This is a genomic window from Pseudomonas sp. JH-2 (assembly GCF_036231725.1).
GTDB classification, from domain to species: Bacteria; Pseudomonadota; Gammaproteobacteria; order Pseudomonadales; family Pseudomonadaceae; genus Pseudomonas; species Pseudomonas delhiensis.
In genome coordinates this window covers 1-54,918 of the sequence record NZ_JAZAQP010000040.1, presented here as the reverse complement: position 1 = coordinate 54,918, position 54,918 = coordinate 1, and the positions used below count along the sequence as shown (strand labels likewise).

Genomic DNA, 54,918 nt, shown 5'->3' with positions numbered 1-54,918 from the left:
TCCGGCGCCAGTTCCTTGTGGGTGAACACCAGCAGCAGCGGGATGATCGCCAGCACCAGCACGCCGAAGGTCAGCACCACCGGGCGGTTGTCCAGGGTGGCGTGGAGGCTGTGCTGGTAGCGCCGCTTCAGGGCCTCGAACATCAGGTCCAGGCGGTGCGCCAGGCCGCTGGGGTTCTCCTCGTGGCGCAGCAGGCGCGAGCACATCATCGGCGACAGCGTCAGCGCCACTATGCCGGAGATGATCACCGCGCCGGCCAGGGTGAAGGCGAACTCCTTGAACAGCGCGCCGGTCAGGCCGCTGAGGAAGCCGATGGGGGCGTACACCGCGGCCAGGGTGATGGTCATGGTGACCACCGGCACGGCGATTTCCCGCGCCCCTTCGATGGCGCCCTGGAAGGGCGACTTGCCGTCCTCGATGTGGCGGTGGATGTTCTCCACCACCACGATGGCGTCGTCCACCACCAGGCCGATGGCGAGTACCATGGCCAGCAGCGTCAGCAGGTTGATGGAGTAGCCCATCAGCTGCATGAAGAACAGCACGCCGATCATCGACAGCGGGATGGTCACCACCGGGATCAGCACCGAGCGGAAGGCGCCGAGGAACAGGAAGACCACCACTATGACGATGAGGATGGCCTCGCCGAGGGTCTTCACCACCTCGTCGATGGAAGCCTGGATGAAGCGCGTGGCGTCGTAGGCGATGGACACCTTCAGGTCCGGCGGCAGCTGTTCCTCCAGCTCGGGCATCTTGGCGCGGACTTCCTTGATCACGTCCAGCGGGTTGGAGCTGGGCGTGCCCTTGATGCCGATGTACACCGAGGGAATGCCGTTGAACGAGCTGACCGAGTCGTAGCTGGCCGCGCCCAGTTCCACCCGCGCCACGTCGCTCATCAGCACGCGGCGATCGCCGAGGGTCTTCAGCGGGATGGCGGCGAAGGCCTCCGGCGACTTCAGGTCGGTGGCGGCGTTGACGCTGGTGACCACCAGCTCGCCCTTCACCTCGCCGGCGGCGGAGAGGAAGTTGTACTTGCGCACGGCGTCGTCGATGTCGCTGGCGGTGATGCCGTAGGCGGCCATCTTCACCGGGTCCAGCCACAGGCGCATGGCGAACACTTGGTTGCCGAGGATTTCCGCCTCGGCGATGCCCGGCAGGGTGGCGAGCTTGGGCTGGATCACCCGCGACAGGTAGTCGGTGATCTGCGGGTTGTCCATGTGTTCGCTGTAGAAGCTGATGTACATCAGCGCCGAGGCGTCGGCGGCCTCCTTATCCAGCACCGGGTCCTCGGCGTCGGGCGGCAGCTGCGTCTTCACCTCGCCGATCTTCGACAGCAGCTCGGTCACCAGGCGGTCGGTGTTGGCGCCGATGTGCGCGTAGATGGAGATCACCGAGTAGTTCTGCCGGCTCACCGAGGTCATGTAGTCGATGCCCTCGGCGCTGGCCAGGCTCTGCTGCAGCGGCTGGGTGATGTAGCCCTGGATGGTCTCGGCGTTGGCCCCGGCGTAGAAGGTGGTGACGGTGATGAGCGCGTTCTCCATCTGCGGGTATTCGCGGATCACCAGGCGGCTGAAGGCCTGCATGCCGAGCAGGACGATCAGCAGGCTGACCACCGTCGCCAGCACCGGGCGGCGGATGAAGGGATCGGTAAAGGCCATGGTTCCAGTCCTTTGTCGTTGCGCCCGCGCGGCCGTGGCCGGGCGGGTTTCGGCGGCCGCGCGGGCCGCCCTGTGCATCGGTTGCGGTCAGCGCACGTCGTCGACGATGGCCACCGGCGTGCCGCTGTCCAGCTTGAGCTGGCCGCTGGTCACCACCGGCTCGCCGACCTTCAGGCCGTCGAGGATCACCGCCTTGCCTTCGCGGCGCTCGCCGACCTTGACGAAGCGGCGCTCCACGGCCAGCAGCGGCTGGCCCTTGGCGTCGTTCTGCGGCTTGCCGTCCTTGTCCTGTTTGGGCACCACCACGTACACCGAGTTGCCGTACAGGGTGAAGGCGATGGCGGTCTCTGGCACCACCACGCGCTGCGCGGTTTCCGGCAGCTGCACCTCGAGGCTGGCGAACATCCCCGGCAGCAGCTTGCCGTCGGGGTTGGCCATGGCCGCGCGCACCTGCAGGTTGCGCGTCTCGTTGTCCACCCGCGGGTTCAGCGCCTGGATGCGCGCCTCGAACACCTGGCCCGGGTAGGCCGCGACCGTGACCAGCACGCGTTGCCCGACCTGCAGGCGGGGGAAGTCCTGTTCCGGCAGGAAGAAGTCCACCAGCAGGGTGGAGAGGTCCTGCAGGGTGGCGATGGGCGTGCCCGGCGAGACGTAGTCGCCGACGTCCACCTGGCGGATGCCGATGGTGCCGCCGAAGGGGGCGAGCACGCGCTTCTTCGCCAGCGCCGCCTTGAGCTGCGCGACCGTGGCGCTGGAGCGCTGCAGTTGCGCGGCCAGGCGGTCGAACTCGCTCTTGGAGATGGCCTGGCGGCCGACCAGGCTGCGGCCGCGCTCGAATTCCACCTGGGCCAGGTTGAGGTCGGCCTCGGCGGTGCGCAGGGTGGCGGCCTCGACGTCGTTCTCCAACTGCACGATGGGCTGGTCGACGCGGACCTTCTCGCCGGAGGCGAACAGCACTTGGCGCACGGTGCCCGAGGCTTCTGCGGTGAGCACCACGCCCTGGTTGGCGCGCAGGGTGCCGATGGCCGGCAGGCGGCTCTGCCAGGTGAGCGCCTCGGCCTTCACCGCGGTGACGCTGACCGGCGGGCGCGGCGCGGTGAACTGGGCGATCTGCTTCTGGATGGAGAGATACTTGGAGCCGGCGAGCACCGCGACTATGACGGCGACCGCGCCGAGCATGATCAGCATGCGGCGCAACATGTTCCTGTTCCTTGGTGAGTGCCTGGCGGCTCTGCGCCGCGAGGGGCCCGTTCCTGCATGGCCGGCCCTGCGTTCGCGGGACTGCTTCGCTTCCCGGAGCCTGTCGGGAATGCCCCGTTGCGGGGCAGAAGTGCGCACATTAGACGGAGTTCGCTTCCGCGTCAAAGTACCTTGATTGCAGGACGTTTCCCCCGCCGGGGGATTTAGCGCGCCCCCGCAAGGCGAGCGCGCCCTCTGCGCCGAGGGCTCGCCGGGCGCGGCTCAGGAGGCCAGGTGCAGGTGGTTGTCCCAGAACGCCGGGGGCAGTTGCAGCGGCTGGGCGGCGATCTTCTCGCCACGGCAGTCGTAGAGGCGGCAGCGGCCCTGGCCGGAGGTGACCACGAAGCCGTCCTTCACCGCGCCGACGCCGGCGCAGTCGGGCAGCGGCGCGTCCAGGCGCAGGGCGCCGCTGTCCAGGTCCCAGATGAAGAAGCGGTTGCCGCGCGGGGCGGTCAGGGCCACCAGGCGCAGCTCGTCGTGCACCGCCACGCTGGCGGTGTACTGGACCATGGCCTGGCGTTGCTCCTCGCCCAGCGGGAAGCTCTGGAAGGCCTGCCCCGGGCGCTTGATGGCGAGCAGGTCGGCGGCCTCGTGGGCGTCGCCCATGAACTGCTGGCAGGCGACGATGGTGCCGTCGGCGGCGATGGCCAGGTGGCGCACGCTGTTCATCTGCTGGGCCAGGGTTTCCTTGGAGATCAGCGCGCCGTCGCGGTGCATCAGCACCAGGCTCGGCTCCATGGCGTCGAGGTTCATCTCGACCCGGCTCTCGGCCTCGGTGCGGATGCCGCCGTTGGCCACCACCAGGGTCTCGCCGTCGGGCAGCCAGGCCACTTCGTGGGGGCCCAGGCCATGGGTCGGCACCTCGCCGGTGTGCGCCAGGCGCTCGCCGTCGAAGCGGTAGATGCCGAGCAGGCCGCGGCCCGGGTCGGTGGTGTCGTTCTCGGTGGCGTAGAGCCACTCGCCGTCCCCGTGCCACACGCCGTGGCCGTAGAAGTGGCGGTCCGGCCGTGAATCGAGGGTCTGCAGCAGGCGGCCGTCCTCCAGGCTCACCAGGTAGCTCTGGCGCCCCGGGCGGCGGGCCACGAACAGCGCCAGCGGCAGGCTCGGGTGCTGGACGATGGCGTGGCAGCGCAGGCCCACCTCGGTGGCGAACGCGCACTGGCCGTCCAGGCGGTAGCCCACCGCGTAGTGCTTGCCGTCCGCGTCGTCGCGGGCGGACAGCAGCAGGGGCTCCCGGCCCTTGCGCGACAGCGTCCAGCCGCCGAAGGAGAGGGCGCCGAGCAGCAGGCTGCCCAGGCCGATCACGTGACGTCGCAGCATGGCGTTCACCTCTTTCACATCGTTCACCTTGACCTGGCGAGCCAGCGCCAGGCGTCTCTCCAACGACGCCTGGCCGACGCTCGGCCGGTCAGTCGCCGTCGTTGGCGTTGAAGCCCAGCTGCACGCCCAATGCCTTGGCCAGCTCGCCCTCGTGCAGGCGGTGGACCACGTTCAGGCTGTCGTACAGCTCGTTGAGCTGCTTGATGCCGGCGTCGTCCTTGAGCAGTTCGCCCAGGGGCTGCCTGAGCGCGGCGAACTTGCCGTGGACGTCGGCGTAGGCGGCGTCGATCTTGCCGGCCAGGTCCTTCTGCTCGCCCGGCAGCAGGGCGCGCAGGCCCTTGCCGTCGGAGCCCTTCCACAGCGCCTCGGCGCCGTTCAGGCTGGACTCCAGGCTGGCCAGGGAGGCGTCGCTGCGCCAGTTCTCGGCCTGGAACGGCTGCGGGATGCCCTTGCTCTGGCGGCCCAGCGGGGTGCCGAGCTTCTTCTTCAGCATGTCCAGGGCGGTGACCTGCACACGGAGCATTTCGGCGATGGCCTCGTGGGCGTCGGCGTAGCGCTCGTTGGGGAACTTGCTCATCTGCGCCAGCATGCCGTTGTCGGCCTTCCAGCGCGCCAGGATGTCCTGGGCCAGGGCCTGCTGGTGCTCGCCGATGGCTTCCAGCAGCGGGCAGTAGCGCTCGCGGGTGGCGGCGTCGGCGAGGTCGATCCTGGCGTCGAAGAGGATGTACTCGTAGGCGGTCAGGCCCTGCACCACCACGCTGGACTTGGCCAGGGTGGCGGGGGTGATCTCGGCGCCACCGCTGAGCAACTGCTCGACCTGGCGCGCCACCAGGTTCTTCTTGTCCGGGTAGAACTGGATCTGCCAGGCGCGGTTGCCCTCGGCCAGCGGGCCGATCAGCAGCGGCTGCAGCTCGGCCCAGGCCTTCTGCGCGGCGACGAAGTCGGCGCGGGCGCGGGCCAGGTCTTCCTTGCCCTGGCAGAAGGCCAGGGAGCTGGCGGCCAGCGCGCGGTCGGCGTCGACCCAGCGGCCGTAGGCCGGCAGGATCACCTGCTGGGCCAGCGCGGCGCTGGTGGTCGCCTGCGGGTCCTGCGGCGAGCAGGCGCCCAGGGCGATGGCGAGGCTGGTGAGCAGTAGTCGGGGGCGGAACATGTTCGGCTCCTTAGAGTGAATTCAGGAAGTCCAGCAGGGCGCTGCGCTGCGCGGCGTCGAAGGCCAGTACCCGCTGCCTGGCCGCCTCGGCCTCGCCGCCGTGCCAGAGCACGGCTTCCAGCAGGTTGCGCGCGCGCCCGTCGTGGAGGAACTGGGTATGGCCGTTGACCACCTCGGTCAGGCCGATGCCCCACAGCGGCGGGGTGCGCCAGTCGCGTCCGCTGGCGAGAAATTCCGGGCGATTGTCCGCGAGTCCCTCGCCCATGTCATGTAGTAGAAGGTCGCTGTAGGGGCGGATCACCTGGTTGGCCAGTTCCGGCTCGGCGGCATCGGCCCCGGTGGTGAACTTCGGGGTGTGGCAGCCGGCGCAGCCGGCCTGGTGGAACAGCGCCTTGCCGGCCAGCACCTGCGGGTCGTCGACCTTGCGCCGCGCCGGCACCGCGAGGTTGCGCGCGTAGAAGGCGACCTGGTCGAAGATGCGCTGGCTGACCTCGGGCTTGCCGCCGTCGACGGCCTGGCGGCAGGCGACCTGGGCTTCGGTGCAGTCGTCGGCGGCCAGCAGGGGGCTGGTCAGGCCCATGTCGCCGGAGAAGGCGTGGGCGTTCTGCTGCGCCACGTCGGGCTGCCCGGCCTTCCAGCCGAAGCGGCCGAGCACGGTCTGCTGGCGGGCGTCGTCCCAGACGCGGTTGGCGCGGCCGCGGATGCCGTCGCCGTTGCGGTCCTCGGGGTCGGCATTGGCCAGGATGGCGGCCTCGGGGATGGCCTCCAGCAGGCCCAGGCCGATCATCGGCGGGGCGACGCGGGCGGAGAACTGCGTGTCCGGGTGCATGGGGCCGTAGCCCAGCTCGGTCAGGCGCAGGATCGGCTTGCGCAGCTCGACCTCGGTGCCGTCCCTGAAGCTCACCTTCACCGGTTCGTAGTCCACGCGCACCCGTGCCTCGGGCACCACGCCGGGGATCGCCGAGTCCTGCAGCTGGCCGCCGTAGACCGGCTCGGGCACCACGCCCAGGCGCTCGAGGGCGCGGGCGTCGCCGGGGCCGGCGGGGATCGACAGGCGCACCAGCATGGACACCGCGTTGATGTCCTTTGGCCCCGGCGGGTGGCCGCGGCCGTCCTTGATGTGGCAGTTCTGGCAGGCGTTGGTGTTGTACAGCGGCCCCAGGCCGTCGCGCGCGGTGGTGGTGGTGGGCGCGATCACCCAGGGGTTGCGGAAGAAGCTGTTGCCCACGCTGAAGTCCAGGCGGCGGCTGGGCGTGAGGTTGCCCGAGGGCATGGAGTAGGCGTTGCGGTCGGCCTGGTAGACGGTGGCGCCGCCGCCGGACAGCGCCTCGCCCGGTTCGGCCACCGCCTTGGGCTCTTCGCGACCGCAGCCGGCGAGGGCGAGGGTGGCGAGCAGGGCGGCGAGGGCGGCGAGGGCGGCGGTTGGACGGCGGTACATCGAGGCGATCCAGGCTGAAAAACGGGCGGGCCATTTTAGCAGTTGGGCAAATGCAAATATGAAAAATTTGTATTCGCTATTGCCGCGTCGGCCCGGATGAAATGCCAAGGCCCCGGCTAGCGGGGCCTTGGCTCAACCGGCATGCGCTGCGGCGGGTTGCCGCAGCGCGGGCGTCGATCAGAACTGGTGATCGGCGTTGTCCGGCTTCAGGTCCTGGATGCCCAGGGCGGCGGCGGCCTTCTCGATGGCGCCGGTCTGCTTGACCAGGGAGGCGATGGTGTCGCTGATGATCTTGTGGTCGGCCTCGTCGGCCGGGGCGATCATCTGGTCGAAGTGCACGCCATCCTTCTCGGCGCGGTCGACGATGGCCTGCATCTTGGCCTGGGTGGCGTCGAGGTCGGCCTTCAGGTCGGTGTTGGCCTGGGCGTCGGCCTTGGCCACCAGGTCGGCCACGCTCGGGCCCTTGACCACGCTGCCGTCCACGCGCTTGTACTCGCCCAGGTAGATGTTGCGGATGCCTTCGGCGTTGAAGTACAGGGTGTGGTGGGTGTTGTCGCTGAAGCAGTCGTGCTCGTCTTCGGTGGAGTTGGCTTCCAGGGCCACCTTCATGCGCTCGCCGGCCAGTTCGCCCAGGGACAGGCTGCCCATGCCGAAGAAGATCTTGCGTAGGTTGGCGTCGGCGCCGTCGGCTTCCAGCTTGGCGCGATAGTTGTCGGCGACGCCGGCCTTCCAGTTGCCGACCATTTCTTCCAGCTGGGTGACCAGCAGGTCGGTGACCGCCTTCAGGTAGGCCGCGCGGCGGTCGCAGTGGCCGTTGGTGCAGTCCTTGCCCTGGACGTAGTCGGTGTAGGGGCGGTTGCCGGCGCCGGGCTTGGTGCCGTTGAGGTCCTGGCCCCAGAGGAGGAACTCGATGGCGTGGTAGCCGGTGGCGACGTTGGCCTCGGAGCCGGCCACTTCGTTCAGGCTGGCCAGCTTCTCGCCGGTGATTTCCTTGACGTCGATCTTGTCTTCGCCGACCTGGATCTCGGTGTTGGCGACGATGTTGGCGCTGGCGGCCGGGTTGCCCTCGGCGTGCTGGTAGTCCTTGGCGACGTAGTCGATCAGGCCTTCGTCCAGCGGCCAGGCGTTGACCGCGCCTTCCCAGTCGTCGACCACCTTGTTGCCGAAGCGGAAGGCTTCGCTCTGCGAGTAGGGCACGCGCGCGGCCAGCCAGGCTTCGCGGGCGGCCTTGAGGGTTTCTTCGCTGGGCTTGGCGAGGAAGGCGTCGACGGCCTTCTGCAGCGCCTGGGCGGTGGTCAGGGAGTCGCTGAAGACGGCCTCCGCCATGTCCGCGTAGTTCTTCACCACGGCCTTGACCGCGGCCTCGTCGACCTTGGCGGCCGCCGGGGCGGCGCTCTGGGTGCTGGCGGCCGGGGTGGCCGGGGCGGAAGCTTCTTTCTTGTCGTCGCCGCAGCCGGCGAGGGAGATGGCGATGGCCAGCAGGCTGGCAGTGGCCCAGGGCATACGAGTCATGACGGGTTCCTTAGCATGGGGTGGCGCGAAGAGATGCGCAAAGAAAGCGGCAACATAATGCGAAAGATTTGCATTTTTGAAAAGGCCGGCGCAGCGAATAGCCAGCAAATGGCTATTGCCGCCCCACCGCGGCCTCAGCGTCGCTCGATGCTGGAGCTGCCGGCGGCCTCGGCCAGGCGCCGCGCCTGCTTCAGGTAGAGGGTCAGCTCGCGCGCCGGCAGCGGCTTGCTGTACAGGTAGCCCTGCCCCTCGTGGCAGCCCTGGGCGATGATGTACGCCTCCTGTTCGATGGTCTCCACGCCCTCGGCGATGACCTGCATGCCCAGGCTCTTGCCCAGTTGGATGATGGCCCGGACGATGGTGGCGTCGTCGTCGTCTTGCAGCAGGTCCTGGACGAAGCTCTTGTCGATCTTGATCTTGTCCAGCGGCAGGCTCTTCAGGTAGCTGAGCGAGGAGTAGCCGGTGCCGAAGTCGTCGATGGCGATCTGGGCGCCGGCGCGGCGCAGGCTGAGCAGGTGCTGGGCGGCGGTGGAGATGTCTTCCATCAGGCCGGTCTCGGTGACTTCCAGCTCCAGCGAGCGTGGCGGCAGGCGGTGGATCTGCAGCAGGTTGCTGACCACCCGCGGCAGCGCGCTGTGGCGCAGCTGCACGGTGGACAGGTTGACCGCCAGGCGCAGGTCGTCGAAGCCCTGGTCGTGCCACTCGCGCAACTGCTTGCAGGACTGGTCGAGCACCCATTCGCCGATGGAGAAGATGCTGCCGTTCTGTTCGGCCAGGGGGATGAACAGGTCCGGCGCGACCCAGCCCTGGGTCGGGTGTTGCCAGCGCAGCAGGGCCTCGACGCCGACCACGCGGTGGTCGCGGTAGTCCACCTGCGGCTGGTAGACGATGTGCAGCTCGTTGCGCGACAGCGCCTCGCGCAGGTCCTTTTCCAGCTCGCGGCGGCGGCGCATCTCGCTGTCGACGCTGGCGATGTAGAACTGGTAGCGGTTGCGCGAGCGGGTCTTGGCCAGGGTCATGGTCTGCTCGGCCTTCTGCAGCAGCTTCTCGGTGCTCTCGCCATCCTCGGGGTAGAGGGTGATGCCGATGGTGGCGCGCAGTTGCACCGGCTGCTCGTCGAGCTGGAAGGGCAGTTCGAGGTCGTCGAGGATCTGCTGGGCCAGCTCCGCCGCCTCGTAGGGTTGCTCGACGTCGGCCTGGACCAGAGCGAACTGGTCGCCGCCCAGGCGCGCCAGGGCGCCGAGCTGGGCGCTGTGGCCGCGCAGGCGGTCGGCCAGGGCGATCAGCAGCTGGTCGCCGAACTGGTAGCCGTGCTGCTCGTTGATGCCCTTGAAGTCGTCCAGGCCCAGGCACAGCACCGCCACGCGGCGCTGCTCGCGGCCGGCGTCGGAGAGGATCTGGTCCAGGCGCTGCTGCAGCAGCTTGCGGTTGGGCAGGCCGGTGAGGAAGTCGTACTGGGAGATGCGCAGCAGGCTGTTCTCCGCCTCGCGGCGCAGGTGGCCGTTGCGCTCGATGGATTCGAGCAACTGGTTGGCGGTGTTGATCCACAGCCCCAGTTCGTTGTGCTCGTGGCCGGCCAGCATCGGCAGCTTGTGCTCGCCGGGGCGGTCGGGATTGATGCTGGTGAGGTGGTCGATGATACGCCACAGCGGCTTGGTCAGCAGCCAGTGGTAGACCAGGAACAGCACCAGGCCCATGGCCAGGGCGCGGAGGATGCCGGAGAGGAAGATGATCACCGAGGTGACCACGAAGTCCTGGCCGTAGGGCGCGGTGTCCAGGGTGATCTTCAGGTCGCCGTAGTATTCGCCGGGCTCGCCGCGGCCGACCAGGCGGATGGAATAGTGCTGCTCGGGGCCGAGGATGGGGTCGGTGAGCCAGCGGGTGGGCGAGTCCAGCAGCGGGCGGGATTTTTCCGCCAGCATGGGCTCGTCGGGGTGGCCGATGGCGGCGTAGCGCACCGCTTCATGCTGGAACAGGCCTTCGAGCACCTGCATGGCCATGTCGCGGTCCAGGCTGTAGACCGCCTGGGTCGATGGGTCGCGGACCATGGCGAGGATCCGCTGGGCGTCGTTGTGCACCGCCTGCCGCGCCTTGTGGGCGTCGAAGACGATCTGCGCGCAACTCAGGACGACCCCCACCACCAGCGCCGCGAGCAGTACGACGCGCAGCAGCTTGAGGGAGAGCCTGTGCCGGGGGTCCAGTTTCAAGGGTGCTTTCCTTGTTCATCGCCATCCGGCGAAAGACTGGTCTGAGTATTGGCAAACGGAGCTTTGACGTCAAAGGGCCATCACCCTTTTTCCGACCAAATCCGCACCTCAGGTTAGCCGAGCCTTGCCCTTCTGGCGCGCAGAAAGCAGAAACCCGGCTCCAGGCCGGGTTTCCGCGGGTGAGCCGAGGGTATCAGGCAGCGAAGTTCTTCGCCACGTAGTCCCAGTTCACCAGGTTCCAGAACGCCTCGACGTACTTCGGACGCAGGTTGCGGTAGTCGATGTAGTAGGCGTGTTCCCACACGTCGCAGGTCAGCAGCGGGGTGTCGCCGCTGGTCAGCGGGTTGCCGGCGCCGATGGTGCTGGCCAGGGCCAGGGAGCCGTCGGCCTTCTTCACCAGCCAGGCCCAGCCGGAGCCGAAGGTGCCGATGGCGGTCTTGGTGAACTCTTCCTTGAACTTGTCGAAGGAACCGAAGGCGGCGTTGATGGCGTCGGCCAGGGCGCCGGTGGGCTGGCCACCGCCGTTGGGAGCCAGGCATTCCCAGTAGAAGGTGTGGTTCCACACCTGGGCCGCGTTGTTGAAGATGCCGCCCGAAGAGGTCTTGACGATGTCTTCCAGGCTCTTGCCTTCGAACTCGGTGCCGGGGATCAGGTTGTTCAGGTTCACGACGTAGGTGTTGTGGTGCTTGTCGTGGTGGTATTCCAGGGTTTCCGCGGAAATGTGCGGCTCGAGGGCGTTCTTGGCGTAAGGCAGCGGCGGCAATTCGAAAGCCATGGTGTCTCTCCTATCTTCCTCAGGTCAGGGCTAGCGCGGCGAACGCGCGACCGGTACACGGGGCCGGTTCGGTGATTGTCGCGGCATCGTACGTAGCGCCCCTGTTCCGCAGAGTGGGGCGCGCGTCGGGTGCGTCCAGCAGGCCTGGCAGGCTGGCGCCGCGAAGGTCGGATCATAGCACCCGCCCCCCGGCATATCCACGCAGCAACTGTAGGGGCAAAGCCGCGCGCCAGCGCCGGTGCGCGGCGTTCCCGTGCACTGGGGTGGACTGCCGTGGGGCCCGGGGGTTCGATCCGTTTCGCCGCCGGGGCTCAGGCGGCGAACGCCAGCTGGCTGGCCATGCCCAGCATCATCACCGCCACCATCAGGTCGACCAGGCGCCAGGTGGCCGGGCGCGCCAGCCAGGGCGCGAGCCAGGCGGCGCCCAGGGCCAGGGTGAAGAACCACAGCAGCGAGGCGCTGGCCGCGCCCATGGCGTAGGCGCCGGGGGCGGCCTGCTGGGCGCCGAGGGAGCCGATCAGCAGCACGGTGTCGAGGTACACGTGGGGGTTGAGCAGGGTCACCGCCAGCGCCGCCAGCAGCACCGCGCGGCGCGAGCGCGGGCCGGTCTGCCCGGCGTCGGCCATGGCCTGGGGGGCGATGGCGCGGCGCAGGGCCTTGGCGCCGTACCAGACCAGGAAGATCACTCCGCCCCAGCGGGCCACGGCCAGCAGGGTGGGGTTCTCCGCCAGCACCTTGGCCAGGCCGAACACCCCGGCGCTGACCAGCACGGCGTCGCACAGCACGCAGAGCGCGGCCACCGACAGGTGATGCTCGCGGCGCAGGCTCTGGGCCAGGACGAAGGCGTTCTGCGCGCCGATGGCGATGATCAGGCCGGCGGCCACCAGCAGGCCGTTGAGGTAGCTCTGCCACATGTTCAGGCCCTCCCTTGGCTGTAGGGCAGCGAGGTAACGGGGGTGATCAGGCCAGGCATGGTCGGGCTCCGGTGGGCGGGTTCGGGGGGAATGCCTGGCGAGTCTGCGGCCTGTGCCTGTATAAGGAAAACGAATCCTGTTGATGGCTCATTAGGAAAACTGATGTTCGACTACAAATTGCTCGCGGCCCTGGCCGCCGTGGTGGAGCAGGGCGGCTTCGAGCGCGGCGCCCAGGCCCTGGGCCTGTCGCAGTCGGCGATCTCGCAGCGCATCAAGCTGCTCGAGGCGCGCGTCGGCCAGCCGGTGCTGGTGCGCGCGGCGCGGCCGCAGCCCACCGAGCTGGGCCGCCGCCTGCTCAACCACGTGCAGCAGGTGCGCCTGCTGGAGGGCGACCTGCAGCAGTGGGTGCCGGCGCTGGACGAGGGCGGCTCGCCCGAGCGCCTGCGCCTGGCGCTCAACGCCGACAGCCTGGCGACCTGGTGGGCCGATGCCGTCGGCGACTTCTGCGCCGAGCGCAAGGTGCTGCTGGACCTGGTGGTGGAAGACCAGGAGGTGGGCCTCAAGCGCATGCGCGCCGGCGAGGTGGCCGGTTGCCTGTGCGCCAGCCCGCGGCCGGTGGCGGGCGCGCGCAGCGAGCCGCTGGGGGCGATGCGCTACCGCGGCCTGGCCAGCCCGGCCTTCGTCGCCCGGCACTTCCCCGGGGGCGTGCGGGCCGAGGCGCTGGCGCGGGCGCCGGCGATCGTCTACGGCCCCGACGACCAGTTGCAGCACCGCTACCTTGCCGACCTCGGCGTGGACGGCACCTTCATCTACCACCTGTGCCCCTCGTCCGAGGGCTTCGTGCGCATGACCTGCGGCGGCCTGGGCTGGGGCCTGGTGCCGGAACAGCAGGTGCGCGGCGAGCTGGCCCGCGGCGAGCTGGTGGAGCTGCTGCCGGGCCAGGTGATCGACGTGCCGCTGTACTGGCACCACTGGCGCAACGGCGGCGAGCTGCTCGCCGCGCTGACCGCGCACCTGCTGCGCCGGGCCGCGGCCAGCCTGGTGCCGATCAGCCGCGGATGACGATGCGCCCGCTGCCCGGCAGGGCCTCCACGCAGCGCGGGCCGAACAGCTGCGACGGGGTGAAATAGCCGCCGGGGCCGTCGTGGCCGAGCAGGTGGCGCACGGCCAGGAGCACGCCGTGCACGGTGACGTCGTAGCCGTTGGCGGTCTCCAGGCGCGCCGTGCGCCGTTCGCCGCGGCCGTTGCGCGCCTCGCCCCAGACCCAGGTGCGCAGCCGGCTGCGCGCCTGCTCGTCGGGGCCCTTCACGCGCCGCTGCACCTGCTGCTTGAGCCAGTGCTGGACGCCGTCGCGGCCCAGCAGCGGGCGCAGCGGGTCGATCAGGCGCATGCCCAGGGCCGCCAGCGGCGGCGCCGGCAGGTACACCTCGATGTTGGGGATGCCGGTGCTGTAGAAGGCGGTGGCGACGTCGCCCCAGGGAATGCTCACGGCGTGCTTGAGGCCGCGGCCGAAGTCGATGTCGCGGCGCTTGTAGCCCAGCGGCACCTCGACCAGGCGGCCGTCGCGGCGCACCTTGCCGCCCAGCTTCAGGCCTTCCACCGTGGTCTTGGCGGTGCCCGGCGAGAGCCCGCTGCCGGTGTCGAAGCCCAGCGCCAGCTGGGTGGCGTCGGGCAGCGCCTCGGCCAGGCAGGCGGCGACGCAGTCGGTGGGGATGACGTCGAAGCCGACGCCGGGGCAGACCACGCAGCCGGCGGCGCGGGCGCGCTCGTCGAGGCCGTGGGCGTGTTCGAAGACGCCAATCTCGCCGGTGATGTCGACGTAGTGTGTGGCATTGGCCAGGCAGGCCTCCAGCAGGGGGGCTGCGGTGGCGGAGAAGGGGCCGGCGCAGTTGGCCAGCACGGCCACGTCGGCCAGGGCCTCGGCTGCGCCGTCGGTGCCGAACACCCGGCACTCCAGGCCCAGCACGCTGCCCAGCGCCTGCACGGTGGCGGGGTCGCGCCCGCCCAGCAGCGGGTTCAGGCCCTGGCGCCGGGCCTCCTCGGCCACCAAACGGCCGGTATAGCCGTTGGCGCCGTAGATCATCCAGTAGGGCTTGCTCATTCGGAGGCCTCGCACAGGGAACGGGGAAGGATCGCCGTGGTTCTAACCGGCCGCGAGTCGGGCGGCCCGCAAGGACGCTGTTCTGGCGTGTGCGGCCAGCGTGGCCGGGCGGGTGGCCTGCTAGAGTCGGCAGACAACAACTATAGAGGTGCGTGCATGAAGATTCTGGTCACCGGCGCCAGCGGGTTCATCGGCGGGCGTTTCGCCCGTTTCGCCCTGGAGCAGGGCCTGGCGGTGCGCGTCAACGGCCGCCGCGCCCAGGCCCTGGAGCCGCTGGTGCGGCGGGGCGCGGAGTTCATGCCGGGCGACCTGGCGGACGCGGCCCTGGTGCGGCGCCTGTGCGATGGCGTGGATGCCGTGGTGCACTGCGCCGGCGCGGTGGGCGTGTGGGGCCCCTACGAACACTTCCACCAGGCCAACGTGGTGATGACCGAGAGCGTGGTCGAGGCCTGCCTGAGGCAGGGCGTGCGGCGCCTGGTGCACCTGTCCTCGCCGTCGATCTACTTCGATGGCCGCGCCCACGTCGGCCTGAACGAGGACCAGGTGCCGACGCGCTTCGCCAACCACTACGGCGCCACCAAGTACCAGTCGGAAAAGGTCGCCCTGGGCGCCGCCGAGTTCGGCCTGGAGGTCCTGGCGCTGCGCCCGCGCTTCGTCACCGGCGCCGGCGACACCAGCATCTTCCCGCGGATGATCGCGGCGCAGCGCAAGGGCAAGCTGAAGATCATCGGCAAGGGCCTGAACAAGGTCGACTTCACCAGCGTGCAGAACCTCAACGACGCCCTGTTCAGCGCGCTGCTGGTCACCGGCACGGCGCTCGGCCAGGCCTACAACATCAGCAACGGCCAGCCGGTGCCGCTGTGGGACGTGGTCAACTACGTGATGCGCCGCCTCGACCTGCCGCCGGTGACCGCGCACATGCCCTATCCCCTGGCCTGGTCGCTGGCGGCGCTGAACGAGGGCCTGTGCTACCTGCGTCCGGGCCGCCCCGAGCCGGTGCTCACGCGCATGGGCATGGCGGTGCTGGCCAAGGACTTCAGCCTGGATATCGGCCGCGCCCGCCAGTTCCTCGGCTACGAGCCGCGCGCCAGCCTGTGGGACGCGGTGGACGAGTTCTGCGACTGGTGGAAGGCCAGCGGCCTCTGAGGCCGCCGTCGCGGCTTTCATCGCTTTCGTAGGATGGGTGGAGCGCAGCGAAACCCATCGCCCGGGATATTGCTGCGCTCGACCCCGGCGTCACCCGCGCAACGGTCCCGAGTAATGCCGTTGCCCGGATTCGCTGGGCAGGAAGCTCGGCTCCTGCACCACCCGCGGCAGGCGCACGCCGCTCAGTTCGCTGAGGCGCTGGCCCAGCTCGCGGGTGCCCTCGCGGCTGGAGCCCTCGCAGGCGTGCAGCATGAGCGCGATGGCGTCGGCTTGCTGGAACTGGATGTCCAGCGCCTGTTCCTCGCGCAGACGGCGGCGCAGTTCGCGCATGCAATCCAGGATGGCCTTGTTGAATTCGATCACCCAACTCCCTCCCCCGCAGTGGGCGCCAGGGCGGCGCCGGTGCGGAGGCGGAGCAAGGCATATGCCATACTGTCTCCTCGCCACTATTTCCGCGGCCTGGAGGGAACCCCGGCCGCGCCGGCGTGGTCTCTGCCAGGGCCGGCGCGCGCCGCCGCGGTGCGCCGCGCCCCCCGATGGCGCGCTGTCCAAGGTCCCGGCGCGAACGGATATACTGCGCCCTGCGCAGGCGCCATGCCGCTTTCCCTCCACAGGTTTCCTTCATGCGTAACGACAGTTTCGACGACTTCGACGATGTGCCCAGCCTGACCACCGACGCCGCCGACCGCGACGAGTTCGGCCACCATCCGCGCCGCGTCTACGAGCCCGACGGCAAGCGCCTGGCACCCCAGCCCAAGGGCGGCGCCAGCACCGGCCCGCTGTGGGCGCTGGTCGCGGCCATGGCCATCGCCCTGGGCGCCGTGGCCTGGTGGAGCCACCAGCAACTGGCGCTGATGGAGCAGCAACTGATCGCCACCCAGGAAAGCTTCGCCAAGATCAGCGAGGAAGCCGCCGGCCGCCTCGACGACATCCGCGGCAAGTTCGTCCAGAACGAATCCTCCGTCACCAGCGAGCGCGAGCAGCTCAAGCTGCAGGTCAAGCAACTGCAGGGTCGGCTAGTCGACCAGGCGCGCCAGCAGCAGGATTCGCTGTCGCAGATCGACGGCCAGCAGGCCAAGCGCCTCGACCATCTGGGCAACGAACTCAAGGCCCAGCAGGACAGCGCCGCGCAACTGATCGCCCAGCTCGACGGCAAGATCAAGTCGCTGGCCGACGAACAGGCCAAGGTGAAGAGCCTGCAGGGCGACCTGGCCAGCGCCAACGCGCAGATCCAGAACCTGAGCGCCGACATCGCGGCGCTGAAGAAGCGCGGTGACCAGAGCCAGTCGATCAAGAGCATCCAGGACGACCTGCTGATCCTGCGCAGCGAAGTCGAGGGCAAGCAGGGCCAGCAGGGCGGCAGCACCGCCGAGTTCGACGCCTTCCGCGCCCAGGTCACGCGCAACATCAATGCGCTGCAGGCGCAGGTGCAGAACCTCCAGCAGCAGTTGACCAACCGTTGAGCATCCGTGTAGGAGCGGGCCCTGCCCGCGATTCGCGCGCAGGGCGCGCTCCTACATAGCTTCTGAACGGTATTCACTGGTGGCTTTCGTGCTTTGGGTTGGCTCCGTTCCCTCTCCCTAACCCTCGGCTGCGCGCCCCGCCCTGAAGGGAGAGGGGACTGTCCGTGCCAACGGGCATATCGGCGCTCACCGGCAACACCGTGGTAGCAATGAGCACTGGGATTACGCTTCACGCCGTACGGCTCCCTCTCCCTTCAGGGAGAGGGCTGGGGAGAGGGGCTCTTGGCTCTTGGCTCTTCGCATACGAAAAGCGCCACGCCACAAACGAAAAAGGGCGCCTCCAGGAGGCGCCCTTTTCTTCATGCCCAGCCCTTACAGCCGCGGGTAGTCCAGGTAGCCGACCGGGCCCTTGGCGTAGAAGGTCTCCGGATGCGCTTCGTTCAGCGGTGCGTCCTTGGCCAGGCGCTCCACCAGGTCCGGGTTGGCGATGTAGGGGACGCCGAAGGCCACCGCGTCGGCCTTGCCGCTGGCCAGCCATTCGTTGGCGCTGGCCTTGGTGAAGCGCTCGTTGGCGATGTACGGGCCGCCGAAGATTTCCTTCAGTTTCGGGCCGATGCTGTCCGGGCCTTCCTTCTCGCGGGTGCAGATGAAGGCGATGCCGCGCTTGCCCAGCTCGCGGGCCACGTAGCCGAAGGTGGCCAGCGGGTCGGCATCGCCCATGTCGTGGGAGTCCATGCGCGGCGCCAGGTGCACGCCGACGCGGCCGGCGCCCCAGACTTCGATGGCGGCGTCGGTGACTTCCAGCAGCAGGCGCGCGCGGTTCTCGATGGAGCCGCCGTAGCGGTCGCTACGCTGGTTGGTGCTGCTCTGCAGGAACTGGTCGAGCAGGTAGCCGTTGGCGCCGTGGATCTCCACGCCGTCGAAGCCGGCGGCCTTGGCGTTCTCGGCGCCCTGGCGGTAGGCCTCGACGATGTCGGCGATCTCCTCGGTCTCCAGGGCGCGCGGGGTGACGTATTCCTTCAGCGGGCGCACCAGGCTGACGTGGCCGGCCGGCTTGATGGCGCTGGGCGCCACCGGCGTCTCGCCGTTCAGGTACAGCGGGTCGGAGATGCGGCCCACGTGCCACAGCTGCAGGAAGATGCGCCCGCCGTTGGCGTGCACGGCCTTGGTCACGTTGCTCCAGCCGCGCACCTGGTCGTCGGACCAGATGCCGGGGGTGTCCGGGTAGCCGACGCCCATGGGCGTCACCGAGGTGGCTTCGCTGAGGATCAGGCCGGCGTCGGCGCGCTGGGTGTAGTACTCGGCCATCAGCGCGTTGGGCACGCGGCCCTCGTCCGCGCGGCAGCGGGTCAGCGGGGCCATGATGATGCGGTTCGGCAGTTGCAGGTCGCCGAGGGTGATGGGGTCGAAGAGCGTGGTCATTGCTGCGGTGCTCCGTTACGGGGTTGATCCGGGGTTCGGTCGAGGACGGGTTGCGTCTGGTTGGGCCTGCCGCTGAAGGCGATCATCACCGCGATCAGCGCCAGCACTGCGAGCAGGGCGCCGGCCAGGGGCACGCGGGTCAGGCCCAGGCCGTGGTCGATGACGCTGCCGCCGACCCAGGCGCCGACGGCGTTGCCGACGTTGAAGGCGCCGATGTTCAGGGTGGCGACCAGGTTGGGCGCGCCCTGGCCGACGCGCACCACGTTGACCTGCAGGGCCGGCACGGCGGCGAAGGCGGCCGCGGCCCAGAGGAACAGGGTGATCTCGGCCGGCAGCAGCGAATGGCTGGTCCAGCTCAGCGCCGCGGAGACCACCGCCATGGTGGCGAAGACCCCCGCCAGGGTGGTGCCCAGGCGCCAGTCGGCGAGGCGGCCGCCGAGGATGTTGCCGAGGGTCAGGCCCAGGCCGATCAGCACCAGGGTCCAGGTCACGCCGCGCGGCGACACCTGGGTGACCTCGCCCAGCAGCGGGGCGACGTAGGTGAACAGGGCGAACACCGCGGCGGAGAACAGCACGGTGGTGCCCAGCGCCAGCCACAGCTGGCCGCTGCGCAGGGCCGCGGCTTCCTGGCGCATGTCCACGGCTTCCTCGTCATGCCCGGCGGGCAGGATGCGCCACAGGCCGATCAGCGCGAACACGCCGATGACGGTCACCACCCAGAAGGTCGAGCGCCAGCCGGCGGCCTGGCCGAGGGCGGTGCCCAGCGGCACGCCGAGCACGTTGGCGAGGGTCAGCCCGGTGAACATCAGGGCCACGGCGGAGGCCTTGCGGTTGGCCGGCACCAGGCCGGCGGCGACCACCGAGCCGATGCCGAAGAAGGCGCCATGGCAGAGCGCGGTGACGATCCGCGCCAGCATCAGCATGCCGTAGCTGGCGGCCACCGCGCAGAGGAAGTTGCCGAGGATGAAGATGCCCATGAGCATCAGCAGCGCGCGCTTGCGCGGCAGCCTGGCGGTGAGCAGCGCCATGATGGGCGCGCCCACGGCCACGCCGAAGGCATAGCCGCTGACCAGCCAGCCGGCGCTGGGGATGGAGACGGCGAGGTCGCCGGCGACGTCCGGCAGCAAGCCCATGATGACGAATTCCGTGGTGCCGATGGCGAACGCGGACAAGGCGAGGACGAGAAGCGGAAGGGGCATGCGCCTGCTCCTGGAAAAGGGTGGGATGTTCTAGGCAGTTCGCTGCGGCTACAGCGCTTCGCTCAGGTGGCGAACAAAGGCCGCGATGGTTTCTTCATTGCGTTTGAAGAAGTGCCACTGGCCGATTTTCCGACTGGTCACCAACCCGGCGCGCTGGAGGGTGGCCAGATGCGCCGAGACGGTGGATTGCGACAACCCGGTGCGCTGGTCGAACTTCCCGGCGCAGACGCCGATGGCGAAAGGCTGGTGCTCCTGCTCGTCGAAATAGCGCTCCGGGTCCTTCAGCCAATGCAGCATGTCACGCCGCACGGGGTGGGCCAGGGCCTTGAAGATTTCGTCGAGGTTCAGTGCTTCGCTCATCGCTGCCTTTGTGTGTATCGCTTGGGAACGAACTATATATCGATGAAAAGCGATATGAATTCGTTTGGGCCGATAATGATGATCGATGGGGTTGATAGTAGGCGGCCGCGGGGCTGGCGCCATTGGCCCGGCCAACTGTCGCCCGCGGCCGGGCGAGGCGGTCGATGGCTGGATAGGCTTGTCGGACGGCAACCACGGGAGGGGGAAAATGGGAGCGCGCATTTGCGAATGGACCGGGCGGCGATGGCCGAAGGCTTCGGTATGATCCTGCACGTGTTCTGCGAGCTTCTGCTGTTCGCCGCTTGCCTGTGGGCTGCACTGGGCAGCCTGCGGCGGCGCCAGGGCTGGGCCGTGCCGGGGTTCGCGCTGTTCGGCCTGGCGGCATTGCTGGGAGCCTTGGAGTATGCCGGGCTGGATGCGCTGGCGCCGTTGCACCAGCAGGCATCGGACATCGCCGGGCGCTTGGGGCTGTTACTGATCGCCCTGGGCGGTGTGGGCGGTTGGGGGCTGAACCTGGCGGTGGCCGGGCTCTGCACCGTCATGTCGCTGCTGCCGGACGGCCCGTCGCTGGCGGTCAACCTGCTGGCGCTGCTGGCCATCGTCCGCCGCGGACGTTCGCGGCGCTGGCCGCTGGCGCTCGCCGGGGCCGTGCTGTTCGCCGCGGCGGGACTGCTGGTGGGAACGCGCGGCGAATGGTCCGGCGTGGCCCGCGTGGACATCTTCCACCTGGTGCTGGCGCTGGCGGTCTGGTGCTGGGGCAGGGCCGAGCTGGGCAGCCGGGGGCAGGACTGGCGCGAGGCCGGGGTTTCTCGCGGGCATTAAAAAAGCCAGCTTGTGGCCGGCTCTTCAGGGGGTGGCCCGTCCTTACTTCTGGTAAGCCGCGACCGCCTTTGAATTCTGTGGACGCGGCTCTGGCGCCGGCGTCGTGGGCGCGCACTTTAGCAAATTCGGCCGGGCTTGCCTAATGGCATTTCCGCCAGGGCGCCGTCATTGCGACGGGCGTGCCTTTCGCGCACAGAAAAAAGCCCCGCGCGGGGCGGGGCTTCTTCGCGGCGGGTCACCCCGCGACCATCACTTGGCCTGGAAGGCGGCGACGGCCTTGGTGATGTAGGAGCGGGCCTCTTCGGCGTTGCCCCAACCTTCGACCTTGACCCACTTGCCCTTCTCGAGGTCCTTGTAGTTCTCGAAGAAGTGCTTGATCTGCTCCAGCAGCAGGGCCGGCAGGTCGGTGTATTCCTTCACGTCGTGGTACAGCACGCTCAGCTTGTCGTGCGGCACGGCGATCAGCTTGGCGTCGCCGCCGGCTTCGTCGCTCATGTTCAGCACGCCGACCGGACGGGCGCGGATCACCGAACCCGGGGCCACCGGGTAGGGGGTCACGACCAGCACGTCCAGGGGGTCGCCGTCGTCGGCCAGGGTGTTGGGGATGAAGCCGTAGTTGGCCGGGTAGAACATCGGGGTGGCCATGAAACGGTCGACGAACAGGCAGTCGGTGTCCTTGTCGATCTCGTACTTGATCGGCGCGTGGTTGGCCGGGATCTCGATGGCGACGTAGATGTCGTTCGGCAGGTCTTTGCCAGCCGGGATGCTGCTGTAGCTCATGGACGACTCCAAGGGGGTTGGTCGGGCCGAAAAAGTGCGGCGGATTATAGGCAGATTGCCGTGGCCAAGCCACAGACATCGCTCAGTGCGCCGGAGTTTCCTGATAGTCGGGGTGCTCGCGCTGCAACCGCTGCAGGCGCGCAAGCGGATCTTGCCGGTAGAACAGCGCCAGTTGCTCGTAGACCTTCGGATAGGCCTGGTGCAGCAGGTCGGGGGCGGTGAAGAAGTATTCGCTGGTGACGGCGAAGAATTCCGCCGGGTTTTCCGCGGCGTAGGGGTCGATGGCGGTGTGCGCGCCGGGATGGCGGTCGAGCTTGCGGTTCATTTCGTCGTAGGCCGATTTCATGGCCGCCGACCAGTCGCTGATGCGCATGTCGCGGTGCAGCGGCGGCAGGCCGTTGGCGTCGCCGTCGAGCATGTCCAGCTTGTGCGCCAGTTCGTGGATCACCAGGTTGTAGGCGTCCCAGCCGCCGCCGTTCTCCACCCCGGGCCAGGCCAGCACCACCGGGCCCTGCAGCGAGGTCTCGCCGCTGCGTTCGTCGTCGAACTCGTGGATCACCCCGGCCGGGTCGCGGTGCTTCTGCGGGCTGAGGAAGTCGTCCGGGTAGAGCACCAGTTCGTGGAAGCCGCCGTACCAGTTCAGCTCCGGCAGGTGCAGCAGCGGCAGCTGGGCCTGGGCCGCCAGCAGCAGGCAGCGGAAGTCGTCCAGCTCGACGCCGGGCAGGGCGGTCAGGTGCTTGTCGCGCAGGAACAGCAGCGCCCGCTCGCCGAGCAGGCGCAGCTCCTCTTCGCCCAGGCCGTCGAGGATCGGCAGGCGCCGCAGCACCTCGGCCCACAGCTGCGCGTCCAGCGGGTGGCGGGCGAGGAAGCGCCGGCGGCGCCAGGCGCTGAACGACCACATCGCGGTATCAGCGCTCCGAGGCCTGCGGCTTGGTGGGGCGCACCAGCTTGTGGCGGACCACGCCGATCAGCATGGGCACCAGGGAGAAGGCGATGATGGCGATGATCATCACCGACAGGTTCTGCTTGATGAAGGGCACGTTGCCGAAGAAGTAGCCCAGGGTGACCAGGCCGCCGACCCAGGCGACGCTGCCGGCGACGCTGAAGAACAGGAAGCGCAGGTAGGGCATGTAGGCCATGCCGGCGACGAAGGGCGCGAAGGTGCGCACGATCGGCAGGAAGCGCGCGAGGGTCACGGTCTTGCCGCCGTGGCGTTCGTAGAAGGCGTGGGTCTGGTCCAGGTAGTCGCGGCGGAACACCTTGGAGTCCGGGTTGCTGAACAGCCGTTTGCCCAGGGTGCGGCCGATCACGTAGTTGGTGCTGTCGCCGCTGATGGCCGCGAACAGCAGCAGGCCGCCGAGCAGCCACGGGTCCATGCCGCCGGTGGCGCAGATGGCGCCGGCGATGAACAGCAGGGAGTCGCCGGGGAGGAAGGGCGTTACCACCAGGCCGGTTTCGCAGAAGATCACCAGGAACAGGATGGCGTAGATCCAGGCTCCGTAGTTGCTGACCAGCAGCGAGAGATAGGTGTCGAGGTGCAGGACGAGGTCGATCGGGTTGAAATCCATGAAGAGCCTTGAGAACCGCGTGGTGAACTGCCGAGCCCGGCATTATAGGCGCCCCCGTGTTGCAGTGGGGGGCGCTTTGTCGCGGGCCTCTGCCCAGGACAGGTTGCAGGATATTACACGTCGGCATGAAGGCTGCAGTCCCGCAGTGGAAATCCCTGTCGGAACCTCGCCCCATGTCCCTGCATCCCGCCCATTCGCCCCTGCCCGGTGTCGCCCTTGGCGCCGGGCCCGACCTGCCGGCCCAGGCCGCGCGGGTGCGCGCCGAGTGGCTGGGCGGGCGCCAGGGGCGGCCGGCGGTGTTCATGCTGGGGATGCTCTGGGGGCGCGGCTGCCCCAATCTGGTGCGGGAGCTGGAGGTGCAGCTGGATGCGCTCTTCGCCGATTTCGCCTGCGCCCCCGAAACCTGGTCCGAGGCCCAGGCCGTGCGCCAGGTGCTGGCGTCGCTGAACATGCTGAACTTCCGCCGCGCCCGGGCTGGCCGGCCGGGCGCCGAACTGGCCGCGGGGGTGCTGCTGGTCCAGGGTGGGCAGGCGCATTTCCTGCGCTGTGGAAACATCGGCCTGCTGCGTTACCGCGCGGGTGAGCTGCAGGGCCTGCCCGGCCGCGAGGATGGCAGCCTGGGCGGCCAGGCCGAGTTGCCGCTCACCCAGCACAACCTGCCGCTGCAGGCGGGCGAGGCCTTGCTGATGGCGCCGCAGCCGCTGCTCGAGGTGATCGATCGGCGGCCGCTGCTGGAGGGGCTTGGGCGGCCCGCCGAGGTCGAGCTGCCGGTGCTGCTGGAGCCGCTCCTGCAGGCACCGGGAGCCGCCGCGCTGGTGCTGCCGGAGCGCCTGGTGGCGCAGCCGGGCCTGCCGGTGCCCGCCGGCTGGCCGGCGCCGCCGGTGCTGCGGCCGGGAATAGCGCTGGAGGGCTGGCGGCTGCTGGAAGCCTGCCCCTACGGGCCCGAGGGGCGGCTGTTCCGCGTGCGCCACGAGGACGGCCGCGAGGCCTGGCTGCTGGCAGCTGCACAGGCCGCCGACCAGGCCTTCTGGCTGCGCGAATGGGCGTTGCGTGGCTGCAAGGTGGCGAGCCTGCCCGACGTGCTGTCGCCCCGCGCGCCGCGCCAGCATGCCTACCAGCTGTTCGCCTTGCCGGCGGGGCGCTGGCGCAGCCTGGCGGATTGGCGCGGTGCCTGGCGCAAGCCGGCGCCTGCGGAACTGCTGGGCCTGCTGCGGCAACTGGTTCAGGCCCTGCGGGCGCTGCAGCGGCGCGGCATGCAGGGGCTGTGGATTTCCCCCAGGCAGATCGTGGTGGACGACCGCGGGCACCTGCTGCTATTGCCGGAGCTGGCCGCGACAGTGCCGGGCTGCCCGCGCCAGGCGCTGCCGGCCGATGTGTTGCCGCTGGCGCCGGAACTGCGCGCGGGCGGCGCCCTGGACAGCCGCGCCGAGCAGTTCGTGGTGGCTGCCTACGCCTACTGGCTGGCCAGCGGGCGCTGGCCCGAGCCGGCACTGCCGGAGGCGGGGACGGCGGTGCGCTATCAACCCCTGGCGGACCTCGGGGTGGCCGTGCCGCCCGGCTGGGATGGCTGCCTGGCGCGGGCCCTGGCGCCGGAGCCGGAGAACCGCTTCGAGGCGCTGTCGGAACTGGTCCAGGCCCTGGAGGCCGGGTTAGCGCAGGCTCGCCTGCCAGTCCAGAGTTGGCGCCGCTGGGCGGTTGTCGGCGCCTTCGCGGGCGTGGTCGTGGCCGCCAGCGCCTGGTGCCTGCTCGGCTAGCGGGTGTTCGGCCACGGCGCGGATGCCCTGGGCCGTTTCCAGGTGGGCGTCGGCGATCAGCTGCTGCAGGCGCCCGCTCTGGCGCAGCGTGCGCAGGCCGCGGTCGAGGTTGGCGGCCAGCGCCTCGCCGCCGGTGCGGGCCTTGGGAATCAGCACGTAGAGGGGCTTGATCTCCAGCGGCGGCTCGATGAATTCCAGCTGTTCGCGCAGCGCCGGGGCATTGCGCGCCAGCAGGTGGTAGCCGGTGTAGCGGTCCACCACCGCCAGGTCGAGGCGCCCGCGCAGGAGCTTTTCCAGGTTCTGCCAGTCGTTGTTGACCACTTCCTTGGTGAGGAAGTCGGCGTTGTCGAAGTCGGCCTGGTTGACGTAGCCGCGCACCACGCCGATGCGGTAGGGGCGCAGGCTGTTCAGGTCGCCGGCGCGGTAGGCGATGGCGTGGTCGCGGCGGTGGAAGAAGCCCAGCTGCGAATCCAGCAGCGGCATCGAGGTGTAGAAGTCGCGGCTGCGGTCGGCCGACAGGTAGGCCGGCATCAGGGCGTCGTAGCGGCCTTCGCGGGTTTCGTTGAGGGCCCGTTGCCAGGGCAGGAACACCCGTTCGGCGCGGTCGCCGTTGAGCGCCAGGGCCTCGTCGAGGATGCGGCTGGCCAGGCCCTGGCCGGGCAGGTCGGCGCCGACGTAGGGCTCCCAGTCGAGGGTGGCCACGCGCAAGGTATCGGCCTGGACGGTGCCCAGGCCGAAGAGCAGGAGCAGGGAGAAGTGACGCAGTAGACGCTGGGGAATGCCCATGGAGCCCCTTAGCCGCCGAACGCCGGGCGGCACGTGCGATGCTTCACTGTAATGCTGGCTTTACGCTATTGCCAGCGTGATGCGCCCCCGGCTTAGACCAGATCGTCGCTGATCGGGAGGATATAGTTCTTGAACTCGGTGTCCTCGCGGAAGCCGATGGACTCGTAGACCTTCTGCGCCACCTCGTTGTTGGTGCTGGTGGACACGCGCATGCGCACGGCGTTGGTTTCCCGCGCCATCTGCCGGGCGTGCTGCAGCAGGTGGTCGGCCACCAGCTGGCGGCGGGCGTCCTCGGCGACGTAGATGTCGTTGAGGATCCACACGCGCTTGAGCGACAGCGAGGAGAAGCTCGGGTAGAGCTGGCAGAAGCCCAGCAGCTTGTCGTCGCTGTCGTCCGGCAGCGCCAGGTAGATCACCGACTCCTTGCGCTTGAGGCGCTTTTCCAGGAATTTCCGCGAGGATTCGGGGTAGGGCAGCATCCCGTAGAACTCACGGTACTTGACGAACAGCGGGGCGAGCAGGTCGAGGTGATCGAGGGTGGCTTGCACGATGCGCATGGGCGGATCTCTGCGTTCGGTGAATGGGCTGCTGTCACGATGCAGGTGCTGTGCCAGCACAACACTGCCCTGGATGCTGCACCAGAAATCGTTGAAAGCGCAATCCAAGCGAGCGTTTGATCGAGAGCGGCGCCTTAGGGTTCCAGGGAGGCATGGACGTAGGAGCGGGCTCTGCCCGCGAATCGCGCGCAGGGCGCGCTCCTACAGATGGGACAGCGGTGGTGGGGTAGGAGGACTTCGTCCGCGATTGGATTGACCGGCCACGCCGGATGCCCCGGTGGCCCGGCCCACGGCGGATAACCGCGAACGGTTATTCGCCCTACGGTTCCAGTCAGTCCCTCTCCCGGAGGCTCAGCGCCCGGCCAGCAGGAAGTTGGCCCCCGGCCCTTGCCCCTCCAGCGTCGGCAGTTCCGCCTCGTCCTTCAGGTTCACCCCCGAGAGCTGGCGGCGGCAGGCTTCGCGCATCAGGTACAGCAGGCGGTGCGCGGCCATGCCGTAGCTCAGGCCTTCCAGGCGGACGTTGGAGATGCAGTTGCGGTAGGCGTCGTTCAGGCCCACCTTCGGCGCCCAGGTGAAGTACAGGCCGAGGCTGTCCGGCGAGCTGAGGCCGGGGCGTTCGCCGATGAGGATGACCACCATCTTCGCCCGCAGTAGCTCGCCGACCTCGTCCGCCACCGCCACGCGGCCCTGTTGCACCAGGGCAACCGGCGACAGGCTCCAGTTCTCGGCCGCGGCCATGTCCTCCAGGCGTTCCAGGAAGGGCAGGGCGTGGCGCTGCACGGCCAGGGCGGAGAGGCCGTCGGCCACCGCCACGGCCAGGTCGTAGCCCGCCGGGTTGGCCTCGGCGTGGCGGCGCAGCAGCGCTGCCGAGTCTTCATCCAGGCGGCGGCCCAGGTCCGGGCGCTGCAGGTAGGTGTGGCGGTCGGGGGCGGCGCTGTGCAGCAGCAGGCTTTCGCGCCCGCGTTCGGCCAGGGCGGCGCTCAGGCCGGCGTGGTCGAAGCTCAGGTGCACGGCGTCGCGGGCCTGGGCGTGGGCGAACTGGAAGTCCAGTTGCGCGCGGGTCGGCAGGCTGGTGCCGGCGCGGCCCAGGGCGATGCGCGCGGGGGTCAGGCGGCGCAGTTCCTGCCAGGGGTTGGGGGTGGCCTCTTCGCTCATCCGCGCTTCCTCAGCTCAGTTGCGCCAGGGCCGGGCGGAACGCCGGCGGCAGTTGTTCGGCCAGGCGCACCCGGCCGTCGCGTTGTTGCAGGATGTGCATGCGCTCCAGCCATTGCTCGAACTCCGGCGCCGGACGCAGGCCCAGGGCCTGGCGGGCGTAGAGGGCGTCGTGGAAGGAGGTGGTCTGGTAGTTGAGCATCACGTCGTCGGAGCCGGGGATGCCCATGATGAAGTTGATGCCGGCCACGCCCAGCAGCGTCAGCAGCATGTCCATGTCGTCCTGGTCGGCCTCGGCATGGTTGGTGTAGCAGATGTCGCAGCCCATGGGCACGCCCAGCAGCTTGCCGCAGAAGTGGTCTTCCAGGCCGGCGCGGATGATCTGCTTGCCGTTGTACAGGTATTCCGGGCCGATGAAGCCGACCACGGTGTTCACCAGGAACGGCTTGAAGTGCCGCGCCACGGCATAGGCGCGGGCCTCGCAGGTCTGCTGGTCGACGCCGTGGTGGGCGTTGGCCGAGAGGGCGCTGCCCTGGCCGGTCTCGAAGTACATGAGGTTGTCGCCCAGCGTTCCACGCTTGAGCGACAGGCCCGCCTCGTAGCCTTCCTGCAGCACCGCCAGGCTCACGCCGAAGCTGGCGTTGGCCGCCTCGGTGCCGGCGATGGACTGGAACACCAGGTCCAGCGGCGCGCCGCGGTTGATCGCCTCGATGGAGCTGGTGACGTGGGTCAGCACGCAGGACTGGGTGGGAATCTCGTAGCGCTGGATGATGGCGTCGAGCATCTCCAGCAGGGTGCAGATGGAGTGCAGGCTGTCGGTGGCCGGGTTGATCCCGAGCATGGCGTCGCCGTTGCCGTAGAGCAGGCCGTCGAGGACGCTGGCGGCGATGCCGGCGGGGTCGTCGGTCGGGTGGTTGGGCTGCAGCCGGGTGGACAGCCGGCCGCGCAGGCCCTGGGTGTTGCGGAAGCGGGTGACCACGCGGATCTTCTGCGCCACTAGCACCAGGTCCTGCACGCGCATGATCTTCGACACCGCCGCCGCCATTTCCGGCGTCAGCCCCGGGGCCAGGGCGCGCAGGCTGGCTTCGTCGGCGGCATCGCCGAGCAGCCAGTCGCGGAAGTCGCCCACCGTCAGGTGGCTGACCGGGGCGAAGGCGGCGCGGTCGTGGCCGTCGATGATCAGGCGGGTGACCTCGTCGCTTTCGTAGGGGACCAGCGCCTCGTCGAGGAAGCGCTTGAGCGGCGCCTCGGCCAGGGCCATCTGCGCGGCCACGCGCTCGGCGTCGCTGGCCGCGGCGATGCCCGCCAGGCAGTCGCCGGAGCGCGCCGGGCTGGCCTTGGCCATCAGCTGCCTGAGGCTGTCGAAGCGCCAGGTCTGGCCACCGACGCTGTGGGCGTATCCGGGCATGGGAACTCCTTGTGCTCAACGGCGCCGGACCTCGCGGCCCGGCGCGGGTGGATCAGCCTTCGCTGGCGAAGCTCGCCGGCACGCCACGGCGCGCGGCGATGACCAGGTTGCAGCCGATGTAGCCGGCCAGCATCAGCGCCAGGAATACCATGGCGATCACCTGGTTGTACCACAGCATGGCCGCCAGGCAGACCAGCGCCAGGCCCAGGGCGATGCCCGGCACCACCGGGTAGCCGGGGGCGCGGAAGCTGCGCTCCAGGTGCGGCTCGCTGCGGCGCAGTTTGAACAGGCTGAGCATGCTCATGATGTACATGACGATGGCGCCGAATACGCTCATGGTGATCATCGCCGCGGTCAATGTCATGCCCTGCAGGCTGATCAGGTTGTCGCTGAAGATTGCCGCGATGCCCACCACGCCGCCGGCGAGGATGGCCCGGTGCGGGGTCTGGAAGCGCGACAGCTTCGCCAGCCCTGCGGGCAGGAAGCCGGCGCGGGCGAGGGCGAAGAACTGCCGCGAGTAGCCGAGGATGATGCCGTGGAAGCTGGCCACCAGGCCGAACAGGCCGATCCACACCAGCATGTGCATCCAGGTGGAGTCGTTGCCGACCACCGCCTTCATGGCCTGCGGCAGCGGGTCGTTGATGTTCGACAGTGCGCGCCAGTCGCCAACGCCGCCGGCGAAGATCATCACGCCGATGGCCAGGGTCACCAGGGTCAGGATGCCGGCGATGTAGGCGCGTGGGATGGTGCGTTTCGGGTCCTTGGCCTCCTCGGCGGCCATGGCCGCACCCTCGATGGCGAGGAAGAACCAGATGGCGAAGGGGATCGCCGCGAAGATGCCGCCGATGGCCGCGCTGCTGAAGGTGCTGGAGCCAGCCCAGCCGTTGAGCACGAAGTTGCTGAAGCTGAAGCCCGGCGCCACCACGCCCATGAACACCAGCAGCTCGGCCACGGCCAGCACGGTGACCACCAGTTCGAAGGTGGCGGCGATGCTCACGCCGAGGATGTTCAGCGTCATGAAGATGGCGTAGGCGCCGGTGGCCGCCCATTTCGGGTCCAGCGCCGGGAACTGCACGTTGAGGTAGGCGCCGATGGCCATGGCGATGGCCGGCGGGGCGAAGACGAACTCGATCAGGGTGGCGATGCCGGCGATGCTCGCGCCGGTCTTGCCGAAGGCCCGCAGGCTATAGGCGAAGGGCCCGCCGGCGTGGGGGATGGCGGTGGTCAGCTCGGTGTAGCTGAAGATGAAGCAGGTGTACATCAGGGCCACCATCAGGGTGGTGACCAGGAAGCCCAGGGTGCCGGCGGTGCCCCAGCCGTAGCTCCAGCCGAAGTATTCGCCGGAAATCACCAGGCCCACGGCCAGGCCCCAGAGGTGCAAGGTTCCCAGCGTCGGTTTTAGTTGTGATGCGCTCATTGTGGACTCCTCTGCCCCTGGGGGCGTGGATGGGTTGCCTGGCTTCGATGGTAGCGACGCAGGTCGTCCAGGACTTGACCCTGGAGCCCGGCGTGCGGCCTCTGCGGTCAACTTGCAACAGGGTGTTACCCATCGCCCCAGGATGGCGCGGGGCCTGCACGGGAATGACGCAAGTCTTCGAGGAAAACACCCCGGGGATGGGGGCTGGCGGGCCCTGGAGGCGAGGCACGGTAATTGCTTCGTCGTTTTGTCGAATAAGTGATCAATAACGAGCGTGCCCATGAACCCGTCCCTGTTCTCCAGCGCAGTCGCCATGCCCTCGGCGAGCAACCTCGGCGTGCTGTCCGCCGCCGCCAGCGGACTGGATGGCTTCATCACTGCCCAGGGCGGCGACATCGACCGCGTCTTCGGCCGCGCCGGCATCGACCCCGAACGCCTGCGCCACCCCACGCTGAGCCTGGCCCTGACCAACTACTGCCAGGTGCTGGAGGAGGCCGCGCGGCAGTCCGGCTGCGACAACTTCGGCCTGCGCTACGGGCAGCAGTTCCAGCCCCGTGCCCTCGGCCTGCTGGGCTACGTCGGGCTGTGCTCGGAAACCCTGGAGGACGCCCTGCGCAACTTCGCCTCGGCCTTCCCCTTCCACCAGCACAGCACGCTGATCCGCCTGGTGGACTGCGGCGAGTGCTACCGCTTCGACTACCAGGTGCAGCACGGCGCCATCCTCGACCGCCGGCAGGATGCCGAATTGACCATGGGCATGGCGCTGAACCTGCTGCGCCACGCCCTGGGCCAGGACTGGACGCCGCGCGCGGTGGGCTTCGAGCACGCCCGCCCGGAGGACTGGCAGGAGCACGCGCGGGTCTTCGGCGCGCCGGTGCACTTCCAGCGCGGCTGCAATTCGCTGCTGGTGCCCAAGGCCGACATCAAGGGCCGGCTGATGCCCGAGCGCGACGCCAACCTGCTGTTCCTGGTGCAGGACGTGATCCGCCGCCTCGGCGAGCAGAGCCGTGGGCCGGACCTGCTGGAAGACGCCGGCACCCAGATCCGCCTGGCCCTGAGCGAGGGCGAGCCGGTGTTGGAACTGATCGCCGAGCGCCTGGAACTGACCACCGCCGGCCTGCAACGGCGCCTGCGCGAGGCCGGGCTGAGCTTCAGCCAACTGGTGGAGAACACCCGCCGCGAACTGGCGGTGCACTACCTGCGCCAGCGCCAGCGGCCGATCTCCGAACTGGCGCCGCTGCTGGGCTACTCCGAGACCAGCGCCTTCTCCCGCGCCTTCCGCCGCTGGTTCGGGGTGAGCCCGCGGCAGTGGCGCAGTCATGGGGACTGATCCGGGCGCATGACCGTTCGCGGTTATACGCCGATACACCTGCCCCCGCGCTCCTGAGCCGCTCATGTATCTGTAGGAGCGGATCTCATCCGCGAAACGCGCCGGAGTGTCCGGCTATCGCGGACAAGGTCCTACGCTGCGCCGGCCATGGAGTTTCACTGTAGGAGCACGCCCTGCGTGCGAATCGCGGGCAGGGCCCGCTCCTACAGGTTGAGGCCGAATATCCGGCTCATTCCGAACGGTTATTCGCCCTGCTTTTCCGAGGCCTGAAAAAAAGCGCGGCCCGAAGGCCGCGCAGGAAGAGAGTCGGAAGCCCGGGTGGATCAGAAGAAGCCCAGCGGGTTGATGTCGTAGCTGACCAGCAGGTTCTTGGTCTGCTGGTAGTGGTCGAGCATCATCTTGTGGGTCTCGCGGCCCACGCCGGATTTCTTGTAGCCACCGAAGGCGGCGTGCGCCGGGTACAGGTGGTAGCAGTTGGTCCACACGCGGCCGGCCTTGATGCCGCGGCCCATGCGGTAGGCGCGGTTGATGTCGCGGGTCCAGACGCCGGCGCCCAGGCCGTATTCGGTGTCGTTGGCGATGGCCAGGGCCTCGGCTTCGTCCTTGAAGGTGGTGACGCCCACCACCGGGCCGAAGATTTCCTCCTGGAACACGCGCATCTTGTTGTTGCCCTTGAGCAGCGTCGGCTGGATGTAGTAGCCGGTGGCCAGGCTGCCTTCGAGTTTCTCCACCGCGCCGCCGGTCAGCACCTCGGCGCCTTCCTTCTGGGCGATGTCGAGGTAGGAGAGGATCTTGTCGAACTGCTGCTGCGAGGCCTGGGCGCCGACCATGGTGTCGGTGTCCAGCGGGTCGCCGCGCTTGATCGCCTTGACCTTCTTCATCACCACTTCCATGAACTGCGGGTAGATGGATTCCTGCACCAGGGCGCGGGACGGGCAGGTGCACACCTCGCCCTGGTTGAAGAAGGCCAGCACCAGGCCCTCGGCGGCCTTCTCGATGAAGGACGGCTCGGCCTGCATGATGTCTTCGAAGTAGATGTTCGGGCTCTTGCCGCCCAGTTCCACGGTGGACGGGATGATGTTCTTCGCCGCGCACTCGAGGATGTGCGAGCCCACCGGGGTGGAGCCGGTGAAGGCGATCTTGGCGATGCGCTTGCTGGTGGCCAGCGCCTCGCCGGCTTCCTTGCCGAAGCCCTGGACGACGTTGAGCACGCCCGGCGGCAGCAGGTCGCCGATGATCTCCATCAGCACGCAGATGCCCAGCGGCGTCTGCTCGGCCGGCTTGAGCACCACGCAGTTGCCGGCGGCCAGGGCCGGGGCCAGCTTCCAGGCGGCCATCAGCAGCGGGAAGTTCCACGGGATGATCTGCCCGACCACGCCCAGCGGCTCGTGGATGTGGTAGGCCACGGTGGTGTCGTTGATCTCGGCGGCGGAGCCTTCCTGGGCGCGGATGCAGCCGGCGAAGTAGCGGAAATGGTCGGCGGCCAGGGGGATGTCGGCGTTGAGCGTCTCGCGCACGGCCTTGCCGTTGTCCCAGGTTTCGGTGACGGCCAGCACTTCCAGGTTCTGTTCGATGCGGTCGGCGATCTTCAGCAGGATGTTCGAACGCTCCTGCACCGAGGTGCGGCCCCAGGCGTCGGCCGCGGCGTGGGCGGCATCCAGGGCCTTGTCGATGTCGGCGGCGTCGGAGCGGGGGAACTCGGCGATCGGCTGGCCGTTCACCGGCGAGGTGTTGACGAAGTACTGGCCATTGACCGGGGGTACGAACTCGCCACCGATGTAGTTGCCGTAGCGGGACTTGAAGGAAACGACAGCACCTTGGCTACCGGGTTGGGCGTAACGCATGGTGGATCTCCTGGCTCTTGTGCTTGTTGGGGAGGACGCGTTTGTGGTCTGACAAGCGTAGAGCAAGGGCCGGGCCATGCCAGCGCGAACCGCGTGGTTGCTGGGCCGGTGGTCGGCTGGCGGGCAGCCGCCGACGGGCGGTGTGGCAACGGCGGTACAGGCCGGGGTGACAGTTTGTAGCGCATCCGGCACAGCGGCTGACCGGCAGGTCACCGGGGCATTGCATTGCGCGGCGCACTGGACGATGCTGCGGGGACGGTCGCCCCGGGACTGCCTGCCGTCCCTTCCGTGGAGAACCATAACAATGAGTGCGAACGCCATGAGTCGCCACGCCCGCCAGGTCATGACAGTGGCCCGCGGGCAGCAACCGGCCAGCGGCCCCGCCGCCGATCCGTCCATCGCCCGTTCCTGGCTGCGCTGCCTGGAGGAATACCACCTCGACCCGGCGCAGACCCTGCCGCCCACGGTGCTGGAGCACCGGCGCATGCTGGAGCGCCGCGAGGGCCTGCAGCAGGTGCTGGAGATCGCCAGCGGCGAGATGACCAGCCTGCGCCAGCAGCTCGCCGGCGCCGGCCACGCGGTGCTGCTCACCGACGCCCGCGGGGTGATCCTCAACCGCGTCTGCGACGAGGCCGAGCGCGCCACCTTCGAACACGCCGGGCTGTGGCTGGGCGCCGACTGGAGCGAGGCGCGCGAGGGCACCAACGGCATCGGCACCTGCCTGGTCGAGCGCCAGGCCCTGACCATCCACCGCGACGAACATTTCCGCAGCCTGCACACTGGCCTGACCTGCTCGGCGAGCCCGGTGTTCGACCCCCACGGCGAACTGCTGGCGGTGCTCGACGTGTCCTCGGCGCGCCGCGACCTGTCGCGGCAGAGCCAGTTCCACACCATGGCGCTGGTCAACCTCTCGGCGAAGATGATCGAGAGCTGCTACTTCCTGCGCCGCTTCGAAGGCCAGTGGCTGCTGCGCTTCCACCTGCAGGCCGAGTACGTCGGGTTGTTCAGCGAGGGCCTGGTGGCCTTCGACGGCGCCGGGCGCATCCTCGCCGCCAACCAGGGCGCGCTGAACCTGCTGGACCGCCCGCGCGACGGCCTGCTCGGCCGCTGCGTGGAGGACTGCTTCGACATCCGCCTGGACGACCTGCTCGGCCGCGCCAGCACCCAGGCCGGCCTCAGCTGGCCGCTGCGCAGCCATGCCGGGCGCCAGTTCCACGCCCAGTTGCGTGGCGAGCCACGGCCGCTGGTGGTGCCCGCGGCGTGCCCGGCGCCGGCCGCCCCGGGGCTGTGCCTGGGCGACGAGCGCCTGGCCGCGGACTTCCGCCGCGCCCTCAAGGTCTACGCCCACGACGTGCCGCTGCTGCTGCACGGCGAGACCGGCTCGGGCAAGGAGGCCTTCGCCAAGGCCGTGCACCAGTCCGGCGAGCGCGCCGGCAAGGCCTTCGTCGCGCTGAACTGCGCGGCCATCCCGGAGAGCCTGATCGAGAGCGAGCTGTTCGGCTACCGCGGCGGCAGCTTCACCGGCGCGCGCAAGGAAGGCATGCGCGGCAAGCTGCTGCAGGCCGACGGCGGCACCCTGTTCCTCGACGAGATCGGCGACATGCCCCTGGCCCTGCAGACGCGCCTGCTGCGCGTGCTGGAAGAGCGCCAGGTGGTGCCCCTGGGCGACGGCGTGGCGCAACCGGTGGACCTGCGCCTGATCAGCGCCACCCACCGCAACCTGGATGAACTGGTGGCCGCCGGCAGCTTCCGCGAGGACCTCTACTACCGCCTCAACGGCCTGGTGCTGCAACTGCCGGCCCTGCGCGAGCGCGAGGACAGGCCGCAGTTGCTGGCGCAACTGCTCGCCGAGGAATCCCGGGGCCGGCCCATCGTGCTCGACGAGGACGTGCGCCAGGCGCTGCTCGACCACCCCTGGCCGGGCAACGTGCGCCAGCTGCGCAACGTGCTGCGCACCCTGGTGGCGCTCAGCGAAGGCGGCCGCGTGCACCTGGCCGACCTGCCGGTGGACATCCGCCGCGCCGCGCAGCCCAGACCCGCGCCCGAAGCGGAGGCGCCCGCCGACAGCCTGCTCGACGCCGAGCGCGGCGCCCTGCTGGCGGTGCTGGAGGCGCAGCGCTGGCACATGAGCCGCACCGCGCAGCAACTGGGCATCAGCCGCAATACCCTGTACCGCAAGTTGCGCCGCCACGGCCTGAGCCGCTCCGTGCCGTAGGGCGTACAACCGTTCGCGGTTGTACGCCGTTTGACCTTGGCCCCAGGCGGCTCCGGGTTCGGCCTTGGCTTTGGCTGCGGCTGTGTAGATGGATGGCTTCAGGTTCAACCTTGGCTTTGGACGAGGGTTGGGTGTATCGGCGGATAACCGCGAACGGTTATTCGCCCTACGCCGGGCCTACCGCCAGCGTGCGCGGAACCCCCGGCGAATGGCGCCGTCTGATGCATCCAGCCACCCCGCCGGCACCCGGCGCTGTGCTAATCTGCCGCCCATTCGAAGCGCCTTCCCAGGCTTGATTGCAGGAGTCTGCATGCATATCCACATCCTCGGCATCTGCGGCACCTTCATGGGCTCGCTGGCCGTGCTGGCCAAGGAACTGGGGCACCGCGTCACCGGTTCCGACGCCAACGTCTACCCGCCCATGAGCACCCAGCTGCAGGCCCAGGGCATCGAACTGATGCAGGGCTACGAGCCCGCCCACCTGGCGCCGGCGCCGGACCTGGTGGTGATCGGCAACGCCCTGTCGCGCGGCAACCCGGCGGTGGAGCACGTGCTGAACAAGGGCCTGCCCTACGTTTCCGGCCCGCAGTGGCTGGCCGACCACGTGCTGCAGGGGCGCTGGGTGCTGGCTGCGGCCGGTACCCACGGCAAGACCACCACCAGCAGCATGCTGGCCTGGGTGCTGGAGCACGCCGGCATGAGCCCGGGCTTCCTGATCGGCGGCGTGCCGCAGAACTTCGGCGTCTCCGCGCGGCTGGGCGGCACGCCGTTCTTCGTGGTGGAGGCCGATGAGTACGACAGCGCCTTCTTCGACAAGCGCTCGAAGTTCGTCCACTACCGCCCGCGCACCGCCATCCTGAACAACCTGGAATTCGACCACGCGGACATCTTCCCGGACCTCGCGGCCATCGAGCGGCAGTTCCACCACCTGGTGCGGACCATCCCCGGCGAGGGCCTGATCATCCACCCCGAAAACGAAGCCGCGCTCAAGCGCGTGATCGGCATGGGCTGCTGGACGCCGGTACAGACCACAGGCACCGGCGGCCAGTGGCAGGCGCGCCTGCTCAGCGCCGACGGCTCGCGCTTCGAGGTGCTGTTCGACGGCGCCGCGCAGGGCACCGTGGAGTGGGAGCTGACCGGCCAGCACAACGTCGCCAATGCCCTGGCCTGCCTGGCCGCCGCCCGCCACGTCGGCGTGGTGCCGGAGCTGGGCTGCGCCGCTCTGTCGGCGTTCAAGAGCGTCAAGCGGCGCATGGAGAAGGTCGCCGAAGTGAAGGGCGTGACCCTCTACGACGACTTCGCCCACCACCCGACCGCCATCGCCACCACCCTCGACGGCCTGCGCAAGCGCGTCGGCGACGCCCCGGTGATCGCCGTGGTGGAGCCGCGTTCCAACTCCATGAAGCTGGGCGCCCACCGCGACGGCCTGGCCGACAGCGTGGCCCAGGCCGACCGGGTGTTCTGGTATGCGCCGCCGAACCTGGGCTGGGACCTGGCCGCCACAGTGGCCGGTTCGACCGTGCCGACCCAGGTGTGCGATTCCCTGGACGCCATCATCGAAGGGGTGAAGGCCGTGGCCGCCCCGGGCACCCAGGTGGTGATCATGAGCAACGGCGGCTTCGGCGGCCTGCACGGCAAGCTGGCCAAGGCCCTGGAGGACTGAGATGGCGGGAGCCGAACGCGTCACCCTGGCGATGACCGGCGCCTCCGGCGCCCAGTACGGCCTGCGCCTGCTCGACTGCCTGGTGCAGGAAGACCGCGAGGTGCACTTCCTGATCTCCAAGGCCGCGCAACTGGTGGTGGCCACCGAGACCGACGTGACCCTGCCGGGCAAGCCTCAGGCGATGCAGGCCTTCCTCAGCGAATACACCGGCGCCGCCCCCGGGCAGATCCGCGTGTACGGCAAGGAGGACTGGATGGCCCCGGTGGCCTCCGGCTCCGGCGCGCCCGGCGCCATGGTGGTGGTGCCGTGTTCCACCGGCACGCTGTCGGCGATCGCCACCGGCGCCTGCAACAACCTGATCGAGCGTGCCGCCGACGTCGCCCTCAAGGAGCGCCGCCAGCTGATCCTGGTGCCGCGCGAGGCGCCGCTCTCCAGCATCCACCTGGAGAACATGCTCAAGCTGTCCAACCTGGGCGCGGTGATCCTGCCGGCGGCGCCGGGTTTCTACCACCAGCCGCAGACCATCGACGACCTGGTCGACTTCGTGGTCGCGCGCATCCTCAACCAACTGGGCATCCCCCAGGACATGCTGCCGCGCTGGGGCGAACACCACCTTGTCAGTGACGAATAAGCTCCTCGCCGCCCTGATGCTGCTGCAACTGGGCGGCTGCGCCACGGTGAAGACCCTCAACGCCAACAAGCCCGGCGCCCCGCTGATCTACGCGGGCACCCGGCTGGACTGGTACTCCATCAACGGCGGCTGCTGCCCCAGGGACCACTACGGCACCGAGGCACCAACCTACCCACGCCTGGACCTGCCGGGCAGCGCGTTGCTGGACACCGTGCTGCTGCCGCTGTCGATCGCCGCGGAGCTGGGGATCGGACTGCAGGTATGGGGCGGGAATTGACGCCGCGGGCCTTGCCCGCGATTCGCGCGCAGGGCGCGCTCCTACAGGTGGGCGTTGCGTAGGAGCAGATCTCATCCGCGAACCGCGCCGGAGCCTCCGGCTATCGCGGACAAGGTCCGCTCCTACAGGGGAGTGCCATGCCTCATACCGAACTGTAGGAGCGGGCCCTGCCCGCGAAATCGCGCGCAGGGCGCAACAGGAAACACCGTCGTAGGATGGTGTTGAGCGAAGCGATACCCATCGCCACGGCAGCATGGGTTTCGCTGAGGCTCAACCCATCCTACGAAGAGCATCTCGGTGCAGCTGGGGTTATTTGCCTAGCCTGCGCAACTCATCCGACTCGACGAACCGCACGCCCTTGCCGGTCTCCAGGGCCAGGCGCCAGAGGGCGCGGGCCAGGGCGCAGGCTTCGATGCCGTGGAGCTTGCCGGGGAGGATGCGGGCGAAGGGCGCGGCGAGCAGTTCGGCCAGGCGGATTTCCTCGCGCTGGCCCAGCAGCAGGGAGGGGCGGGCGATGGTCAGTTGCGGCCAGCCCTGTTTCTGCAGGGCCTCTTCCAGCTCGCCCTTGACGCGGTTGTAGAACAGCGAGGACTTGCTGTCCGCGCCCAGCGCGCTGACCACCACGTAGTGCCGCGCGCCGAGCTTGAGCGCGTGCTCGCCCAGGGCCAGCGGCAGGTCGTGGTCCACCGCCTTGAAGGCCGCTTCCGAGCCGGCTTCCTTGAGGGTGGTGCCCAGGCAGCAGAACACCGTGTCCACCGGCCCTGCCAGGTTGGGGATGAGTTCGGCCAATGGGCCTATGGGGTTCTCCAGGCGCGGGTGGGCGGCCAGTGGCCGACGGGTCGGCGCCAGCACGCGCTTGACCGTCGGCTCGCTGAGCATGCGGTCGAGCAGGTGCTCGCCGGTGAGGCCGGTGGCGCCGGCGAGAAGGACATGCGTCGGTGTTGAATACATCCTGGTTTCTCCGCTGACACAGTTACAAGCGTAGTTGCCGGGCTAACGTTTTTCCTGCACGAGCCCCGCATCGGCGCTCAGGGCACGGCTGGCCTGGCCTGCGCGCAAGGTGTTCCAGCGCTGCAGGACGGCCGGTGGCGCCCACAGCTGCGGTTCGGAGGCGTCGAAGCCGTCCTCCGCCTCGCGCCGGGCGACCTCGGCGCTGGCCTGCTGGAAAGCCTGCTGCAGGTCGTCGGTGGCGTTCAAGGCGTTGGCGAACAGGGCCTGGCCGAAATAGGTGAAGTCCGCTTCCTCGGAACAGCCGAAGGATACCCGGTCGCTGCGCGCCGCCGTCATGACCAGCGTCCTGTCGTCCTTCAGGGGTTCGATGAAGCCGCCGCTGTAGCAGGCCGAGATCACCAGCACCTTGTAGCGGTCCTTCAGCGGCGCGAGCAGTTCGGCGAGGTCGGTGGCGGGCAGGTTGTCCAGGCGGATGCCGGGCATGTCGAGGACCAGTTGGTGGTCGTGGCTGCCGTGGCTGGTCAGGTAGATGAACACCAGGTCTTCCGGGCCGCTGCTGCGCGCCAGGGCGCGGACCGCCCGCGCCAGGCTCTCGCGGGTGGCCATGGGACGGTCGTCGGCGTGGTTGCGGTTGTTCACCAGGGTGACCACGCCGCGCGCGCCGAAGCGCTGGCCGAGCAGGCGGGCGACGTAGTCGGCCTCGCGCAGGAACACGCTCTGCTTGCCGTCGCCGCCCACGCTCAGGGCGTACAGCTCCACCTGCGGCGTGGAGGGCGGCAGCGCGGCCAGGGCGCGGTCGAGCAGGCGGCCCTGTTCCAGCAGGCCGACCTCCACCGGGTTGGGCAGGCGCCGGCCCTGTTCGTCGCGGCGCAGCAGGCCGTTGCTCCAGGTGCCGGCCTGCAGGCGCCCGTCGGCGCCGCGCAGGCTGCCCTTGCCGGCGAACTTGCCGTCGGCGAACTGGCCACGGTAGACCTGGCCGTCGGCCTGGGTCAGCACGCCTTCGCCAGCGAAGCGCCAGTCCTTGAAGCCGCCTTCGTAGCGGCTGCCGTCGCGGCCCTCGTACTTGCCCGGGCCGTTCAGCGCGCCCTGGCTGAACTGGCCGCTCCACACGTCGCCGTCGGCGTTGACGAAACGCCCCTGGCCACTGAATTCGGTGTTCTCGAAGCCGCCCTCGTAGCGGTCGCCGTCGGTGTCGCTGAAGCTGCCCTTGCCGCGCAACTGGCCGTTCTCGAAGGTACCCGCGTATTCGTTGCCCTGGCCGTCGTCCAACTGGCCCTGGCCGTGATAGAGGCCGGCGCGGAAGCCGCCCTGGTAGTGGCTGCCGTCGGCGCCGTGCCATTCGCCCGGACCGTCGAACAGGCCCTTGGCGAAGCGGCCCTGGTACCAGGCGCCGTTGCCGTATTCCAGGCGTCCATCGCCGTGCAGGAGGCCGTCGACGAGGGCGCCTTGGTAGCGCGCACCGTCGGGCAGCACCAGGTCGGCCGTTGGCTGGGCGGGGCCCTGGTCACAGGCCGCCAGGGACAGGAGCAGGGCGAGGAGGGGAAGGTGCAGGCGCATGCGGCAGGGTCGGTCACGGCGGTTTTGCACCAGTGTGACGCAAAAAAGCCCGCGGGCGCGGGCTTTTTTGCGAGGGGCCGGGCGCTGGCGTCAGACGAAGGCCAGGCTCAGGGATTCGGCGATGTAGGCCGGCTTGGGCAGGCCCTCGATCTCCAGGGTGCAGCGCGCCTTGATCAGCCACTGCCCGGGGTTCTTGTCGTTGACGTCGAGGATGGTCACCTGCAGGCGCACCCGCGAGTCCACCGGCACCGGCTGGATGAAGCGCACGCTGTCCAGGCCGTAGTTGACCACCATCTTCGGGTTTTCCGGGAGCACCAGCAGGCCTTCGCAGAGCTTGGGAATCAGCGACAGGGAGAGGAAGCCGTGGGCGATGGTGCCGCCGAACGGGGTCTTCTTCGCCTTCTCCGGGTCCACGTGGATGAACTGGTGGTCCTCGGTGCATTCGGCGAACTGGTTGATGCGGTTCTGGTCGACGGTGAGCCAGTCGGAATGGCCCAGGTCCTTGCCAATGTAGTCCTTGAGGGTGCTGACGGGAACGAAAGGCATGTTTTCCTCCGCGAACGCGTGTTGTTGTTTTGGGCGTGCGATGCAGCATGGCACAGGTCGATGACGGCTGCGCACCTATGCTTGAAGCGAATGCCGTGCCATAGGCCGGGCGTACTTGGGCATAATGTCGGGCTTTTTCACAGGAGGTTGCCATGCTGCTTCGCGGCCTGACCTGGCTGGTGCTGTTCCAACTGCTGGGCACCGGCCTGAATGTTCTCATCCTGCCGATGATCCCCGGCCCCATCATTGGGCTGGTGCTGCTGCTGGCGTTCCTGCTGGTGCGTGGCGAGGTGGGCGAGCCGATCACCGAGGCGGCGTCCTCGCTGCTGCGCTACCTGCCGCTGCTGCTGGTGCCGCCGGCGGTGGGGGTGATGGTCTACGGCCGCCAGCTGCTGGCGGACTTCTGGCCGCTGGCCGGGGCCCTGGCGCTGTCGCTGCTGGGCTCGTTCCTGTTCGCCGGCTGGCTGATGCAGAAGCTGATCGACCGCCAGCGCGGCCGCAAGGAGGCCCGCGATGCTTGACTGGCAAGGCGCCTGGCAGGCGGTCATCCACCACCCGCTGTTCTGCATCGGCATCACCCTGGCGGCCTACCAGCTGGCGCTGGCCGGCTACGAGCGCACGCGCTGGGTGTTCCTGCAGCCGGTGCTGGTGTCCATGGCGATGGTGATCCTGGTGCTGCTGGGCACCGGCATCGACTACCAGACCTACAGCGCCGGGGTCAGCGTGCTGACCGTGCTGCTCGGCCCGGCCACCGTGGCCCTGGCGGTGCCGTTGTTCCTCAACCTCAGGCGCATCCGCCAGCTGTTCTGGCCGACCCTGGCGACCCTGCTGGTGGCCGGCCTGCTGGCCACCGTGGCCGGCATCGGCCTGGGCTGGCTGTTCGGCCTGCGCGGCGAGCTGCTGATGAGCCTGGCGCCGAAGTCGGTGACCTCGCCCATCGCCATGCTGGTGGCCAACCAGATCGGCGGCGTGGCGGCGCTGGCGGCGGTGTTCGTGCTGATCACCGGGGTGCTCGGCGCCATCCTCGGCCCGGAGCTGCTGCGCCGCATCGGCGTGCGCCACCCGGCCGCCCAGGGCATGGCGCTGGGCATGACCGCCCATGCCGTGGGCACTTCCCGGGCCCTGCAGGAGGGCGAGGAATGTGGCGCCTTCGCCGCCCTGGCGATGAGCCTGATGGGCGTGGCCACCGCAGTGCTGCTACCGTTGGCGGTAGCCTTGATCGCCTGAAGCAGGAAGATTCACATGAAGTTGCCGCTCTTCCCCCTCAACACCGTGCTGTTCCCCGGCTGCCGCCTGGACCTGCAGATCTTCGAGGCGCGCTACCTGGACATGATCGGCCGCTGCATGAAGCAGGGCGGCGGCTTCGGCGTGGTGTCCATCGTCGAAGGCCGCGAGGTGGGCGAGGCCCCCGAGGCGTTCGGCAAGGTCGGCTGCGAGGCGCTGATCCGCGACTGGCAGCAGCTGCCCAACGGCCTGCTGGGCATCCGCGTCGAGGGTGGCCGGCGCTTCCGCGTGCTGGATACGCAGGTGCAGCCGGACCAACTGCTGGTAGCCGACGTGGCCTGGCTGGAGGAGCTGCCCGACCAGCCGCTGACCGAGGAGCACGACGACCTGGCGGCGCTGCTCGGCGCCTTGTCGCTGCACCCGATGGTCGCCACCCTGGAGATGGGCGGCGAGGTCAGTGGCCAGCAGGAGCTGGCCTGCCAACTGGCCTACCTGCTGCCCTTCGAGCCGGAGCAGAAGCAGGTGCTGCTGGAGATGGACGACCCCACGGTGCGCCTGGCGCGCATCCAGGTGCTGCTGGAGCAGTTGCAGGGGGATCTGCTGGCCTGAGCGTTGTGGCTGCCCCGTAGGAGCGGATCTCATCCGCGAATCGCGCCGTTGGTTCCGGCTATCGCGGACAAGGTCCGCTCCTACGGGGAGAGAATGCCATGCCTCACGGCAACCTGTAGGAGCGGGCCCTGCCCGCGATTCGCGCGCAGGGCGCGCTCCTACAAGAGCGCTTCAGATCACCAGCAAGTCCATGAACCTATGCACCGGCGTGGCCTCCAGCTGCGCCGGGTCGTTGCACAGCGCGGCTATCCGCGCGCAGCGCTGCGGGGCGAAGCGGGTGGCCAGGGCGTTGCGGAACTTGGCTTCCAGCAGCGGAATGCCCTCGGCGCGCCGGCGGCGGTGGCCCACCGGGTATTCCACCTCGATCTTCGGCGTGCTGCTGCCGTCGCTGAAGAACACCTGCACGGCGTTGGCGATGCTGCGCTTGTCCGCTTCCAGGTACTCGCGGGTGTAGCGCGCATCCTCCACCACTTCCATCTTCTCGCGCAGGCGGTCGATCAGCGGGTGCGCGGCGTGGAAGGCGTCCTCGTAGTGTTCCGCTTCCAGGGTGCCGTAGATCAGCGGCACGGCGACCATGTACTGGATGCAGTGGTCGCGGTCGGCGGCGTTGGCCAGCGGGCCGGTCTTGGAGATGATGCGGATCGCCGATTCCTGGGTGGCGATGACGATGCGGGTGATCTCGCTGATGCGGTTGCGCACCAGCGGGTGCAGCTGCACCGCGGCTTCCACGGCGGTCTGCGCATGGAACTCGGCGGGGAAGCTGATCTTGAACAGCACGTTCTCCATCACGTAGCTGGCGAAGGGCTGCGGCAGGCGGAACCGGCGCTGGTCGTCGGGCTTGAGCGCCAGGTCCTTGTTGGTATGGCTGAACAGCACGTCGTAGAAGCCCCATTGCGGCGCGCTGAGCACGCCGGGGATGCCCATCTCGCCGCGCAGGGCGATGTCCGCCAGGCGCAGGCCGCGGCTGCTGGCGTCGCCGGCGGCCCAGGACTTGCGCGAGCCGGCGTTGGGCGCGTGGCGGTAGGTGCGCAGCGCCTGGCCGTCGACGCAGGCGTGGGAGAGGGCGGAAAGCAGCTGCTCGCGGTCGGCGCCGAGCAATCGTGCGCTCACGGCCGTGGAGGCGAGCTTGACCAGGAACACGTGGTCCAGGCCGACGCGGTTGAAGGCGTTCTCCAGGGCGAACACGCCCTGGATCTCGTGGGCCAGGACCATGGACTCCAGCACGTCGTCCATGCTCGGCGGCGGCTCGCCCCTGGCCTGGGCCAGCTGCGCCAGGTGGTCGGCGATGGCGAGGATGGCGCCGAGGTTGTCCGACGGGTGGCCCCATTCGGCGGCCAGCCAGGTGTCGTTGTAGTCCAGCCAGCGCACCAGCGCGCCTATGTCCCAGGCTGCCTTGACCGGGTCCAGGCAGAAGCGCGTGCCCGGCACCCGGGAGCCGTGGGGCACCACAGTGCCGTCCACCTGGGGGCCGAGCAGCTTGGTGCATTCGGGGAAGCGTAGCGCCAGCAGGGCGCAGGCCAGGCTGTCCATCAGGCACAGCCGCGCGGTGTCACGGGCCTCGGCGGAGTCGACGCGGTAGGTCAGGACGTAGTCGGCGATCTGCTGCAGGACGACGTCGTAGTCGGGGCGGGTGTTCGGATCGGCGTTGGTGCTCATGGCGTGCTCCTTCGCGGTAATCCGGGAGAGTCTAGACGCTGGAGGCGGATACCCTTGGCAACGGAGCCATCACGGACGTAGGGCGTATAACCGTTCGCGGTTATACGCCGCTACACCGACCTCGTGCCCTGCTCCTCGGCCGAGCCCGGAGTGCCTTGAAGCAGGCGCTCCGTGGCCAAACCCGGTACGCGCCTGAAACCAAGGTCAAACGGCGGATAACGTGGAACGTTATCCGCCCTACGCTCAGAAGGCGTCGCCCGGCACCCGCACCCAGCCTTCCATGAGGATGCGCGCGCTGCGGCTCATGATGGCCTTGGTCACCGTCCATTCGCCGTCCACCTGCCTGGCCTCGGCGCCAACGCGCAGGGTGCCGGAGGGGTGGCCGAAGCGTACGGCGGTGCGCTCGCCGCCACCGGCGGCCAGGTTCACCAGGGTGCCCGGCACGGCGGCGGCGGTGCCGATGGCCACGGCGGCGGTGCCCATCATGGCGTGGTGCAGCTTGCCCATGGACAGCGCGCGCACCAGCAGGTCGACGTCGCCGGCCCGCACCTGCTTGCCGCTGGAGGTGCGGTAGTCCTTGGGCGGGGAGACGAAGGCGATCTTCGGCGTGTGCTGGCGGGTGGCCGCTTCTTCCGGGGTCTTGATCAGGCCCATGCGCAAGGCGCCGGCGATACGGATCTTTTCGAAGCGCGCCAGTTGCTCGGGATCGGAGTTGATGTCCTCGCGCAGTTCGGTGCCCTGGTAGCCGATGTCCCCGGCGTTGACGAACACCGTGGGGATGCCGGCGCTGATCATGGTCGCCTTGAAGGTGCCGACGCCGGGCACTTCCAGGTTATCCACCAGGTTGCCGGTGGGGAACATGGAGCCGCCTTCCTCGCCGTCGTCGGACGGGTCGAGGAACTCCAGCACGATCTCGGCGGCGGGGAAGGTCACCCCGTCCAGCTCGAAGTCGCCGGTCTCCTGGACCTGGCCGCTGGTCACCGGCACGTGGGCGATGATGGTCTTGTTGATATTGGCCTGCCAGATGCGCACCACGCAGGTGCCGTTGTCCGGGATGCGCGCCGCATCGACCAGGCCGGCGTGGATGGCGAAGGCGCCGGCGGCGGTGGAGAGGTTGCCGCAGTTGCCGCTCCAGTCGACGAAGGGCTTGTCGATGGAGACCTGGCCGTAGAGGTAGTCGACGTCGTGGCCGGGCTGGCTGCTCTTGGACAGGATCACGCACTTGCTGGTGCTGGAGGTGGCGCCGCCCATGCCGTCGATGTGCGCCGAATACGGGTCGGGGCTGCCGATCACGCGCATGAACAGCTTGTCGCGCGCTTCCCCCGGCACCTGGCAACGCTCGGGCAGGTCCTGCAGGCGGAAGAACACGCCCTTGCTGGTGCCGCCGCGGATGTAGGTGGCGGGGATTTTCACTTGGGGTACGTGGGGCATGGGTTCGCTACCTGAAAGTTCGAGGGGGGCAACCCTCTCCCCCCGCCCTCTCCCTGAAGGGAGAGGGAGCCGTCCGTGCCGGCTGACGCATTGGTTTCATCCTGCGCCGAACGGTCCCCTCTCCCTTCGGGGAGAGGGTCAGGGAGAGGGGCTCTTGTTACATCACGCCGCGGACGACTCGAGGAAGTCCTTGGCGAAGCGCTGCAGCACGCCGCCGGCCTTGTACACGCTGACGTCGGCGGCGGTGTCCAGGCGGCAGGTCACCGGTACCCGGAGCACTTCACCGTTGCGCCGGTTGACCACCAGGGTCAGGTCGCAGCGCGGCGACAGTTCGCCCTCGATGTCATAGGTCTCGGTGCCGTCCAGGCCCAGGGTCAGGCGCGTGGTGCCCGGCTTGAACTCCACCGGCAGCACGCCCATGCCCACCAGGTTGGTGCGGTGGATGCGCTCGAAGCCCTCGGCCACGATCACTTCCACCCCGGCCAGGCGCACGCCCTTGGCCGCCCAGTCGCGGGACGAGCCCTGGCCGTAGTCGGCGCCGGCGACGATGATCAGGTTCTGCTTGCGGTTCATGTAGGTTTCGATGGCTTCCCACATGCGCATCACCTTGCCTTCGGGCTCCACGCGGGCCAGCGAGCCCTTCTTCACCTGGCCATCGACCACGGCCATCTCGTTGACCAGCTGCGGGTTGGCGAAGGTGGCGCGCTGGGCGGTCAGGTGGTCGCCGCGGTGGGTGGCGTAGGAGTTGAAGTCCTCCTCCGGCAGGCCCATTTTCGCCAGGTATTCGCCGGCCGCGGAGCTGGCGAGGATGGCGTTGGACGGCGACAGGTGGTCGGTGGTGATGTTGTCCGGCAGGATCGCCAGCGGGCGCATGCCCTTGAGCGTGCGCTCGCCGGCCAACGCGCCTTCCCAGTACGGCGGGCGGCGGATGTAGGTGGACTGCGGGCGCCAGTCGTACAGCGGGCTGTCGGCTTCCTTGACGCTGCCCAGGTCGAACATCGGGATGTAGACCTGGCGGAACTGTTCCGGCTTCACGCTGCTGGCGACGATGGCATCGATCTCTTCGTCGGACGGCCACAGGTCCTTCAGGGTGATGGGGTTGCCGTTGGCGTCGGTGCCCAGCGGGTCCTGCTCGATGTCGAAGCGCACGGTGCCGGCGATGGCGTAGGCCACCACCAGCGGCGGTGAGGCGAGGAAGGCCTGTTTGGCGTAGGGGTGGATGCGCCCGTCGAAGTTGCGGTTGCCCGAGAGCACGGCGGTGGCGTACAGGTCGCGGTCGATGATTTCCTGCTGGATCTTCGGCTCCAGCGCCCCGGACATGCCGTTGCAGGTGGTGCAGGCGTAGGCGACGATGCCGAAGCCGAGCTGCTCCAGCTCGCTCAGCAGGCCGGCCTCTTCCAGGTACAGCCTGGCGACTTTCGAACCTGGTGCGAACGAGGTCTTCACCCAGGGCTTGCGCACCAGGCCCAGCGCATTGGCCTTCTTCGCCAGCAGGCCGGCGGCGACCACGTTGCGCGGGTTGGAGGTGTTGGTGCAACTGGTGATGGCGGCGATGATCACCGCGCCGTCGGGCATCAGGCCATGGGCCTCTTCGTCGCGGCCGGATTCCAGCTTGGCCTCGTCGGCGATGCCGCGCTCGGCCAGCGCCGAGGTCGGCAGGCGGCGGTGCGGGTTGCTTGGTCCGGCCATGTTGCGCACCACGCTGCCCAGGTCGAAGCTCAGCACGCGCTCGTACTCGGCGGTCTTCAGGGCGTCGCCCCACAGGCCGAGGGTCCTGGCGTAGTTCTCCACCAGCGCCACCTGCTCGGGCTCGCGGCCGGTGAGCTTGAGGTAGTCGATGGTCTGCTGGTCGATGTAGAACATCGAGGCGGTGGCGCCGTATTCCGGGCACATGTTGGAGATGGTCGCGCGGTCGCCGATGGACAGGCTGTCGGCCCCTTCGCCGAAGAACTCGACGTAGGCACCGACCACGCGTTCCTTGCGCAGGAACTCGGTCAGTGCGAGCACGATGTCGGTGGCGGTGATGCCCGGCTGGCGCTTGCCGGTCAGCTCGACGCCGACGATGTCGGGCAGGCGCATCATCGACGGGTGGCCGAGCATCACGGTTTCCGCTTCCAGGCCGCCGACGCCGATGGCGATCACGCCCAGGGCGTCCACGTGCGGGGTGTGCGAGTCGGTGCCGACGCAGGTGTCGGGGAAGGCCACGCCGCCGCGCGCCTGGATCACCGGGCTCATCTTCTCCAGGTTGATCTGGTGCATGATGCCGTTGCCGGCGGGGATCACGTCGACGTTCTTGAACGCGGTCTTGGTCCACTCGATGAAGTGGAAGCGGTCCTCGTTGCGACGGTCCTCGATGGCGCGGTTCTTCTCGAAGGCCTCGGGGTCGAAGCCCGGGGCTTCCACGGCCAGGGAGTGGTCGACGATCAGTTGCGTCGGCACCACCGGGTTGACCTTGGACGGGTCGCCGCCCTGGTCGGCGATGGCGTCGCGCAGGCCGGCCAGGTCGACCAGCGCGGTCTGCCCGAGGATGTCGTGGCAGACCACGCGCGCCGGGTACCAGGGGAAGTCGAGGTCGCGCTTGCGGTAGATCAGTTGTTCCAGCGCGGCAGTCAGCAGTTCCGGCTCGCAGCGGCGCACCAGTTGCTCGGCCAGCACGCGCGAGGTGTACGGGAGTTTGTCCCAGGCACCAGCCTGGATCTCTTCGACGGCCGCACGGGCGTCGAAGTAGTCCAGTTGTGTGCCGGGCAGGCTTTTACGGTATTTGCTGTTCATCAGGCTATTCACCATTGTTCAGGGGCGGTCCTTGAGCGGAACGAACTTCAGGTCCTCGGGACCGGTGTAGTTGGCGCTCGGGCGGATGATCTTGCCGTCGATGCGCTGCTCGATGACGTGGGCGGACCAGCCGGCGGTACGGGCGATCACGAACAGCGGGGTGAACATGGCGGTGGGCACGCCCATCATGTGGTAGCTGACGGCGCTGAACCAGTCGAGGTTGGGGAACATCTTCTTGATTTCCCACATCACGCTTTCCAGGCGCTCGGCGATGTCGTACATCTTGCTGTTGCCCTGCTCGGCGGACAGCTCGCGGGCGACTTCCTTGATCACCTTGTTGCGCGGGTCGGACACGGTGTAGACCGGGTGGCCGAAGCCGATCACCACTTCCTTCTTCTCGACGCGGGCGCGGATGTCGGCTTCCGCCTCGTCCGGGTTGTCGTAGCGCTTCTGGATCTCGAAGGCCACCTCGTTGGCGCCGCCGTGTTTCGGGCCGCGCAGGGCGCCGATGGCGCCGGCGATGCAGGAGTACATGTCGGAGCCGGTGCCGGCGATGACGCGCGAGGTGAAGGTGGAGGCGTTGAACTCGTGCTCGGCGTACAGGTTCAGCGAGGTGTGCATGGCGCGCACCCAGGACTCGCGCGGCTTCTCGCCGTGCAGCAGGTGCAGGAAGTGGCCGCCGATGGAGTCGTCGTCGGTCTCCACGTCGATGCGCTTGCCGTTGTGGCTGTAGTGGTACCAGTACAGCAGGGCGGAGCCGAGGGAGGCCATCAGCTTGTCGGCGATGTCGCGGGCGCCGGGGTGGTTGTGGTCGTCCTTCTCGGGCGACAGGCAGCCGAGCACGGACACGGCGGTGCGCATCACGTCCATCGGGTGGGCCGACGGCGGCAGGGTTTCCAGGGCGGCCTTGACGCCCGCCGGCAGGCCGCGCAGGGCCTTCAGCTTGGCCTTGTAGCCGGCCAGTTCGGCGGCGTTGGGCAGCTTGCCGTGGACCAGCAGGTGGGCGATTTCCTCGAATTCGCAGCGGTTGGCGAAGTCGAGCACGTCATAGCCACGGTAGTGCAGGTCGTTGCCGGTGCGGCCGACGGTGCACAGGGCGGTGTTGCCGGCGGCGGTGCCGCTCAGGGCCACGGATTTCTTCGGCTTGAAGCCGGTGGTGGTTTCGGCGGTAGCGCTCATCGTATCTCTCCTCACGAATCCGGTTGCTTGTTCTTGTTCCGCAGGCCCTGCGGCCTGGCATTTCGAGTCGGTGGCGGCAGGCCGGGCGCTTTGTCCTGCAGCCTATAGCCTGCCGCCTGAAGCCGCTTTACTTCTTGTTCGCCGCGAACAGCGCGTCGAGCTTCTGCTCGAAGGCGTGGTAGCCGATGCGGTCGTACAGCTCCGCGCGAGTCTGCATCAGGTCGATGACGTCTTTCTGATGGCCCTGCTGGCGGATCGCGGTGTACACCGCCTCGGCGGCCTTGTTGGCGGCACGGAAGGCCGACAGCGGGTAGAGCTGGATGGCCACGCCGACCGAGGCCAGCTCGTCGCGGGTGAACAGCGGGGTGGCGCCGAACTCGGTGATGTTGGCCAGCACCGGCACGCCCAGGGCCTCGACGAAGCGCTGGTAGGTCGGCAGGTCGTAGGCGGCCTCGGCGAAGATGCCGTCGGCACCGGCTTCCACGTAGCGCAGGCAGCGCTCGATGGCGGCGTCCACACCCTCGGCCTGGATGGCGTCGGTACGGGCGATGAGGAAGAAGTTCGGATCGGTCCTGGCGTCGGCGGCGGCCTTCACGCGGTCGGCCATTTCCTCGGTGGAGACGATTTCCTTGCCCGGACGGTGGCCGCAGCGCTTGGCGCCGACCTGGTCCTCGATGTGCGCGGCGGCGGCGCCGGCCTTGATCAGGCTCTTGACCGTGCGCTCGATGTTGAAGGCGCTGGGGCCGAAGCCGGTGTCGATGTCCACCAGCAGCGGCAGGTCGCAGACGTCGGTGATGCGGCGCACGTCGGTGAGCACGTCGTCCAGGGTGTTGATGCCCAGGTCCGGCAGGCCCAGGGAGCCGGCGGCGACACCGCCGCCGGAGAGGTAGATGGCCTTGAAGCCGGCGCGCTTGGCGAGCAGGGCGTGGTTGGCGTTGATCGCACCGATCACCTGCAGCGGTTTCTCTTCGGCAAGGGCGGTACGGAAACGCTGGCCGGGGGAAAGCAGACTCATGACTCACCTCGTTCGTTGGCTGTCTTGGCTTGGGCGTCCAGGTAGTGACGCTCGATGTTGCGCTTGGAAGCGCCGATGTGACGGCGCATCAGCAGTTCGGCCAGTTCGCCGTCACGGTCGGCGATGGCATCGAGAATGCGGTGGTGCTCGGCGAAGGCCTGGCGCGGCCGGTTCGGCGTGGCGGAGAACTGCAGCCGGTACATGCGTACCAGCTGGTACAGCTCGCCGCAGAGCATGCGGGTGAGGGTGCGGTTGCCACTGCCCTGGATGATCCGGTAGTGGAAGTCGTAGTCGCCTTCCTGCTGGTAGTAGCCGCGCCCGGCCTGGAAGGCCTCGTCGCGCTCGTGGGTGTCGAGCACCCGGCGCAGTTCGTCGATCTCGGCCTGGCTCATGCGTTCGGCGGCCAGGCGGCAGGCCATGCCTTCCAGGGATTCGCGAATCTCGTACAGCTCGATCAGCTCGGCATGGCTCAGCGACACCACCCGCGCGCCGACGTGGGGCACGCGCACCAGCAGCTTCTGCCCTTCCAGGCGGTGGATCGCCTCGCGCAGCGGGCCGCGGCTGATGCCGTAGGTGCGCGCCAGCTCCGGCTCGGAGATCTTGCTGCCCGGGGCGATATCGCCCTTGACGATGGCCGACTGGATCTTGCGGAACACGTGTTCCGAGAGGGTCTCGCCGTCGCCTTCGACGTCGCTGGGCAGGAGCAGGGATTCGTTCATGGTGTCGACAATCCACATCAGGTGCGGCGGAAATTAACCTCGAATATTTGTCCGGTCAAGTGGATTGTCGACAATCGTCTAATAGGCGGCCGGGTTATGCGCAAAGCGTCCAGGGAATCCTGCGGATGGCCGAAAAGCCCCGCGCGGCGCGGCCTGCACTGCGCTAGGCTGGGCGAAACCGCAAGGGGGGAAGACGATGGGCGTCTACGACCGCTACCTGCTGCCATGGCTGATCGACTGCGCCTGCGGCATGGGCCAGGTGATGAAGCAGCGCTCGCTGCTGGTGCCGCGGGCCCGCGGCCGGGTGCTGGAGATCGGCATCGGCACCGGGCTGAACCTGGGTTTCTACGATGCGGGGAAAGTGTCGACAATCGTCGGCGTCGACCCGGCGGCGCAGATGCAGGGCCTGGCGCGCAAGCGCGCGGCGGGCATCGGCATCCCGGTGGAGATGGTGGCGCTGGAACTGGGGCAGATTCGCGCCGATGCCGGCAGCTTCGACTCCGTCGTCTGCACCTTCACCCTCTGCACCATCCCGGACGTGCTGGCGGCGCTGCGGGAGATGCGCCGGGTACTCAAGCCGGGCGGCGAGTTCCTCTTCTGCGAGCACGGCCTGGCGCCGGACGCCGGCGTGCGCGCCTGGCAGCACCGCCTGACGCCGATCTGGAAGCCTCTGGCCGGCGGCTGCCACCTGGACCGCGACATCCCGGCGCTGATCGCGGCCGGCGGCTTCCAGGTGCGCGAGCTGAGCCGCGAGTACCTGCCGGGGCCGCGGCCGATGACCTATGTCTACAAGGGGATGGCCGACTGAGGTGGCCTCAGGCCGGCACCGGGCCCAGGGCCATGACCCGCAGGATGTGCACGCTGCGGATGAACAGGTCGGCCACCGGCCCGCGGCGGTCGGCGCGGCAGTCGTCCAGGCGCACCAGGCTGGGGGCGCAGCCGGCCAGCAGGTCGAAGTAGTCGCGCAGTTGCATGCGCCCGCGCAGGCGGTGCGGGCGCTGGGCGTTGTCCAGGGTTTCCAGTTCGACCCAGAGGGTGTCTTGATCCGGTTGCATGGTGGGCTCTCGCACGGCGCTGCTGCCGAAGGCTGCGTAGGAAGTTGCCGAAGATTCCTCTGTGACTGACGCCACGGCGCCCGGTTCCCCGGGCGCTTGTGAATCGTGGCGATATTCAGCTTCGGTTCAGCCAGGCCCGCGCCCGGGCACGTTTAGGCGCGGCGCCTAGGCGGCTGCGTCGCTGTCGTCGGTGCGGACCACCCAGCGGATGTTCACCCCGCGGATGAACAGGTCGCCCTGGCCATGCAGGTCCGTCAGGCGCACCAGGGCGGGCGTGTCGCCCAGCAGCAGGTCGTGGTAGTCGTTCAGGCTGATGCGCCCGCGCAGGATGCGCGGGGCGTGGTTGGGCAGGTGGGTTTCGAGTTCCACCGGCAGGCTGTCGTGATCGTGGGGCATGGCGGGCGCCGCTGGGTGCAATGAGCCCGCAACTGTAGGTTCGGCCCGGCGCCCGGCCTAGTGGAGATTCACCGCAGCTTCTGTAGGAAAAAGCCTGGGTTGCGTGTCGGCTCAGAGACCTTCGTCATCACGCACCAGCACGCAATGGCAGCCATCTTCCTCTTCGTGCCAGTCGTGCAGGAAGTACATCTGTACCTTGTCCGGGCTCGGCATCACGGCGACGAAATCACCGATCTCCGGGACGAAGAAGGCCTTGCTGCCGGGCTCGGCCTCGCACTCCACCAGGGCGCTGAAGAAGGCCGCCGGGTCGGCATCCTCGAAGAACGCCTCGCGCTCGGCGGCGTCCCAGTCGGCGGGCGCCTCGAAGGGGCCGAGAATGAGCACCCTGGCGTCGCCCAGGTCCAGTTCCTCGGCGTCCGGGTCGTTGTCGTCGGGGCGGTAGAAGCAGGCATCCACCGCCTTCGCATCGGCCAGCACGGCCTGGCGCGCGGCCAGGCGCCGCTGCGGATCGACGCCGGCGTCGGCGCAGAGCTGGTTCCAGAAGGCTTCGGATTTGGCGGACATGGGGTGGCTCCGGCGGGGCGGCGATGGGGAAGGCGGCTAGTGTCCCGGAGCTTGCGTGGGAGTGCAATGCGGCAGGCTGGAATTAACCAAGTTGCTAAATGGCCAGGGTTTGTCTAGCCTTGCTCGATGGAGAAATCGACGCCTCATTGCCGTCTCGACCGAGTCAAGTCGCTGCTTGCCCAGGGCAGGGTTCGCGCGACCTATTCCGCGCTCTCCGGCGGTGCGGCGCTGGGGTTGGACTTCGCCGACATGCTGGCGGTCATCGAGGCCCTGGCGCCCCGTGATTTCCACAAGAGCATGACGACTCACGCCGATCATCGTGTCTGGCAGGACGTCTACCGACCTTCGACCGCCGTGGGTCGGATCTATCTGAAGTTGACCGTCATAGACGATGTGCTTGTCGTGTCCTTCAAGGAGCTATGAGCATGAAATGTCCCCTCTGCGGTGGAGCCGAACTGCTCCACGAGACCCGCGACCTTCCCTATGCCTACAAGGGGGAGAGCACCCTGATAACGGCTGTGCGCGGTGAGTTCTGCCCGGCCTGTGGCGAGGCGGTGCTGGACGCCGACGAGTCGGCGCGGGTGAGTGCCCTGATGCTGGCCTTCAACAAGCAGGTGAACGCTTCGATGGTCGATCCGGGGTTCATTGCCGCCGTGCGCAAGAAGCTGGCGCTGGACCAGCGCGAGGCCGCGGAGATCTTCGGTGGCGGCGTGAACGCGTTCTCCCGCTACGAGAATGGCAAGACGCGCCCGCCGTTGGCGCTGGTCAAGCTGCTCAAGGTGCTCGACCGCCATCCCGAATTGCTGGAAGAGGTGCGTGCGGGGTAAGGGGTGTCTCCTACACCTTCCGGCAAATATGACACCCCGTAGGATGGGTTGTGCCGATGGGCGGTTCGGTGCAATGGGGCGGGCAATCGCGGACAGAGTCCGCTCCTACGTTGCAGGCGAGCATGGCTTCTCGTAGGAGCGAGCTTGCTCGCGAACAAAGACGGTGCCATGCGGTTCGCGAGCAAGCTCGCTCCTACAAAGAGCATCTCGGCGCGGGCCACAAGACAGTTGCTCCTACGTCCGTGCTCGACCGTAGGGCGAATAACCGTTCGCGGTTATCCGCCGCCGGCCGGAACGCCGGTGCCCGACGGC

Annotated in this window: 51 protein-coding genes (1 of these 51 only partly in view); 16 read left to right on the top strand and 35 right to left on the bottom strand. The window is 68.9% G+C overall.

Annotated features, from left to right (window positions below; all coding sequences use genetic code 11):
- From VV867_RS23215 to VV867_RS23175, 9 genes are all read right to left on the bottom strand, one after another.
- Positions 1–1,655 carry the 5' portion of a multidrug efflux RND transporter permease subunit gene (locus VV867_RS23215; RefSeq protein WP_275628670.1) on the bottom strand. The gene continues 1,399 nt to the left of window position 1, outside the view, so 1,655 of the gene's 3,054 nt are visible here — the first part of the coding sequence; it begins with the start codon at positions 1,653–1,655; the stop codon falls past the left edge of the window.
- Between the two features lie 87 nt (positions 1,656–1,742).
- Positions 1,743–2,855 carry an efflux RND transporter periplasmic adaptor subunit gene (locus VV867_RS23210; protein WP_275628671.1) on the bottom strand — a complete coding sequence of 371 codons (1,113 nt, stop codon included), beginning with the start codon at positions 2,853–2,855 and terminating at the stop codon, positions 1,743–1,745.
- Positions 2,856–3,116: 261 nt separating this feature from the next.
- Complete coding sequence (locus tag VV867_RS23205) at positions 3,117–4,214, bottom strand: DUF1513 domain-containing protein (protein WP_328567661.1); 1,098 nt, start codon at positions 4,212–4,214, stop codon at positions 3,117–3,119.
- An 88-nt stretch (positions 4,215–4,302) separates the two neighbouring features.
- A complete protein-coding gene (locus VV867_RS23200) occupies positions 4,303–5,364 on the bottom strand; it encodes an imelysin family protein (RefSeq protein WP_328567660.1) in 1,062 nt (353 codons plus the stop codon).
- A 10-nt stretch (positions 5,365–5,374) separates the two neighbouring features.
- Positions 5,375–6,802, bottom strand: a complete 1,428-nt coding sequence (locus tag VV867_RS23195) for a di-heme oxidoreductase family protein (protein WP_328567659.1) — start codon at positions 6,800–6,802, stop codon at positions 5,375–5,377.
- 177 nt (positions 6,803–6,979) lie between these two features.
- Positions 6,980–8,314 carry an imelysin family protein gene (locus VV867_RS23190; RefSeq protein ID WP_275628675.1) on the bottom strand — a complete coding sequence of 445 codons (1,335 nt, stop codon included), beginning with the start codon at positions 8,312–8,314 and terminating at the stop codon, positions 6,980–6,982.
- Positions 8,315–8,448: 134 nt separating this feature from the next.
- On the bottom strand, positions 8,449–10,521 hold the full coding sequence (locus tag VV867_RS23185; protein WP_109936752.1) for a putative bifunctional diguanylate cyclase/phosphodiesterase: 2,073 nt from the start codon (positions 10,519–10,521) through the stop codon (positions 8,449–8,451).
- Between the two features lie 193 nt (positions 10,522–10,714).
- Complete coding sequence (gene sodB / locus VV867_RS23180; RefSeq protein ID WP_043314054.1) at positions 10,715–11,296, bottom strand: superoxide dismutase [Fe]; 582 nt, start codon at positions 11,294–11,296, stop codon at positions 10,715–10,717.
- A gap of 311 nt (positions 11,297–11,607) precedes the next feature.
- Complete coding sequence (locus VV867_RS23175) at positions 11,608–12,210, bottom strand: LysE/ArgO family amino acid transporter (protein WP_328567658.1); 603 nt, start codon at positions 12,208–12,210, stop codon at positions 11,608–11,610.
- A gap of 162 nt (positions 12,211–12,372) precedes the next feature.
- On the opposite strand from VV867_RS23175, the gene VV867_RS23170 reads away from it, so the two are divergent.
- The gene (locus tag VV867_RS23170; RefSeq protein WP_275628676.1) at positions 12,373–13,272 is read left to right on the top strand and encodes a LysR family transcriptional regulator ArgP; all 900 of its coding nucleotides are present in this window, start codon (positions 12,373–12,375) and stop codon (positions 13,270–13,272) included.
- Here the strand turns inward: VV867_RS23170 and VV867_RS23165 are convergent.
- Positions 13,259–14,311: a saccharopine dehydrogenase family protein gene (locus VV867_RS23165; protein WP_328567657.1), complete on the bottom strand. Its 1,053-nt coding sequence runs from the start codon at positions 14,309–14,311 to the stop codon at positions 13,259–13,261. The two genes, VV867_RS23170 and VV867_RS23165, sit on opposite strands and share 14 nt — an antisense overlap.
- Positions 14,312–14,467: 156 nt before the next feature.
- Between VV867_RS23165 and VV867_RS23160 the strand changes: the two genes are divergently transcribed.
- The gene (locus tag VV867_RS23160; RefSeq protein WP_275628678.1) at positions 14,468–15,457 is read left to right on the top strand and encodes an NAD-dependent epimerase/dehydratase family protein; all 990 of its coding nucleotides are present in this window, start codon (positions 14,468–14,470) and stop codon (positions 15,455–15,457) included.
- Between the two features lie 90 nt (positions 15,458–15,547).
- On the opposite strand, the gene VV867_RS23155 is transcribed toward VV867_RS23160, so the two are convergent.
- The gene (locus VV867_RS23155) at positions 15,548–15,817 is read right to left on the bottom strand and encodes a hypothetical protein (protein WP_244160886.1); all 270 of its coding nucleotides are present in this window, start codon (positions 15,815–15,817) and stop codon (positions 15,548–15,550) included.
- A gap of 263 nt (positions 15,818–16,080) precedes the next feature.
- Between VV867_RS23155 and VV867_RS23150 the strand changes: the two genes are divergently transcribed.
- Entirely contained in the window at positions 16,081–16,920 is an 840-nt protein-coding gene (locus VV867_RS23150; protein ID WP_109936757.1) for an ATPase, read from the top strand.
- Between the two features lie 372 nt (positions 16,921–17,292).
- Here VV867_RS23150 and VV867_RS23145 read toward each other — a convergent pair whose 3' ends face one another.
- Genes VV867_RS23145 through VV867_RS23135 form a run of 3 tightly spaced genes read right to left on the bottom strand, consistent with a single transcriptional unit; the run spans position 17,293 to position 19,901 of the window.
- A complete protein-coding gene (locus VV867_RS23145; RefSeq protein WP_328567656.1) occupies positions 17,293–18,342 on the bottom strand; it encodes an alkene reductase in 1,050 nt (349 codons plus the stop codon).
- A complete protein-coding gene (locus VV867_RS23140; RefSeq protein WP_109936759.1) occupies positions 18,339–19,541 on the bottom strand; it encodes an MFS transporter in 1,203 nt (400 codons plus the stop codon). The genes VV867_RS23145 and VV867_RS23140 overlap by 4 nt, the downstream gene beginning before the upstream one ends.
- A 48-nt stretch (positions 19,542–19,589) precedes the next feature.
- Positions 19,590–19,901: an ArsR/SmtB family transcription factor gene (locus VV867_RS23135; protein WP_089389696.1), complete on the bottom strand. Its 312-nt coding sequence runs from the start codon at positions 19,899–19,901 to the stop codon at positions 19,590–19,592.
- 228 nt (positions 19,902–20,129) lie between these two features.
- Here VV867_RS23135 and VV867_RS23130 point away from each other — a divergent pair, with 228 nt between their 5' ends.
- Complete coding sequence (locus VV867_RS23130; protein WP_328567665.1) at positions 20,130–20,723, top strand: hypothetical protein; 594 nt, start codon at positions 20,130–20,132, stop codon at positions 20,721–20,723.
- A 249-nt stretch (positions 20,724–20,972) separates the two neighbouring features.
- Here VV867_RS23130 and ppa read toward each other — a convergent pair whose 3' ends face one another.
- The 3 genes from ppa to VV867_RS23115 all read right to left on the bottom strand — a co-directional run bounded on the left by ppa (position 20,973) and on the right by VV867_RS23115 (position 23,071).
- Complete coding sequence (gene ppa, locus VV867_RS23125) at positions 20,973–21,503, bottom strand: inorganic diphosphatase (protein ID WP_009615962.1); 531 nt, start codon at positions 21,501–21,503, stop codon at positions 20,973–20,975.
- Between the two features lie 82 nt (positions 21,504–21,585).
- Positions 21,586–22,404 (bottom strand): zinc-dependent peptidase, encoded by an 819-nt coding sequence (locus VV867_RS23120; protein WP_109936760.1) that lies wholly within the window; start codon positions 22,402–22,404, stop codon positions 21,586–21,588.
- A 7-nt stretch (positions 22,405–22,411) separates the two neighbouring features.
- On the bottom strand, positions 22,412–23,071 hold the full coding sequence (locus tag VV867_RS23115) for a DedA family protein (RefSeq protein WP_275628683.1): 660 nt from the start codon (positions 23,069–23,071) through the stop codon (positions 22,412–22,414).
- Between the two features lie 173 nt (positions 23,072–23,244).
- On the opposite strand from VV867_RS23115, the gene VV867_RS23110 reads away from it, so the two are divergent.
- Positions 23,245–24,825 (top strand): protein kinase, encoded by a 1,581-nt coding sequence (locus VV867_RS23110; protein WP_328567655.1) that lies wholly within the window; start codon positions 23,245–23,247, stop codon positions 24,823–24,825.
- Here VV867_RS23110 and VV867_RS23105 read toward each other — a convergent pair.
- The 5 genes from VV867_RS23105 to eat form a co-directional block, all read right to left on the bottom strand.
- A complete protein-coding gene (locus VV867_RS23105; protein ID WP_328567654.1) occupies positions 24,721–25,611 on the bottom strand; it encodes a substrate-binding periplasmic protein in 891 nt (296 codons plus the stop codon). The genes VV867_RS23110 and VV867_RS23105 overlap by 105 nt on opposite strands.
- Before the next feature lie 92 nt (positions 25,612–25,703).
- Positions 25,704–26,168 (bottom strand): GNAT family N-acetyltransferase, encoded by a 465-nt coding sequence (locus VV867_RS23100; RefSeq protein WP_009615966.1) that lies wholly within the window; start codon positions 26,166–26,168, stop codon positions 25,704–25,706.
- A gap of 351 nt (positions 26,169–26,519) precedes the next feature.
- Positions 26,520–27,323, bottom strand: a complete 804-nt coding sequence (eutC, locus tag VV867_RS23095) for an ethanolamine ammonia-lyase subunit EutC (RefSeq protein ID WP_328567653.1) — start codon at positions 27,321–27,323, stop codon at positions 26,520–26,522.
- Between the two features lie 10 nt (positions 27,324–27,333).
- The gene (locus VV867_RS23090) at positions 27,334–28,728 is read right to left on the bottom strand and encodes an ethanolamine ammonia-lyase subunit EutB (protein WP_328567652.1); all 1,395 of its coding nucleotides are present in this window, start codon (positions 28,726–28,728) and stop codon (positions 27,334–27,336) included.
- 52 nt (positions 28,729–28,780) lie between these two features.
- The gene (gene eat, locus VV867_RS23085; RefSeq protein ID WP_328567651.1) at positions 28,781–30,145 is read right to left on the bottom strand and encodes an ethanolamine permease; all 1,365 of its coding nucleotides are present in this window, start codon (positions 30,143–30,145) and stop codon (positions 28,781–28,783) included.
- 280 nt (positions 30,146–30,425) lie between these two features.
- On the opposite strand from eat, the gene qhpR reads away from it, so the two are divergent.
- The gene (gene qhpR / locus VV867_RS23080) at positions 30,426–31,475 is read left to right on the top strand and encodes an AraC-like transcriptional regulator QhpR (protein ID WP_328567650.1); all 1,050 of its coding nucleotides are present in this window, start codon (positions 30,426–30,428) and stop codon (positions 31,473–31,475) included.
- A 323-nt stretch (positions 31,476–31,798) separates the two neighbouring features.
- Here qhpR and exaC read toward each other — a convergent pair whose 3' ends face one another.
- A complete protein-coding gene (gene exaC, locus VV867_RS23075) occupies positions 31,799–33,319 on the bottom strand; it encodes an acetaldehyde dehydrogenase ExaC (RefSeq protein WP_109936770.1) in 1,521 nt (506 codons plus the stop codon).
- A gap of 304 nt (positions 33,320–33,623) precedes the next feature.
- On the opposite strand from exaC, the gene VV867_RS23070 reads away from it, so the two are divergent.
- The 4 genes from VV867_RS23070 to VV867_RS23055 all read left to right on the top strand — a co-directional run bounded on the left by VV867_RS23070 (position 33,624) and on the right by VV867_RS23055 (position 38,105).
- Positions 33,624–35,534 (top strand): sigma-54-dependent Fis family transcriptional regulator, encoded by a 1,911-nt coding sequence (locus VV867_RS23070; protein ID WP_328567649.1) that lies wholly within the window; start codon positions 33,624–33,626, stop codon positions 35,532–35,534.
- Positions 35,535–35,844: 310 nt separating this feature from the next.
- Positions 35,845–37,197, top strand: coding sequence for a UDP-N-acetylmuramate:L-alanyl-gamma-D-glutamyl-meso-diaminopimelate ligase (mpl, locus tag VV867_RS23065; RefSeq protein WP_328567648.1), 1,353 nt, complete (start codon positions 35,845–35,847; stop codon positions 37,195–37,197).
- A gap of 1 nt (position 37,198) precedes the next feature.
- Complete coding sequence (gene ubiX / locus VV867_RS23060) at positions 37,199–37,828, top strand: flavin prenyltransferase UbiX (protein ID WP_109936773.1); 630 nt, start codon at positions 37,199–37,201, stop codon at positions 37,826–37,828.
- Positions 37,829–37,844: 16 nt separating this feature from the next.
- Positions 37,845–38,105 carry a YceK/YidQ family lipoprotein gene (locus tag VV867_RS23055; RefSeq protein WP_089389682.1) on the top strand — a complete coding sequence of 87 codons (261 nt, stop codon included), beginning with the start codon at positions 37,845–37,847 and terminating at the stop codon, positions 38,103–38,105.
- Positions 38,106–38,414: 309 nt separating this feature from the next.
- Here VV867_RS23055 and VV867_RS23050 read toward each other — a convergent pair whose 3' ends face one another.
- The 3 genes from VV867_RS23050 to VV867_RS23040 all read right to left on the bottom strand — a co-directional run bounded on the left by VV867_RS23050 (position 38,415) and on the right by VV867_RS23040 (position 41,159).
- Positions 38,415–39,056, bottom strand: coding sequence for an oxidoreductase (locus VV867_RS23050; RefSeq protein ID WP_089389681.1), 642 nt, complete (start codon positions 39,054–39,056; stop codon positions 38,415–38,417).
- 42 nt (positions 39,057–39,098) lie between these two features.
- Positions 39,099–40,613, bottom strand: a complete 1,515-nt coding sequence (locus VV867_RS23045) for a C13 family peptidase (RefSeq protein WP_328567647.1) — start codon at positions 40,611–40,613, stop codon at positions 39,099–39,101.
- A 90-nt stretch (positions 40,614–40,703) separates the two neighbouring features.
- On the bottom strand, positions 40,704–41,159 hold the full coding sequence (locus tag VV867_RS23040; protein ID WP_328567646.1) for a MaoC family dehydratase: 456 nt from the start codon (positions 41,157–41,159) through the stop codon (positions 40,704–40,706).
- 152 nt (positions 41,160–41,311) lie between these two features.
- Between VV867_RS23040 and VV867_RS23035 the strand changes: the two genes are divergently transcribed.
- From VV867_RS23035 to VV867_RS23025, 3 genes are read left to right on the top strand one after another with little or no spacing between them, the layout of a single operon-like run.
- Positions 41,312–41,680, top strand: coding sequence for a CidA/LrgA family protein (locus VV867_RS23035; RefSeq protein ID WP_089389678.1), 369 nt, complete (start codon positions 41,312–41,314; stop codon positions 41,678–41,680).
- Complete coding sequence (locus VV867_RS23030) at positions 41,673–42,386, top strand: LrgB family protein (RefSeq protein WP_109933209.1); 714 nt, start codon at positions 41,673–41,675, stop codon at positions 42,384–42,386. The genes VV867_RS23035 and VV867_RS23030 overlap by 8 nt, the downstream gene beginning before the upstream one ends.
- Before the next feature lie 15 nt (positions 42,387–42,401).
- Positions 42,402–42,992 carry an LON peptidase substrate-binding domain-containing protein gene (locus VV867_RS23025; protein ID WP_089389676.1) on the top strand — a complete coding sequence of 197 codons (591 nt, stop codon included), beginning with the start codon at positions 42,402–42,404 and terminating at the stop codon, positions 42,990–42,992.
- A 171-nt stretch (positions 42,993–43,163) separates the two neighbouring features.
- Here VV867_RS23025 and prpD read toward each other — a convergent pair whose 3' ends face one another.
- The 6 genes from prpD to VV867_RS22995 form a co-directional block, all read right to left on the bottom strand.
- Entirely contained in the window at positions 43,164–44,648 is a 1,485-nt protein-coding gene (gene prpD, locus VV867_RS23020) for a 2-methylcitrate dehydratase (RefSeq protein ID WP_328567645.1), read from the bottom strand.
- 243 nt (positions 44,649–44,891) lie between these two features.
- Positions 44,892–46,079 (bottom strand): 2-methylaconitate cis-trans isomerase PrpF, encoded by a 1,188-nt coding sequence (prpF, locus tag VV867_RS23015; RefSeq protein ID WP_328567644.1) that lies wholly within the window; start codon positions 46,077–46,079, stop codon positions 44,892–44,894.
- A gap of 162 nt (positions 46,080–46,241) precedes the next feature.
- A complete protein-coding gene (acnD, locus tag VV867_RS23010; RefSeq protein WP_328567643.1) occupies positions 46,242–48,851 on the bottom strand; it encodes a Fe/S-dependent 2-methylisocitrate dehydratase AcnD in 2,610 nt (869 codons plus the stop codon).
- An 18-nt stretch (positions 48,852–48,869) separates the two neighbouring features.
- Positions 48,870–50,030, bottom strand: coding sequence for a bifunctional 2-methylcitrate synthase/citrate synthase (prpC, locus tag VV867_RS23005; protein ID WP_109933206.1), 1,161 nt, complete (start codon positions 50,028–50,030; stop codon positions 48,870–48,872).
- Positions 50,031–50,157: 127 nt separating this feature from the next.
- Complete coding sequence (gene prpB / locus VV867_RS23000; protein ID WP_089389671.1) at positions 50,158–51,045, bottom strand: methylisocitrate lyase; 888 nt, start codon at positions 51,043–51,045, stop codon at positions 50,158–50,160.
- Positions 51,042–51,764 (bottom strand): GntR family transcriptional regulator, encoded by a 723-nt coding sequence (locus tag VV867_RS22995; RefSeq protein ID WP_089389670.1) that lies wholly within the window; start codon positions 51,762–51,764, stop codon positions 51,042–51,044. Before VV867_RS22995 ends, prpB begins: the two co-directional genes overlap by 4 nt.
- 196 nt (positions 51,765–51,960) lie before the next feature.
- Here VV867_RS22995 and VV867_RS22990 point away from each other — a divergent pair, with 196 nt between their 5' ends.
- On the top strand, positions 51,961–52,572 hold the full coding sequence (locus VV867_RS22990; RefSeq protein WP_109933204.1) for a class I SAM-dependent methyltransferase: 612 nt from the start codon (positions 51,961–51,963) through the stop codon (positions 52,570–52,572).
- Positions 52,573–52,579: 7 nt separating this feature from the next.
- On the opposite strand, the gene VV867_RS22985 is transcribed toward VV867_RS22990, so the two are convergent.
- From VV867_RS22985 to VV867_RS22975, 3 genes are all read right to left on the bottom strand, one after another.
- Positions 52,580–52,819, bottom strand: coding sequence for a hypothetical protein (locus VV867_RS22985; RefSeq protein WP_009615991.1), 240 nt, complete (start codon positions 52,817–52,819; stop codon positions 52,580–52,582).
- A gap of 165 nt (positions 52,820–52,984) precedes the next feature.
- Complete coding sequence (locus VV867_RS22980) at positions 52,985–53,215, bottom strand: hypothetical protein (RefSeq protein ID WP_089389668.1); 231 nt, start codon at positions 53,213–53,215, stop codon at positions 52,985–52,987.
- A 111-nt stretch (positions 53,216–53,326) separates the two neighbouring features.
- Positions 53,327–53,779, bottom strand: a complete 453-nt coding sequence (locus tag VV867_RS22975; protein WP_275628695.1) for a hypothetical protein — start codon at positions 53,777–53,779, stop codon at positions 53,327–53,329.
- A 126-nt stretch (positions 53,780–53,905) separates the two neighbouring features.
- Between VV867_RS22975 and VV867_RS22970 the strand changes: the two genes are divergently transcribed.
- A complete protein-coding gene (locus VV867_RS22970) occupies positions 53,906–54,202 on the top strand; it encodes a type II toxin-antitoxin system MqsR family toxin (protein ID WP_261747736.1) in 297 nt (98 codons plus the stop codon).
- Between the two features lie 2 nt (positions 54,203–54,204).
- Positions 54,205–54,606 carry a type II toxin-antitoxin system MqsA family antitoxin gene (locus VV867_RS22965; RefSeq protein WP_328567642.1) on the top strand — a complete coding sequence of 134 codons (402 nt, stop codon included), beginning with the start codon at positions 54,205–54,207 and terminating at the stop codon, positions 54,604–54,606.
- Positions 54,607–54,918 lie beyond the last annotated feature (312 nt).

What these genes read in the sequence shown, in the direction of transcription:
- VV867_RS23210 (WP_275628671.1), bottom strand. Translation starts at nt 2,855, where the DNA reads ATGTTGCGCCGCATGCTGATCATGCTCGGCGCGGTCGCCGTCATAGTC.
- VV867_RS23205 (WP_328567661.1), bottom strand. Translation starts at nt 4,214, where the DNA reads ATGCTGCGACGTCACGTGATCGGCCTGGGCAGCCTGCTGCTCGGCGCC.
- VV867_RS23200 (WP_328567660.1), bottom strand. Translation starts at nt 5,364, where the DNA reads ATGTTCCGCCCCCGACTACTGCTCACCAGCCTCGCCATCGCCCTGGGC.
- VV867_RS23195 (WP_328567659.1), bottom strand. Translation starts at nt 6,802, where the DNA reads ATGTACCGCCGTCCAACCGCCGCCCTCGCCGCCCTCGCCGCCCTGCTC.
- VV867_RS23190 (WP_275628675.1), bottom strand. Translation starts at nt 8,314, where the DNA reads ATGACTCGTATGCCCTGGGCCACTGCCAGCCTGCTGGCCATCGCCATC.
- sodB (WP_043314054.1), bottom strand. Translation starts at nt 11,296, where the DNA reads ATGGCTTTCGAATTGCCGCCGCTGCCTTACGCCAAGAACGCCCTCGAG.
- VV867_RS23175 (WP_328567658.1), bottom strand. Translation starts at nt 12,210, where the DNA reads ATGTGGCAGAGCTACCTCAACGGCCTGCTGGTGGCCGCCGGCCTGATC.
- VV867_RS23170 (WP_275628676.1), top strand. Translation starts at nt 12,373, where the DNA reads ATGTTCGACTACAAATTGCTCGCGGCCCTGGCCGCCGTGGTGGAGCAG.
- VV867_RS23165 (WP_328567657.1), bottom strand. Translation starts at nt 14,311, where the DNA reads ATGAGCAAGCCCTACTGGATGATCTACGGCGCCAACGGCTATACCGGC.
- VV867_RS23160 (WP_275628678.1), top strand. Translation starts at nt 14,468, where the DNA reads ATGAAGATTCTGGTCACCGGCGCCAGCGGGTTCATCGGCGGGCGTTTC.
- VV867_RS23150 (WP_109936757.1), top strand. Translation starts at nt 16,081, where the DNA reads ATGCGTAACGACAGTTTCGACGACTTCGACGATGTGCCCAGCCTGACC.
- VV867_RS23145 (WP_328567656.1), bottom strand. Translation starts at nt 18,342, where the DNA reads ATGACCACGCTCTTCGACCCCATCACCCTCGGCGACCTGCAACTGCCG.
- VV867_RS23140 (WP_109936759.1), bottom strand. Translation starts at nt 19,541, where the DNA reads ATGCCCCTTCCGCTTCTCGTCCTCGCCTTGTCCGCGTTCGCCATCGGC.
- VV867_RS23135 (WP_089389696.1), bottom strand. Translation starts at nt 19,901, where the DNA reads ATGAGCGAAGCACTGAACCTCGACGAAATCTTCAAGGCCCTGGCCCAC.
- VV867_RS23130 (WP_328567665.1), top strand. Translation starts at nt 20,130, where the DNA reads ATGGACCGGGCGGCGATGGCCGAAGGCTTCGGTATGATCCTGCACGTG.
- ppa (WP_009615962.1), bottom strand. Translation starts at nt 21,503, where the DNA reads ATGAGCTACAGCAGCATCCCGGCTGGCAAAGACCTGCCGAACGACATC.
- VV867_RS23120 (WP_109936760.1), bottom strand. Translation starts at nt 22,404, where the DNA reads ATGTGGTCGTTCAGCGCCTGGCGCCGCCGGCGCTTCCTCGCCCGCCAC.
- VV867_RS23115 (WP_275628683.1), bottom strand. Translation starts at nt 23,071, where the DNA reads ATGGATTTCAACCCGATCGACCTCGTCCTGCACCTCGACACCTATCTC.
- VV867_RS23110 (WP_328567655.1), top strand. Translation starts at nt 23,245, where the DNA reads ATGTCCCTGCATCCCGCCCATTCGCCCCTGCCCGGTGTCGCCCTTGGC.
- VV867_RS23105 (WP_328567654.1), bottom strand. Translation starts at nt 25,611, where the DNA reads ATGGGCATTCCCCAGCGTCTACTGCGTCACTTCTCCCTGCTCCTGCTC.
- VV867_RS23100 (WP_009615966.1), bottom strand. Translation starts at nt 26,168, where the DNA reads ATGCGCATCGTGCAAGCCACCCTCGATCACCTCGACCTGCTCGCCCCG.
- eutC (WP_328567653.1), bottom strand. Translation starts at nt 27,323, where the DNA reads ATGAGCGAAGAGGCCACCCCCAACCCCTGGCAGGAACTGCGCCGCCTG.
- VV867_RS23090 (WP_328567652.1), bottom strand. Translation starts at nt 28,728, where the DNA reads ATGCCCGGATACGCCCACAGCGTCGGTGGCCAGACCTGGCGCTTCGAC.
- eat (WP_328567651.1), bottom strand. Translation starts at nt 30,145, where the DNA reads ATGAGCGCATCACAACTAAAACCGACGCTGGGAACCTTGCACCTCTGG.
- qhpR (WP_328567650.1), top strand. Translation starts at nt 30,426, where the DNA reads ATGAACCCGTCCCTGTTCTCCAGCGCAGTCGCCATGCCCTCGGCGAGC.
- exaC (WP_109936770.1), bottom strand. Translation starts at nt 33,319, where the DNA reads ATGCGTTACGCCCAACCCGGTAGCCAAGGTGCTGTCGTTTCCTTCAAG.
- VV867_RS23070 (WP_328567649.1), top strand. Translation starts at nt 33,624, where the DNA reads ATGAGTGCGAACGCCATGAGTCGCCACGCCCGCCAGGTCATGACAGTG.
- mpl (WP_328567648.1), top strand. Translation starts at nt 35,845, where the DNA reads ATGCATATCCACATCCTCGGCATCTGCGGCACCTTCATGGGCTCGCTG.
- ubiX (WP_109936773.1), top strand. Translation starts at nt 37,199, where the DNA reads ATGGCGGGAGCCGAACGCGTCACCCTGGCGATGACCGGCGCCTCCGGC.
- VV867_RS23055 (WP_089389682.1), top strand. Translation starts at nt 37,845, where the DNA reads ATGCTGCTGCAACTGGGCGGCTGCGCCACGGTGAAGACCCTCAACGCC.
- VV867_RS23050 (WP_089389681.1), bottom strand. Translation starts at nt 39,056, where the DNA reads ATGTATTCAACACCGACGCATGTCCTTCTCGCCGGCGCCACCGGCCTC.
- VV867_RS23045 (WP_328567647.1), bottom strand. Translation starts at nt 40,613, where the DNA reads ATGCGCCTGCACCTTCCCCTCCTCGCCCTGCTCCTGTCCCTGGCGGCC.
- VV867_RS23040 (WP_328567646.1), bottom strand. Translation starts at nt 41,159, where the DNA reads ATGCCTTTCGTTCCCGTCAGCACCCTCAAGGACTACATTGGCAAGGAC.
- VV867_RS23035 (WP_089389678.1), top strand. Translation starts at nt 41,312, where the DNA reads ATGCTGCTTCGCGGCCTGACCTGGCTGGTGCTGTTCCAACTGCTGGGC.
- VV867_RS23030 (WP_109933209.1), top strand. Translation starts at nt 41,673, where the DNA reads ATGCTTGACTGGCAAGGCGCCTGGCAGGCGGTCATCCACCACCCGCTG.
- VV867_RS23025 (WP_089389676.1), top strand. Translation starts at nt 42,402, where the DNA reads ATGAAGTTGCCGCTCTTCCCCCTCAACACCGTGCTGTTCCCCGGCTGC.
- prpD (WP_328567645.1), bottom strand. Translation starts at nt 44,648, where the DNA reads ATGAGCACCAACGCCGATCCGAACACCCGCCCCGACTACGACGTCGTC.
- prpF (WP_328567644.1), bottom strand. Translation starts at nt 46,079, where the DNA reads ATGCCCCACGTACCCCAAGTGAAAATCCCCGCCACCTACATCCGCGGC.
- acnD (WP_328567643.1), bottom strand. Translation starts at nt 48,851, where the DNA reads ATGAACAGCAAATACCGTAAAAGCCTGCCCGGCACACAACTGGACTAC.
- prpC (WP_109933206.1), bottom strand. Translation starts at nt 50,030, where the DNA reads ATGAGCGCTACCGCCGAAACCACCACCGGCTTCAAGCCGAAGAAATCC.
- prpB (WP_089389671.1), bottom strand. Translation starts at nt 51,045, where the DNA reads ATGAGTCTGCTTTCCCCCGGCCAGCGTTTCCGTACCGCCCTTGCCGAA.
- VV867_RS22995 (WP_089389670.1), bottom strand. Translation starts at nt 51,764, where the DNA reads ATGAACGAATCCCTGCTCCTGCCCAGCGACGTCGAAGGCGACGGCGAG.
- VV867_RS22990 (WP_109933204.1), top strand. Translation starts at nt 51,961, where the DNA reads ATGGGCGTCTACGACCGCTACCTGCTGCCATGGCTGATCGACTGCGCC.
- VV867_RS22985 (WP_009615991.1), bottom strand. Translation starts at nt 52,819, where the DNA reads ATGCAACCGGATCAAGACACCCTCTGGGTCGAACTGGAAACCCTGGAC.
- VV867_RS22980 (WP_089389668.1), bottom strand. Translation starts at nt 53,215, where the DNA reads ATGCCCCACGATCACGACAGCCTGCCGGTGGAACTCGAAACCCACCTG.
- VV867_RS22975 (WP_275628695.1), bottom strand. Translation starts at nt 53,779, where the DNA reads ATGTCCGCCAAATCCGAAGCCTTCTGGAACCAGCTCTGCGCCGACGCC.
- VV867_RS22970 (WP_261747736.1), top strand. Translation starts at nt 53,906, where the DNA reads ATGGAGAAATCGACGCCTCATTGCCGTCTCGACCGAGTCAAGTCGCTG.
- VV867_RS22965 (WP_328567642.1), top strand. Translation starts at nt 54,205, where the DNA reads ATGAAATGTCCCCTCTGCGGTGGAGCCGAACTGCTCCACGAGACCCGC.